Annotated in this window: 49 protein-coding genes and 1 pseudogene (1 of these 50 running past the window's edge); 22 read left to right on the top strand and 28 right to left on the bottom strand. The window is 70.2% G+C overall.

From position 1 onward, the window contains the following. The first annotated feature begins 263 nt into the window (after nt 1–263). From ACZ3I4_RS12555 to tuf, 6 genes are all read left to right on the top strand, one after another. On the top strand, nt 264–1265 hold the full coding sequence (locus tag ACZ3I4_RS12555) for a DMT family transporter (RefSeq protein WP_465382005.1): 1002 nt from the start codon (nt 264–266) through the stop codon (nt 1263–1265). A gap of 16 nt (nt 1266–1281) precedes the next feature. Continuing rightward, nucleotides 1282–2010: an SIR2 family NAD-dependent protein deacylase gene (locus ACZ3I4_RS12560; RefSeq protein WP_465382006.1), complete on the top strand. Its 729-nt coding sequence runs from the start codon at nt 1282–1284 to the stop codon at nt 2008–2010. Nucleotides 2011–2078: 68 nt separating this feature from the next. Next, the gene (locus ACZ3I4_RS12565) at nt 2079–4124 is read left to right on the top strand and encodes a hybrid sensor histidine kinase/response regulator (RefSeq protein ID WP_465382007.1); all 2046 of its coding nucleotides are present in this window, start codon (nt 2079–2081) and stop codon (nt 4122–4124) included. Nucleotides 4125–4236: 112 nt separating this feature from the next. After that, nucleotides 4237–6060 carry a serine/threonine-protein kinase gene (locus ACZ3I4_RS12570; protein WP_465382008.1) on the top strand — a complete coding sequence of 608 codons (1824 nt, stop codon included), beginning with the start codon at nt 4237–4239 and terminating at the stop codon, nt 6058–6060. A 53-nt stretch (nt 6061–6113) separates the two neighbouring features. Then, entirely contained in the window at nt 6114–7316 is a 1203-nt protein-coding gene (locus ACZ3I4_RS12575) for a hypothetical protein (RefSeq protein ID WP_465382009.1), read from the top strand. Nucleotides 7317–7582: 266 nt separating this feature from the next. Then, nucleotides 7583–8773 carry an elongation factor Tu gene (tuf, locus tag ACZ3I4_RS12580; protein WP_465382010.1) on the top strand — a complete coding sequence of 397 codons (1191 nt, stop codon included), beginning with the start codon at nt 7583–7585 and terminating at the stop codon, nt 8771–8773. An 18-nt stretch (nt 8774–8791) separates the two neighbouring features. Here the strand turns inward: tuf and ACZ3I4_RS12585 are convergent, their stop codons facing one another. Continuing rightward, the gene (locus ACZ3I4_RS12585; RefSeq protein WP_465382011.1) at nt 8792–9364 is read right to left on the bottom strand and encodes a TetR/AcrR family transcriptional regulator; all 573 of its coding nucleotides are present in this window, start codon (nt 9362–9364) and stop codon (nt 8792–8794) included. Nucleotides 9365–9447: 83 nt separating this feature from the next. Here ACZ3I4_RS12585 and ACZ3I4_RS12590 point away from each other — a divergent pair, with 83 nt between their 5' ends. After that, nucleotides 9448–10329, top strand: a complete 882-nt coding sequence (locus ACZ3I4_RS12590; protein ID WP_465382012.1) for an alpha/beta fold hydrolase — start codon at nt 9448–9450, stop codon at nt 10327–10329. Here the strand turns inward: ACZ3I4_RS12590 and ACZ3I4_RS12595 are convergent. Then, nucleotides 10298–11479, bottom strand: a complete 1182-nt coding sequence (locus tag ACZ3I4_RS12595) for an MFS transporter (RefSeq protein WP_465382013.1) — start codon at nt 11477–11479, stop codon at nt 10298–10300. The genes ACZ3I4_RS12590 and ACZ3I4_RS12595 overlap by 32 nt on opposite strands. A 92-nt stretch (nt 11480–11571) precedes the next feature. On the opposite strand from ACZ3I4_RS12595, the gene ACZ3I4_RS12600 reads away from it, so the two are divergent. Beyond that, the gene (locus ACZ3I4_RS12600) at nt 11572–12177 is read left to right on the top strand and encodes an HAD family hydrolase (protein WP_465382424.1); all 606 of its coding nucleotides are present in this window, start codon (nt 11572–11574) and stop codon (nt 12175–12177) included. On the opposite strand, the gene ACZ3I4_RS12605 is transcribed toward ACZ3I4_RS12600, so the two are convergent. Together ACZ3I4_RS12605 and ACZ3I4_RS12610 are read right to left on the bottom strand one after the other, a co-directional pair. Beyond that, a complete protein-coding gene (locus tag ACZ3I4_RS12605; protein ID WP_465382014.1) occupies nt 12170–14347 on the bottom strand; it encodes a carbohydrate-binding protein in 2178 nt (725 codons plus the stop codon). The two genes, ACZ3I4_RS12600 and ACZ3I4_RS12605, sit on opposite strands and share 8 nt — an antisense overlap. A 149-nt stretch (nt 14348–14496) precedes the next feature. Then, a complete protein-coding gene (locus ACZ3I4_RS12610) occupies nt 14497–15222 on the bottom strand; it encodes a peptidoglycan-binding domain-containing protein (protein ID WP_465382015.1) in 726 nt (241 codons plus the stop codon). Between the two features lie 978 nt (nt 15223–16200). Here ACZ3I4_RS12610 and ACZ3I4_RS12615 point away from each other — a divergent pair. Continuing rightward, complete coding sequence (locus ACZ3I4_RS12615) at nt 16201–16503, top strand: MerR family transcriptional regulator (RefSeq protein WP_465382016.1); 303 nt, start codon at nt 16201–16203, stop codon at nt 16501–16503. A 145-nt stretch (nt 16504–16648) separates the two neighbouring features. On the opposite strand, the gene ACZ3I4_RS12620 is transcribed toward ACZ3I4_RS12615, so the two are convergent. Both ACZ3I4_RS12620 and ACZ3I4_RS12625 read right to left on the bottom strand, forming a co-directional pair. Then, nucleotides 16649–16939, bottom strand: a complete 291-nt coding sequence (locus ACZ3I4_RS12620; protein ID WP_465382017.1) for a PLD nuclease N-terminal domain-containing protein — start codon at nt 16937–16939, stop codon at nt 16649–16651. An 80-nt stretch (nt 16940–17019) separates the two neighbouring features. After that, a complete protein-coding gene (locus ACZ3I4_RS12625; RefSeq protein WP_465382018.1) occupies nt 17020–17817 on the bottom strand; it encodes an SGNH/GDSL hydrolase family protein in 798 nt (265 codons plus the stop codon). A gap of 219 nt (nt 17818–18036) precedes the next feature. On the opposite strand from ACZ3I4_RS12625, the gene ACZ3I4_RS12630 reads away from it, so the two are divergent. Further along, nucleotides 18037–18420 (top strand): hypothetical protein, encoded by a 384-nt coding sequence (locus ACZ3I4_RS12630; RefSeq protein ID WP_465382019.1) that lies wholly within the window; start codon nt 18037–18039, stop codon nt 18418–18420. Between the two features lie 39 nt (nt 18421–18459). Here the strand turns inward: ACZ3I4_RS12630 and ACZ3I4_RS12635 are convergent, their stop codons facing one another. Genes ACZ3I4_RS12635 through ACZ3I4_RS12655 form a run of 5 tightly spaced genes read right to left on the bottom strand, consistent with a single transcriptional unit; the run spans nt 18460 to nt 23450 of the window. Beyond that, nucleotides 18460–20211 carry a HelD family protein gene (locus ACZ3I4_RS12635; RefSeq protein ID WP_465382020.1) on the bottom strand — a complete coding sequence of 584 codons (1752 nt, stop codon included), beginning with the start codon at nt 20209–20211 and terminating at the stop codon, nt 18460–18462. Between the two features lie 2 nt (nt 20212–20213). Further along, nucleotides 20214–20483, bottom strand: coding sequence for a DUF6510 family protein (locus ACZ3I4_RS12640; RefSeq protein ID WP_465382021.1), 270 nt, complete (start codon nt 20481–20483; stop codon nt 20214–20216). After that, nucleotides 20483–21238 (bottom strand): ferredoxin reductase, encoded by a 756-nt coding sequence (locus tag ACZ3I4_RS12645; protein WP_465382022.1) that lies wholly within the window; start codon nt 21236–21238, stop codon nt 20483–20485. The genes ACZ3I4_RS12640 and ACZ3I4_RS12645 overlap by 1 nt, the downstream gene beginning before the upstream one ends. Continuing rightward, nucleotides 21208–21807 (bottom strand): sulfite oxidase-like oxidoreductase, encoded by a 600-nt coding sequence (locus ACZ3I4_RS12650; RefSeq protein WP_465382023.1) that lies wholly within the window; start codon nt 21805–21807, stop codon nt 21208–21210. The genes ACZ3I4_RS12645 and ACZ3I4_RS12650 overlap by 31 nt, the downstream gene beginning before the upstream one ends. Before the next feature lie 41 nt (nt 21808–21848). Further along, nucleotides 21849–23450 (bottom strand): S8 family serine peptidase, encoded by a 1602-nt coding sequence (locus tag ACZ3I4_RS12655; RefSeq protein WP_465382024.1) that lies wholly within the window; start codon nt 23448–23450, stop codon nt 21849–21851. A 225-nt stretch (nt 23451–23675) separates the two neighbouring features. On the opposite strand from ACZ3I4_RS12655, the gene ACZ3I4_RS12660 reads away from it, so the two are divergent. After that, nucleotides 23676–24350 carry a hypothetical protein gene (locus ACZ3I4_RS12660; protein WP_465382025.1) on the top strand — a complete coding sequence of 225 codons (675 nt, stop codon included), beginning with the start codon at nt 23676–23678 and terminating at the stop codon, nt 24348–24350. A gap of 70 nt (nt 24351–24420) precedes the next feature. On the opposite strand, the gene ACZ3I4_RS12665 is transcribed toward ACZ3I4_RS12660, so the two are convergent. Next, nucleotides 24421–26430, bottom strand: a complete 2010-nt coding sequence (locus tag ACZ3I4_RS12665) for a S8 family peptidase (RefSeq protein ID WP_465382026.1) — start codon at nt 26428–26430, stop codon at nt 24421–24423. Between the two features lie 155 nt (nt 26431–26585). Then, nucleotides 26586–27251: a hypothetical protein gene (locus tag ACZ3I4_RS12670; RefSeq protein ID WP_465382027.1), complete on the bottom strand. Its 666-nt coding sequence runs from the start codon at nt 27249–27251 to the stop codon at nt 26586–26588. Nucleotides 27252–27467: 216 nt separating this feature from the next. Here ACZ3I4_RS12670 and ACZ3I4_RS12675 point away from each other — a divergent pair, with 216 nt between their 5' ends. Both ACZ3I4_RS12675 and ACZ3I4_RS12680 read left to right on the top strand, forming a co-directional pair. Next, nucleotides 27468–28232: a hypothetical protein gene (locus ACZ3I4_RS12675; protein WP_465382028.1), complete on the top strand. Its 765-nt coding sequence runs from the start codon at nt 27468–27470 to the stop codon at nt 28230–28232. Nucleotides 28233–28322: 90 nt separating this feature from the next. After that, nucleotides 28323–28991, top strand: a complete 669-nt coding sequence (locus ACZ3I4_RS12680; protein ID WP_465382029.1) for a hypothetical protein — start codon at nt 28323–28325, stop codon at nt 28989–28991. A 122-nt stretch (nt 28992–29113) separates the two neighbouring features. On the opposite strand, the gene ACZ3I4_RS12685 is transcribed toward ACZ3I4_RS12680, so the two are convergent. Further along, nucleotides 29114–30775 (bottom strand): IPT/TIG domain-containing protein, encoded by a 1662-nt coding sequence (locus tag ACZ3I4_RS12685; RefSeq protein WP_465382030.1) that lies wholly within the window; start codon nt 30773–30775, stop codon nt 29114–29116. 375 nt (nt 30776–31150) lie between these two features. On the opposite strand from ACZ3I4_RS12685, the gene ACZ3I4_RS12690 reads away from it, so the two are divergent. From ACZ3I4_RS12690 to ACZ3I4_RS12710, 5 genes are all read left to right on the top strand, one after another. Next, the gene (locus ACZ3I4_RS12690) at nt 31151–31888 is read left to right on the top strand and encodes an NUDIX hydrolase (RefSeq protein ID WP_465382031.1); all 738 of its coding nucleotides are present in this window, start codon (nt 31151–31153) and stop codon (nt 31886–31888) included. After that, nucleotides 31885–32799 (top strand): protein kinase family protein, encoded by a 915-nt coding sequence (locus tag ACZ3I4_RS12695; RefSeq protein WP_465382032.1) that lies wholly within the window; start codon nt 31885–31887, stop codon nt 32797–32799. The genes ACZ3I4_RS12690 and ACZ3I4_RS12695 overlap by 4 nt, the downstream gene beginning before the upstream one ends. A gap of 11 nt (nt 32800–32810) precedes the next feature. Next, complete coding sequence (locus ACZ3I4_RS12700; RefSeq protein ID WP_465382033.1) at nt 32811–33767, top strand: hypothetical protein; 957 nt, start codon at nt 32811–32813, stop codon at nt 33765–33767. Beyond that, complete coding sequence (locus ACZ3I4_RS12705) at nt 33764–34966, top strand: adenylosuccinate synthetase (protein ID WP_465382034.1); 1203 nt, start codon at nt 33764–33766, stop codon at nt 34964–34966. The genes ACZ3I4_RS12700 and ACZ3I4_RS12705 overlap by 4 nt, the downstream gene beginning before the upstream one ends. A 104-nt stretch (nt 34967–35070) precedes the next feature. Further along, entirely contained in the window at nt 35071–35361 is a 291-nt protein-coding gene (locus tag ACZ3I4_RS12710; protein ID WP_465382035.1) for a DUF1540 domain-containing protein, read from the top strand. Between the two features lie 94 nt (nt 35362–35455). On the opposite strand, the gene ACZ3I4_RS12715 is transcribed toward ACZ3I4_RS12710, so the two are convergent. From ACZ3I4_RS12715 to ACZ3I4_RS12745, 7 genes are all read right to left on the bottom strand, one after another. Then, nucleotides 35456–36601, bottom strand: coding sequence for a DUF5925 domain-containing protein (locus tag ACZ3I4_RS12715; protein ID WP_465382036.1), 1146 nt, complete (start codon nt 36599–36601; stop codon nt 35456–35458). A gap of 46 nt (nt 36602–36647) precedes the next feature. Further along, entirely contained in the window at nt 36648–37100 is a 453-nt protein-coding gene (locus tag ACZ3I4_RS12720; RefSeq protein WP_465382037.1) for a nitroreductase family deazaflavin-dependent oxidoreductase, read from the bottom strand. Between the two features lie 122 nt (nt 37101–37222). Beyond that, a complete protein-coding gene (locus ACZ3I4_RS12725; protein WP_465382038.1) occupies nt 37223–37984 on the bottom strand; it encodes a class I SAM-dependent methyltransferase in 762 nt (253 codons plus the stop codon). A gap of 166 nt (nt 37985–38150) precedes the next feature. Beyond that, nucleotides 38151–39350, bottom strand: coding sequence for a VWA domain-containing protein (locus ACZ3I4_RS12730; protein ID WP_465382039.1), 1200 nt, complete (start codon nt 39348–39350; stop codon nt 38151–38153). Nucleotides 39351–39429: 79 nt separating this feature from the next. Further along, nucleotides 39430–41832, bottom strand: a complete 2403-nt coding sequence (locus ACZ3I4_RS12735) for a DUF5682 family protein (RefSeq protein ID WP_465382040.1) — start codon at nt 41830–41832, stop codon at nt 39430–39432. Then, a complete protein-coding gene (locus ACZ3I4_RS12740) occupies nt 41825–42886 on the bottom strand; it encodes an ATP-binding protein (protein ID WP_465382041.1) in 1062 nt (353 codons plus the stop codon). The genes ACZ3I4_RS12735 and ACZ3I4_RS12740 overlap by 8 nt, the downstream gene beginning before the upstream one ends. Nucleotides 42887–42930: 44 nt before the next feature. Next, on the bottom strand, nt 42931–45705 hold the full coding sequence (locus ACZ3I4_RS12745) for an SWIM zinc finger family protein (protein WP_465382042.1): 2775 nt from the start codon (nt 45703–45705) through the stop codon (nt 42931–42933). A gap of 77 nt (nt 45706–45782) precedes the next feature. On the opposite strand from ACZ3I4_RS12745, the gene ACZ3I4_RS12750 reads away from it, so the two are divergent. Then, nucleotides 45783–46427, top strand: a complete 645-nt coding sequence (locus tag ACZ3I4_RS12750) for a Rossmann-fold NAD(P)-binding domain-containing protein (protein WP_465382043.1) — start codon at nt 45783–45785, stop codon at nt 46425–46427. A 66-nt stretch (nt 46428–46493) separates the two neighbouring features. Here ACZ3I4_RS12750 and ACZ3I4_RS12755 read toward each other — a convergent pair. Further along, nucleotides 46494–47303: pseudogene (locus ACZ3I4_RS12755) on the bottom strand (EamA family transporter); the annotation flags it as partial. 92 nt (nt 47304–47395) lie between these two features. Here ACZ3I4_RS12755 and ACZ3I4_RS12760 point away from each other — a divergent pair. Next, nucleotides 47396–47887, top strand: coding sequence for a MarR family winged helix-turn-helix transcriptional regulator (locus ACZ3I4_RS12760; RefSeq protein ID WP_465382044.1), 492 nt, complete (start codon nt 47396–47398; stop codon nt 47885–47887). Here ACZ3I4_RS12760 and ACZ3I4_RS12765 read toward each other — a convergent pair. After that, nucleotides 47877–48932 carry a glutathione S-transferase family protein gene (locus ACZ3I4_RS12765; protein ID WP_465382045.1) on the bottom strand — a complete coding sequence of 352 codons (1056 nt, stop codon included), beginning with the start codon at nt 48930–48932 and terminating at the stop codon, nt 47877–47879. The two genes, ACZ3I4_RS12760 and ACZ3I4_RS12765, sit on opposite strands and share 11 nt — an antisense overlap. A gap of 91 nt (nt 48933–49023) precedes the next feature. Between ACZ3I4_RS12765 and ACZ3I4_RS12770 the strand changes: the two genes are divergently transcribed. Continuing rightward, nucleotides 49024–50124 (top strand): calcium:cation antiporter, encoded by a 1101-nt coding sequence (locus ACZ3I4_RS12770; RefSeq protein WP_465382046.1) that lies wholly within the window; start codon nt 49024–49026, stop codon nt 50122–50124. Nucleotides 50125–51115: 991 nt separating this feature from the next. Here the strand turns inward: ACZ3I4_RS12770 and ACZ3I4_RS12775 are convergent. Further along, on the bottom strand, nt 51116–52150 hold the full coding sequence (locus ACZ3I4_RS12775) for a LacI family DNA-binding transcriptional regulator (protein WP_465382047.1): 1035 nt from the start codon (nt 52148–52150) through the stop codon (nt 51116–51118). A gap of 158 nt (nt 52151–52308) precedes the next feature. On the opposite strand from ACZ3I4_RS12775, the gene ACZ3I4_RS12780 reads away from it, so the two are divergent. Further along, nucleotides 52309–53706 carry a DUF1996 domain-containing protein gene (locus ACZ3I4_RS12780; RefSeq protein WP_465382048.1) on the top strand — a complete coding sequence of 466 codons (1398 nt, stop codon included), beginning with the start codon at nt 52309–52311 and terminating at the stop codon, nt 53704–53706. A 67-nt stretch (nt 53707–53773) separates the two neighbouring features. Here ACZ3I4_RS12780 and ACZ3I4_RS12785 read toward each other — a convergent pair whose 3' ends face one another. The 4 genes from ACZ3I4_RS12785 to ACZ3I4_RS12800 all read right to left on the bottom strand — a co-directional run. Next, on the bottom strand, nt 53774–54355 hold the full coding sequence (locus ACZ3I4_RS12785) for a DUF305 domain-containing protein (RefSeq protein WP_465382049.1): 582 nt from the start codon (nt 54353–54355) through the stop codon (nt 53774–53776). Between the two features lie 154 nt (nt 54356–54509). Beyond that, the gene (locus ACZ3I4_RS12790; protein WP_465382050.1) at nt 54510–54887 is read right to left on the bottom strand and encodes a VOC family protein; all 378 of its coding nucleotides are present in this window, start codon (nt 54885–54887) and stop codon (nt 54510–54512) included. 295 nt (nt 54888–55182) lie between these two features. Continuing rightward, nucleotides 55183–56319 carry an IS701 family transposase gene (locus ACZ3I4_RS12795; RefSeq protein ID WP_465382051.1) on the bottom strand — a complete coding sequence of 379 codons (1137 nt, stop codon included), beginning with the start codon at nt 56317–56319 and terminating at the stop codon, nt 55183–55185. A 152-nt stretch (nt 56320–56471) separates the two neighbouring features. Further along, nucleotides 56472–57083 carry the 3' portion of a discoidin domain-containing protein gene (locus ACZ3I4_RS12800; protein WP_465382052.1) on the bottom strand. It continues 2460 nt past the right edge of the window, so 612 of the gene's 3072 nt are visible here — the last part of the coding sequence; the start codon falls outside the window, past its right edge — the gene reads right to left on this strand; it ends in the stop codon at nt 56472–56474.

Raw genomic sequence — 57083 nt, forward strand, 5'->3', positions numbered from 1 at the left:
CGGCCCGGTCCGGCTCAGTCCAGCCCGGTCCGGCTCAGTCCAGCCCGGTCCGGCTCAGTCCAGCCCGGTCCGGCTCAGTCCAGCCCGGTCCGGCTCAGTCCAGCCCGGTCCGGCTCACTTCGGCCCGGCCCGCTCTCCTTCGCCGGGGCGGTCGCATCGGCCAAAAGGAGTAGGGCGCACGGAGGGTCCTACTGCAACCGGCGTAGACAAGTTACTGCCGCGGGCCGATGTGCCCACGCCGCTCACCGACGAGGCTTATCGCCATGATTCCTGCCTGGTCCGTCGCCGTCGCGGTGGCGCTGTGCGTGCTGTCGGCCGTGGCCTACGCGTCCGGGGCCCTCTTGCAACAGCAGGTGGCACAGGCCCCGATGCGGGCGCTGCTGCGCAGCCCGCGGTGGTGGCTGGGCATGGGCACCAACGGCGCCGGGGCGGTGCTGCATGTGGTCGCCCTCCGCTACGGCTCGCTGACCCTGGTGCAGGCGCTCGGCGCCCTGACGCTGGTGGCCGCGGTGCCGCTGGCCGCATCCGTGGCGCGGCGCCGGGTCACTCGGGCCGAGCTCACGGGCACGGCGCTGACGACCGGCGCCCTGGTGGCGCTGCTCGCCGTGTCGGGCTCGTCGAGTCAGGCCCTGACGGTGCGCGAGTGTGTCGCCGTGTCACTTGCGGCCGGTGCGGTCATGGCCTGGGCCGCGCTGCGCCCGCGGCTCCACGGGCTCGGCGCCGCCGCGGTGGGCGGCCTGGGCTTCGGCGTGGCGTCGGCGGTCACCCAGGCGGTCACGCTGCAGCTCGGCGCCGGTCTGGCGGGCATCGTCGCGGGGGTCGCCGCGGTGGTGGCCCTCAACGTCGGCGCCATCTGGTTCACGCAGCGGTCCTACCGGGCCGGGCTCGCCGCTCCGCTCGCCGTCGGCACGGTGGCCAACCCGGTGACCGCCGCCGTGATCGGCGTGGTCCTGCTGCAGCAGCGTTTCGAGGGCGGCGCGGCCGGCGTCGCCGTCGTGCTCGCTTGCGCCGCGGCCCTGGCCGTCGGTGTCTACCTGCTGGCGCAGGCACAGTCCCAGCCGACCGCCTCCGCTTCGCAGCCGCTGCCGGCGACCCGTTTCGCGTCGCGGACGCTTTCGCCGGTTGCGGTGGGTCGGGGCCGGTCTCGGGCGGGGCGCCCGGCCGTCCGGCTGCGAGACCGGGCGGCGTTCGTCTCGGCTCGATCCCGTGCCGCCGAACCGTTCGAGGTCGGCCCGCTGGTGGCGGTGGGCGCCGGAGCCGCGTGACGGGCACACTCGGGCGATGGATTCCCTGCGTGCCGCGGCCGGCCTGATCGCCGGAGCTGAACGGCTTGTCGTCTTCACCGGCGCGGGCATGTCGGCCGAGAGCGGCGTCCCGACGTTCCGGGACGCCCTGACCGGGCTGTGGTCGCGTTACGACGCCCAGGCGCTTGCGACCCCCGAGGCGTTCGAGCGCGACCCCGCCCTGGTCTGGGGCTGGTACGAGTGGCGTCGGGAACTGGTCGAACGCGTGCGCCCCAACGCCGGTCACGAGGCGGTGGCCCGCGCGACCGGGACCGTGATCACGCAGAACGTCGACGACCTGCACGAGCGGGCCGGCTCCGAGAGCCCGATTCACCTGCACGGGAGCCTGTTCGCCCCGCGCTGCTCGGCTTGTGCGCGTCCTGCCTCTCCGTCGTCCGGGTCCGCCCCGTCCGGCCATGAGGGGCCGCGCACTCCGCCCTCGTGCGACAACTGCGGTTCCCCCGTACGGCCGGGGGTTGTCTGGTTCGGTGAGCCGCTGCCCGCCGAGGCGCTCGGGGCGGCCGTCGACGCCGCGGCCAACGCCGACGTGCTGGTCACCGTGGGCACGTCCGGGCTCGTTCACCCGGCGGCCGAGATTCCGGAGGTGACGGCCAAGCTCGGCGGTACCGTAATTCAGGTCAATCCTCAGCCCACGCCGCTCGACGCCGTATCCGCGCTCAACCTGCGGGGCACCGCCGCCGAAGTGCTCCCGAAGATCATGAGATGAACGGTTGCAAACCTGGCGAACCGGCACCACGCACCCCGTAGGACACGGATCATGTCGTCATGGGTGTCATGGCTTACCCCCTCCGGTACGCGCTTGCCGATCTCGCCCTGGCTCTCAGCCGGGTTTCGCACGATCCGGCCGCCGTGCAGTCAACGGCCGCCCGCGCCGCCGCCGACATGATCGGTGACGGCGCCGGTGTCCAGTTGCTGCGCGATGACGGCCGCTACGAATCGATTACGTACCACCACATCGACGACGAACGGTCGGCGTCGATGGCACGGGTCCTCGACCACGTCGACCAGCTTCCCGACGACGACTTCTCCACCGCGCTCGCGGCCAGCCGGCGCCCCATCGTGCTGGCCGGCGACGGGGTCGAGCCGCTGGCGGGCGAGGAACACGAGATCCACTCCGCGGTCCTGTGTCCGGTGATCGTCGACAACACGTACGCGGGCTATCTGGTTCTGACCCGGGAGGCCCCCGGATCGTTCTATTCGACGGCCGAGGTCGAGCTGGCCCGCGACATCGCCGGGGAACTCGCCCTGGCCTGCTCGAGCGCCCGCGCGCAGGAACGGCTACGGGCCAGCGAGGAGCGTTACCGCCGGGTCCTCGAGACGATCCCCGAGGGCGTTCTGCAGCTCGATGCCGACGGCGTGGTCACGTACGCGAACGAGCCGATCGGTGTCGTCCTCGGCATGCCCCGCTCGCAGCTCGTCGGTGTCTCGCTGCGCGGTTTCCTCAACGATCAGGGGCAGAAGGAGCTGGACCGGCGGATCAGCGAGTGCCGCGAGGGCCGATCGACCGTCGGCGGCACCCGGCTGATGCGGGCGGACGGCTCACAGCGCACGGTCCGGATCAGCATGATGCCGCTGATGGACGATCACGGGGCGTTCAGCGGCGTGGTCTGCATGGTCACCGACACCACCGACCACATCGACGCGCGCGGGCTCAAGCGCCAGCTCGACCACCTGCGCCGGCTCGACAGCCTGGGCCAGCTCATCGGCGGCATCTCGCACGACTTCAACAACCTGCTGACCGTGGTCGGCGGCTCGGCCGAGATGATCACGTCGTCGGCCGAGAAGGACAGCCAGCACCACCGGCTCGCCAGCGACATTCTCGAGGCGGTGAGCACCGGCCGCTCACTGACCCACCAGCTGCTCGCGTTCGGTCGCAGCGACGGCAACCGGCCCGAGATCATCCCGATTCCCGACCTGCTCACCGACGTCCAATCCCTGTTTTCCCGTACGCTCGGCGAGCACATCGGCCTCGACCTGGCGTTCGGCCCCGACGTGTGGGCGGTGCGGGCCGAGCGTGGCCCGCTGGAGCAGGCGCTGGTCAACCTGGCCGCGAACGCCCGCGACGCCATGCTGCACGGTGGCATGCTGCGGGTGGCCGCGATGAACGAGGAGGTCCAGCCGGGTCAGGGCCCGGACGGGGTGCCGCCGGGCAAGCTGGTGCACATCGTCATCACCGACACCGGCGTGGGCATGACCGACGAGGTGCGGCAGCGCGCGCTCGAGCCGTTCTTCACCACCCGCCCGACGGCCGCGGGCCTGGGCCTGGCCACCACCGCCGGCATCGTGCAGGGGCTGGGCGGCCACATCGAGCTGGAGTCGGAGCCCCGGATGGGCACCACGGTCCACCTCTATCTGCCCGCCGCCGAGGAGAAGACCGCCCCCGCCGCCGGCCGTCAGGGTGTGTCGTCGGTGATCGGCCGGGTCCTCATCGTCGAGGACCAGCCGGAAGTCGCGCAGCTCGTGCAGCGCCTGATCGAGCCGGCCGGGTACGCGATCACGGTCGCCACCGACGCGCTGCAGGCGGTGACCCAGGTGGCCGCGGGTCAGCACCCCGACCTGCTGATCACCGACGTGGTCATGCCCACGATGACCGGTCCGGAGCTGGCCAACGCGCTGCGCACGCATCGCCCCAGCCTGCCCGTGCTGTACATGTCGGGCTACACGGCGGCCTCGCTTGGCCCGCAGCTGCACCTCGACGACAACAGCATGCTGATCGAGAAGCCGTTCACCCGCTCGACCCTGCTGGCCGCGATCCGCACGCTCTGCGGCCCGCAGCCGGCCCCGTCCACTGCGTCGAACGACCCCGCCACGGCCAAGTAACGGGATTTCCGCGACTCCTACCAAAGGTGCGAAACCGGGCGCGAGGGCTTGCCAAGGGATCCGGACAAAAAGCAATATTCCGGGGCACTGTCCGCTTCGGAAGGACCTACGAGTGACTCAGGATCGCACGTCGGATCGGTCGAGCGTCGGAGTACGCGCCGACACGTACGGCACGTCGACCATGGACCTGAGCGGGCGTTGCGTCGGCAGCTCGTACGTGCTCCAGCGCCCGATCGGGCAGGGCGCGACGGGCACGGTGTGGGAGGCGCTCGACCGGTCCTCCGGCCAGTCGGTGGCGGTGAAGCTGCTGCATGAGAGCCTGCTGCGGCAGCCCCGGCTGGTCACCCGGTTCGTGCAGGAGCGCACGATCCTGCGAATGCTGCGGCACCGCAACGTGGTGCGGGTGCGTGACCTGTTCAGCGTGGGCGAGACCATCGGCCTGGTGATGGACCTGGTCAACGGGGGCAGCCTGCGCGACCTGCTGCGCGAGCAGCACACCGTGCCGGCGGGCGAGGCGGCCCGGCTCACCGCCCAGGTCGCGGCGGCGCTGGCCGAGGCCCACGACCTCGGTGTGGTGCACCGCGACCTCAAACCCGACAACATCCTGCTGGCGATCTCGGAGGGCCGCCCCGACACCCGGCTCACCGACTTCGGCGTCGCCCGCATCCTGAACACCCCGAGCATGACCACGCCCAACGCGGTCGTCGGCACCCCGCACTACATGTCGCCGGAAGCCTTCCACGGCGCCGCGGCCAACCCGGCCACCGACGTGTACGCGCTCGGTGTTCTCCTCTACGAGCTGATCAACGGCCACCCGCCGTACATGAGCGACTCGATCCCCGACCTGATGCGCCGCCACCTCGAGGGCAACCCGGTGTGCCGGCCCGGCATCCCCGGCCCGGTCTGGGACGTGATCGTGGCCTGCATGGCCCAGAAGCCCCGGCTCCGCCCGAGCGCCGCCGAACTGGTCGCCGACCTCTCCGACGCCGCCCGCCGCTTCGCCGACGTCCCCGCGCTGCCCCGGCCGTCGGCCGAGGCGCTGGGCGAGCCGGTGTCGCGTCGCCCCGAACCCGTCCTGCATTCGGCGCACAGCCTCGGCTCACTGTCCTCGCCGTCGATGCTGCCCCCCGAGCCCGTGCCGTCGCACCCCGTCTCGATCGTTCCCGCCCCGCGGCGCCCCGAACGCCGCAACGCCGTCCCGAGCTGGCGCTGGGCCCGCCCCGGCATGACGATGTCCCTGATCGCCGGCGCGATGGTCGCCTCCGCCGTCGCCACCACCGCCTGGCACATGGGCCGGGCCGACGACGAGACCCGCGACCTGGCCGTCCCGCAGGTGGTCACCGTGCCCGCCTCGGCCGCGGCCTCCCGTCCGGCCATCGCGGCCGCCCAGCGCCGCGCCGCCACCACGGCCAGGGCTGGGAAATCCCGTTCCGGCCGGTCCGCGACCGGAACAGCCGGCCCGAGGGCCGGCCGCACCCCCTCCCCGGCGGCTTCCCGCGTACGGGAAAAGCCCGCTCCTGACCCCACTCATCGCCGGCCTTCCCGTCCGCAGCGCACGGCGGTCGAGGAGAAGGGCGAGTGGTCCTGCAACCGCGGCATTTCGTGGGACTGGCGGGCCAGTTCCGGAGTCGTCACCCAGCCGTGCCGCATGCTCGGCCGCGACATCCGCTACCAGGCCTCGGTCACCGGCGCCGGCGGCAACGCCCGCGGCCGCATCACGGTCGCTCTGCGCGAGAGCGCCAGCGGCCGCACCGTCGCCGGCAAGACCTGCGACAACCTGGCCTTCGAAGAAACCCCGCTGGCCACCCGCAACTGCGGCCCGATGACCGCCCGCCCGGCCCGCGGCCACACGTACGCCGTGGTCGTCTCCTTCAGCTACGTCCGAGAGGGCCGAGCCATGTCCGGCGAGTCCCGCGGAGAGTCCTTCAGCTGGTAGCCCCCGCCCCGATCCGGCCGGGCCGTAACGGCGTCGATCGGTAGCCTGTGCCCGTGTCGCAGAACGCCGGGGCTGCCGAGCCTGAACCCGCGCCGACGCCGGCGCATGCGGGTCGCCGGGCCGTGTACGCCCTAGCGGCGCTGCTGACGATCGGTGTCGTTCTCGGCATCATGCTTCCCGGGCTCCACAGGCTTCGTGCCGAGGAGATTCCAGCCGGCATGAGCCTCCTCCTGGACGGCCGGATCCGGGAGTTCCACCGATCCGATCCGGCCACTCCGATGATTCGCCTGCTGATGACCGTTCGCGAGCCGCACCCGTCCGACCGGACCGTAGCCCTGGTGATGACGGCCCGGTTCTACGATCCGGGGCTGAGCGAGCAACCCGTGTTCGTCGACCGGACGGGGAAGCCGATCGTCGATCCCGCCACCGGGGCGATCCGGGCCGCGTACAAGGCGGCGGTCATCGACATCGAGCTGGATGTTCCCTTCAGCGGGAGCGTGTCAGTGCCCTTCCGGCTCGAGGACGTCATCGCGAATCCGATCGACGGTCTGACCGCGTCCGTGAATCTGCCGGCCGATGCCGACCCGCAGAGCTTTCCCCATGACTCGTACGAGTTCCCCACCTACGTCCGGGCGGTGCTGCCGGCCGACGTCTCGGCGGTACACGGCAGCGGCAACGCACGGCAGCCGGTCGAGTTTCGTTTCGCGGCAGGGTTCGCTCCGGACGACACGCTCGTCGACTGGCGCCTGCGGCCGGCCTTCGGCGTGACGGAGTACCTGGACAATTACGACTTGTACGTGACCGAGGTGGAGGGGCATCTAGGGCGACCCGTCTCCTCCGGTCTGTTCGTCTACGGAGTGGCCCTCACCCCGCTGCTTCTGGGACTGAGCTTTGTCGTTCATCGCCTGAACCAGCGACGAGCCGGTGTGCCGGAATCCACCGCGGGAATCGAGATCGCCGCTGCGCTGCTGGCACTGCTGGCACTGCGCCAAGTGCTTGTGCCCGCGAACATCAACGGGATGACGCTGCTCGACAAGCTGCTCGGACTCGAACTGGTGGTCTTCACCGCGCTCGCGGCGATTCTGTTCGCACGACCGGTCGCGCCGCCGCGCCCTGCGTCACTGCCGGTGGAGGCCGCGAACGTGGCGGGCGAAGACGACCAACCGGTCCCGGCCCGGTCGCGGGGAGCGTACGGGCCGCTGATCTTGGCCTTTGCCGTCTGGATCGGCGTCCGGGCGTTGCGCAAGCGGCGCTGAAGGCGGGCGGAAATACGGTGGAGGGGTTCTGCGTTCTGGCCTACCGTGATCTCCATGAACGCGCTCGGTCTGCAGCTGCCCCCGGTGGTGGCTCCCGTGTGCGTTCTTTGTGTCAGCGGCGCCGATACGCGAATCTGACCCTTCCCCGAGCAGCAGCAGAACCGTAGGGGGAGGGTGGTCCCGCCCTGCGCGGTTCTGGCGCGTCCTGCCTGGCAACAGGCGCGCAGTTTCCATTGCCCTTGCATCCAGTGAGGACTGAGCAAACCATGGCCAAGAGCCAGTTCATCCGTACCAAGCCGCACGTCAACATCGGCACGATGGGGCACGTCGACCACGGGAAGACGACCCTGACCGCTGCCATCACGAAGGTTCTCGCCGACCGCGACCCGGCCTCCAACCGGTACGTGGCGTTCGAGGGCATCGACAAGGCCCCGGAGGAGGCCGCCCGCGGCATCACCATCACCATCGCGCACGTCGAGTACGAGACGCCGAACCGGCACTACGCGCACGTGGACATGCCGGGCCACGCCGACTACGTGAAGAACATGATCACGGGGGCGGCTCAGGTCGATGGGGCGATTCTGGTCGTCTCGGCGCAGGACGGCTCGATGCCGCAGACCCGTGAGCACGTGCTGCTCGCCCAGCGGGTCGGCGTGCCGCACCTGGTGGTGGCGCTCAACAAGAGCGACGCCGTCGACGACCCGGAGCTGCTCGACCTGGTCGAGCTCGAGGTCCGCGAGCTGCTGAGCGAGTACGGGTTCCCCGGTGACGAGGTTCCCGTCGTACGCGTCAGCGCGCTCAAGGCCCTCGAGGGCGACCCGCAGTGGGTGCAGTCGATCGTCGACCTGCTCGATGCGGTCGACGAGTACGTGCCGATCCCGCCGCGCGAGCTGGGGGAGCCGTTCCTGATGCCGATCGAGAACGTGCTCACGATCAGCGGCCGCGGCACCGTGGTCACCGGCAAGGTGGACCGGGGCACGCTGCGCGTCGGTGACCCGGTCGAGGTCGTCGGGCTCGGGCCGACCATCGCCACGGTGGCGACCGGTCTCGAGACGTTCGGCAAGTCGCTCGAGGCGGCCGAGGCCGGTGACAACGCGGCGATCCTGCTGCGCGGCATCAAGCGTGAGCAGGTGGAGCGCGGTCAGGTGGTGGCGATCCCCGGATCCGTCACCCCGCACCGCAAGTTCGAGGCGCGGATGTACGCCCTGACGAAGGAGGAGGGTGGCCGGCACACGCCGTTCGAGGCGAACTACCGGCCGCAGTTCTACTTCCACACCACCGACGTGTCCGGCGGCATGGACCTCGGCGGCGTCGACCTGGTCATGCCGGGCGACACGCTCGACAAGGTCACGGTGACGCTGGGCAAGCCGGTCGCGCTCGAGGTGGGCGTCGGTTTCGCCGTACGTGAGGGGAACCGCACGGTCGCCGCGGGCACCGTGACGGCGCTGCTCGACTGAAGGACAGGGGTGGCCGGCTCAGGGCCGGCCACCCCTGGCGGCGGCCGCGGCAACGGTTGCCAGGTCTTCACCCGAGAAACCGCCGCGGCTCAGCACCGCCAGAGATTTGTTCGTCGCCAAGGTGCACAGCGCCAGCTCGGCCGCCTCCTGCTCGTCCGCCCCGGCCGCCAGCAACGCCTGTTCCAGCCCGGCCCGCAGGCCACCCACCATCGCGCGGACCAGGGCTTGGCCCTCCGCGTCGAGGGCCGGGAGTTGCGCGACCGACAGCGTGAGCAGGCAGCCATCCGGCACTGCCGGGTCGGCGATGCGGTTCAGGGTGACCTGCAGGAAGGCGGCCATGGCGGCACCCGGGCTGGAGTGGGGGCCGGACAGGGCCTGCTCGTACAGCGGGTGGTAGGTCTCCGCGTACCGGGAGAGGCTTTTCCGGAAGAGGGAACTCTTGTCGCCGAAGGTGCCGTAGAGCGACCCCCGGCCCAGGCCCGTGCCCTCGGTCAAACGCTCGATCGAGGTCTCCGAGTAGCCCCAGCGCCAGAAGACGAGCATCGCGCCTCGTAGCGCCTCGTCCACATCGAATTGCTTACGGCCTGCCATGATTCTCAGCCTACCCATCTTGTACTGATCGTTCAAAGACCGGTACGGTGATTGGCATGACAACTTGTACCGATCGTTCAAAGATGAGTTCGCTGCGGCTCCCGGACGGGTTCACGGACGTCTTCACCAGCCGGTTCGTGGAGGTGGACGGGCTGCGGCTGCATGCCGTCATCGGCGGGGACGGTCCGCCGCTGCTCCTGGTCGGCGGGTGGCCGCAGACCTGGTACGCCTGGCGTGAGGTGATGCCCGCCCTCGCCCGCCGGCACACCGTCGTCGCCGTCGACTCGCGCGGGGCCGGGCTCTCCGACAAGCCGGACGACGGGTACGACGCCGGCACGCTGGCCGCCGATCTGGTCGCGCTGATGGCCGCGCTCGGGCACGAGCGGTTCGACGTGGTGGGCCACGACATCGGCACGTGGACCGCCTATGCGCTGGCGGCCGATCACCCCGAGCGGGTGGGCCGGCTCGCCGTCCTCGAAGCGGTGATCCCCGGCCTCACGCCGTCCCCGCCGGTTTTCAGCCCGGCCGCGGTCAACCAGAAACTCTGGCAGATCGGCTTCAACCGGCTCACCGACCTCAACGAGGAACTGGTCCGGGGCCGGGAGCGGCTCTTCTTCGGCTGGCAGTTCGCCACCAAGGCCGCCACCCCGAGAACGATCCCCGCGTACGCCGTGGACGTCTATGTCGACGCGATCGCCTCGGATCCTCGCGCGCTGCGCGCGAGTTTCGCGTATTACCGGGCGCTGGACGAGACGATCGCGCAGAACGAGCAGCGCAGCCGGACAAGGCTGACCATGCCGGTGCTCGCCGTCGGCGGGGCGCTGTGGAGCGGCGCGTATGCCGTCCAGACGATGCGACTGGCCGCCGACGATGTCACCGGGATCGTCCTCGACGACTGCGGGCATTACCCCGCCGAGGAACAACCGGCGCGGTTCACCGAGATCCTCGAGGGCTTCCTGCGCTGACGACTTCACCCCTCTTCTCGTCGAAGAGAAACAGCGCGAGCAGCAACAACGGGATCACCGCGGTCATGGTGGTGGCCAGGCCGATGCGGTCGGCGACCCAGCCGATCAGCGCCGGGCCGAGCAGAATTCCGGTGTACGTGAATGTGGTCAGCCGCGAGACCAGGACCGCGGTGGAGGCGCCGGGCAACCGGCCGACGGCGCTGAACGTCAGCGGCACCAGCACCGACGAGCCGAGCCCGGCCACCGCGAACCCGGCCACGGCCACCACTGGCTGCGGCGTCAGCAGCGCCACCGAGAAGCCGCAGGCCGCGATGATCGCGCCGGCCCGGAACAGCAGGTTGCGGTCGGTGAACCGGTCGCCGGCCAGCCGGCCGAGAGCTTGGCTTCCGGTGTACGCGGTGATCCCGACCGCGGCCAGGCTCAGCGAGGCGTTCCGCTCCTCGTGCAGGAAGATGCCGCCCCAGCCGAGAGCCGCGCCCTCACAGATCATCAGTGCGGTGGCGGTCAGGCCGAGCAGGATCAGCGGCCGGCTCCAGCCCGAGCGCCTGGAGACCGGCGGGCCCGGCTCCGCGGCCGCGCGCCCGTTGTCCGGCAGCCACCGGGCGGTGATCAGACCGGCCACCAGCAGGACGGCTCCCGCGGCGACCAGATGCGTCACCAGCGGGACGCCGAAGTGGGCCAGGGCGGCGGTGGACAGCGACGCGACGACCGCGCTGATGCTCCAGGCGGCGTGACAGCCGTTGAGGATCGGCCGCCCGGCCTCCCGCTCGACGGCGACCGCGCTCGCGTTCATCGCCGCGTCGGTGGCGCCGTGGACCCCGCCGAGGACGGCCGCGCCGGCCAGATACCACTCCGGGCCGGGGGCCAGGGCCAGACCGGCCAGCAGCAGGGGCATGACCGCGAGGGCGCAGCGGAGGATCGTCCGGGTGCCGATTCTGGCCGCCAGCGGGCCGACGGCTTGCATGCAGGCCAGCGCGGCCAGGGCGAAGAGCAGGCCGGAGAACCCGAACCGGGCGTCACTCAGGTCGTGCGCGCTCTTGAACGACGGCGCCCGCACGATGTAGGTGGACAGCGTCAGCCCGTTGAGCAGGAACACGGCGCTCACGACCCAGCGGTCGCGCTGCTGGAAGATGATCTGGTCGGCGGTCACGCGGGCCCTCCGGTCTGAAGACGTGGTTCATGTCTCCGACGAATGGCGCATCCCCGAATCGGACAACGGGCCGGATTATCGTGATCTCCGTGATGCTGCCGCTGCCCGAGGGCGAGTTCGACGCGTACCTGTTCGACTGTGACGGCACCATCGCCGACTCGATGCCGGTGCACTATCTGGCCTGGCAGCGCGCGCTGCGGGAGTACGGCGCGGAGTTCGGCGAGGAGCTGTTCTATGCCTGGGGCGGCCGGACCCCGGCGTCGGTGATCGCCGACCTGAACGCGCGGCAGGGGCTGGCCATGCCGGTCGACGAGGTGGACGAGCGCCGCGAACGGATCTTCCAGGAGCTGCTGCCCGGTGTGCGCGCGGTTCCCGAGGTTCTGGAACACATCGAGGCCGCGTACGGGAAGGTGCCTTTCGCCGTCGTGTCGGGGAGCAGCCGCGAATCGGTGACCGCCTCGCTGACCGCGCTGGGCCTGCTCGACCGGTTCGACGTGATGGTGTGCGCGGGCGAATACCTCAACGGCAAGCCCGATCCGGAGTGCTTCCTGGCCGCGGCCCGGGCCTTGAACGTGGCGCCCGAGCGGTGTGTCGTGTTCGAGGACACCGATTTCGGCATGCAGGCGGCCGCGGCGGCGGGGATGGCCGCGGTGCGGGTGCCGCCACCGTGGCAGCGGCACCCGTCCGGCGTCAGCTGAGCTGGAGGTAGTCCAGGTTGAAGCCGCCGGTCTCGCAGAACACCGTGACCAGCTGATCCCCGGCGGCCAGGGTCACCGGCACGTGCACCGACTGATAGGTGGCCCAGCCGCCCGTGGCCGGCACCGAGACCGTGGCCAGCTTGGTGCCGGTGGCGTCGCGGAACGAGATCGCGTCGGCGGCCACCGCGCCCGTGCCGTTGGCCACGCGCAGTTCCAGGTCGTACGTCCCGGCCTGCGCGACGTCGACGCGGTAGCTCAGCGAGTTGCCGGCGGCGGTCCAGCCGATGTTCTTGCCGCCGCTGGCGCCCGCGTTGTTCTCGACGAAGTTGGCGCCGCCCTCGGTCCAGCCGGTCTGCGCGGCATACGACTCCGCTTCCACCCGTACGCCCACCGGGGCGCCCTTCGGTGCGACGTTGACCTCGACCGTGACCGTGTCGCGGGCCGCGCCGTCGGTGACGTGGAAGGTCAGCCGCTGGACGCCCGCGGTCGTCGGGCTGAGCGTCACCACGCCGGTCGTCGCGTCCACAGTGACGCCCGCGGGCAGATCGGTGGCGTAGTAGGCCAGCCGGTCCCGGTCACGATCGGTGGCCGACAGCCGGAACAGGGTGGTGGCGTACTGGTCGACGGTCAGCGCGGGCACGTCCCGCAGCACCGGCGCGTGATCGCGGCGGGGAACGCCGGCCTTCCACTGATACGTGGCGTAGGCGTTGGCCGGCACGGTGACCACGAAGTCCTGGCCGCCCAGCACGATGCGGACGTTGCGGGAGGTGGTGGCCGAGTTGGCCAGGATCGCCGTGAACCGGTCGCCGTCGCGGTAGACGACGTTGCTCACCCCGGCCGCGGGGGCGCTGGACTCGACGCGTACGTCCTGCGGGGTCAGGTAGCGCGCGAACTGACCGAGCGGATAGAGCTCTTCCCGTACGGAAAACGTCTTGGTCTCGGTGTTGACCTTGACGAGACGGTCGGGCCACTTGGTGGTGCGGCCGACCTCTTCCCAGTCCACATTGTTGTCGCGCTTGTCCGTCCAGTGCAGCGTGCCGCCGGTCTGGTCGGTGGTCTGCGCCCACAGGATGTAACTGCTCGCGTCCAGCCGGAAGTAGTCGAGAACGGTGGCCGGGTTGAGGTCGCTCGTCTCGGTCATGTGGACGGGCTTGCCGTACTTCTCGTACGCGTCCCGCATGACGGCCGGGTCACCCCAGTACGGGTGGAACGCGATCGCGTCGGCCGCCTTGCGCGTGGCCGGGTCGTTGAAGATCCGGTAGTAGTTCTTGGTGGTCGTGCTGTTCGGGTCCTGCCAGTCCCAGAAGTTGAAGTCGTGCACGTAGAGCTGCGTCTTCAAGCGGTTCCGGGCGAACTCTCGCTTGGTCGCGACGCTCAGCTTCTGCTGCTGCTCGACGCTGATGTCCATGGCCGGATAGACGACGTCCATGCCCGGCTCGTTGAGCAGCGTGATCGCGTCAACGTGGATTCCATGTTGACGCATTGACTGGATGTACTTGACGTAATAGCGCGCCAGCACGTCGATGCACTCGTCGCGCAGCTTGCCGACCTGGTAGTGCTCGGTCGTGCTGCCCGGCTTGAGGGCGACCTCGCCGGTGAACCGGTTGTTGGTCTTCATCCAGGCCGGCGCGCTCCAGGCCGAGGCGAAGAACGTGGCCCGCGGGTTGTACTTCTGGATCAGCTTGATCGTGTCGACCATGTGCAGGTCGATGTCGCGCTGGATCGAGAAGTACTTGAGCGCGAAGTCCTCGGTGACCCCGGCCGGCAGTTCGTCGTACGACCAGAACGGCAGATGCTCGATCAGGTCGGGGCTGCCGATGGTCAGCCGGAACCGGTCGAACCCGGCGCCCGACCGGGGGTCGGCGAGCAGCTTGACCGCCTTCTCCCGCTCGGCCGGCGTCAGTTTCCACAGGTTCGACACGCTGGTCTCGTCGATCGAGAACCCGATGCCGCTGTACCGCTGCCGCTCCTGCGACGGGTCGACAACGACGGTGGTGTCGGCCGCCGCGCCCCGCGGGGTCGTGGGCAGTGGCGCCCAGGCGTTGGCCGAGCCCGTCGAATACGAGCCGGTCACCCGCGGTTTCCCACCACCGGCGGTGGCGGGCGTCGCGGCCAGGAACGTCATTGCCGTCGACGCGACGGCCAGCGCCGCGGTCATGGATCGCTTCACCAAGATCTCCCCACGAGATAGATCATTCGCTATCTGCCAGGAGAGTTTATTAACGTCTTTAACTAACCCGCAACCGGCGCGAAACGATCTGCCCGGACGAACACAGCCCCCGCGCGGACGGCGCGGGGGCTGTGCGCATCGGCCGTGTCCTAGTCGATGCAGTTGCGGCCGTTGTAGGCGGCCACGCTGGTGGGGAGCATGGGGTCCTGTGTGTACTTGAACTTCACGCATCCACCCTGCTCGACCGCCCGCTGGGCCGCGTCGGCCACCTTGTACTTGCCGTACATGCCGGCCACACCGCAGGCGGCTCCGCCCAGAACACCGGCGCGTGAGCAGATGGCGAACATGCCGGCGTCACTGGCCAGACCCTTCGCGGGATCGTTCAGGGCGTCGTTGATGGCCCGGGTGGCGCTCCGGCTGTAGTAGGTCGTGCAGGTGCCGAAGAAGTTTCCACAGGCGACGACCACGTTGTCCGCCACCGTCCCGTTGGGCGCCTGGCCCGACGCGGTGGCTGCGCCGGGCGGCGGTCCGGCCTGGGGGGAATTGGCCGCGCGGTCGAGTTCGGTGATGGTCGTGAAGCCGGCCTCGCCGTCGACCTGCAGGTGGTAACTGGTCTGAAAACCCTTGACGGCCAGGTAGGTCTGCTCGCCGTAGTCGCCGTCCTCGACGACGCCGATGCCGACCGCGTTGAGCGAGTGCTGCAGCGACAGCACGCATTCGTTGCGCATGCCGGGTCGCAGCAACTGATTGGCGCAGCCGGTCAGGCTGACCACGCCGGCGCCGTCGGTGGCCTCGGCCGGTCCGGCCAAGCCGAGAAGGGCGATGGCGGCCGCCGCGGTGATGGCCAGGCCGCGACGGAGGGCCCGGGGGCGCACGTGTGACTTCTCCGTTGGAGGCTGCGGGGGTTGGGCCGGCCTCTGCTGGTGGGTCATGGCGGTTCTCCTTGCGCCGGAGGATCGGATCTGGCTTCAGATTCGGTGCCGGGCCGGATGAACGCGCGCAAGCTTGCCGTGACGACGCTGGGGGTGGCGATGGGCCGCCGCCACTGTCGGTGCGGACGAAGCCTCGGAACGTGACCGAGGAAATCTCGGCCGGAAAACCTAGACTTTCTCGGTGAGGCCGGTTAGTGTTGTCTTCGTTGACGAGGAAATCGGTTGAAACGCCGACAAAGTGCCGAGCGTTAAGCAGGGCCCGGATCTCTCCGTGGCTCGCTCGGCCACCGCGGTGGAAACAGCGCCGCGAGCAAGACAGGTAAGTGCAACACGCGTAAGTGCAAGACAGGTAAGACAGCAAGGTAAGGCAAGTGCACGACAAGACCTTGACGTAATTCCAGGTCAGGGCCAAGACCTTGATGTAACTCCAGATCAGGGCCAAGACCTTGATGTAACTCCAGATCAGGGCCAAGACCTTGATGTAACTCCAGATCAGGGCCAAGACCTTGACGTACTTCCAGGTCAGGGCAATGCAGGCAGGGCCGATGCAAGTTCGGGGCTCTGGCTGACGCAAGACAGATCCGCCGCACGTGTGCGGGGCCATGAAGTTGCGTGGGTTCCGACACCGGCGGGGTGCACCGCAAGGTAAAAGCAGAGGAAAGGGAGGGCTGGACGCCGTTGGATCGCCCGCCGTCAGGACGTAGTTCCAGTTCTGAGGTGGACACCGTGGTCACATCGAACGTGAGGTGGTCTCCGGTCACGCTTATGCGATCCTCGCACCCGCTGATAGCTGCGCGGTGTGGAAAAGAGAACCCGACCAACGTGTCGGTAGATGGTGTATTCAACCTGTAATCCCGGGCCCCGGCGCTACTGCGCCGGGGCCCTCGTCCCGTAGAGGTATCTATGGCCCCATCCGACGACATGCTTGATGACGACGATTACCCCGCCTACACGATGGGCCGCGCCGCGGAGATCGTGGGCGCATCGCAAGACTTCCTGCGCCGGCTCGACGAGGCGAAACTGATCGCCCCGTTCCGTTCGGCCGGAGGGCACCGCCGCTACTCCCGCTATCAGCTGCGCCTGGCCGTGCGGGCCCGCGAGATGGTCGACGACGGCACCGCCCTCGAGGCCGCGTGCCGGATCATCATTCTCGAGGACCAGCTCGAAGAGGCACTTCGGCACAACCGGGAACTCCAGGGCGACCAGGAGGCCGGCGCCGTCTGACTTGCACACGCACGGTCCTTCTTCACCGGAGAGGGGCCGTTTCGCATGTCCGCATACGCCGGCGCGCGCCAGGGGTCCGGGCGCGTGCGGGAAGAGGGGCCGGGTCTGCGGGTTCGGGACGCGCTCGTGGAGGGTGGCGGCCCGGTCAGCGGTCCGGGTCGCGCTCGTGGAGGGTGGCGGACAGGAACTTCAGGAAGTCGGGGTTGTCGTCGGGGGCGACGAACACCGGGGGCGGCCGCAGCGGGACCGGGACGACCGGGCGGCCCCGGACGAACCACGCGATCGCCCCGATCGGGCTGATCAGCAGGATCGCGAACATCCAGGCGGCCCACGGCGCGGTGCGGACGGCGCTCTCGTCGGCGCGTAGGCAGTCGACCAGGGCGATCATCACCAGGGCGACGTCGAGCATCAGCAGCAGAGCGAATACCTGGGCCATGGGAGAAGACGATCCCGGCCGTGGGCTCGAAACGGCGGTCCCGGACGGGTGCGATCGGGTCGCCCCGTCCGGGACGCTGGTCAGAGGGCGCTCGCCAGGGCGGGCAGGTAGCCGTTGGTGTAGCCGGCGAGGTTGGGGTGGAAGGAGTTCTGCGGCGGCACCACAGTCAGGCCGTGCAGGTAGGGGCTCGCCGAGCAGATGCCGTGGCCGGCGAACTCGTCGCGCACGTCGGAGAAGGTGAAGCCGGCCGCCGCGGCCCGGGCCGCGATCACGTCGTTGAGCACTTGGGCGCCCTGGTTGAGCGAGCGCCGCTTGGCCAGGCTCATGCCGGTGAGGCCGCACGCCGCCGACGAGGTGTCGAACAGGATCGGATAGCCGAGGACGATCACTCGCGCGTCGGGGGCCTTGCGCTTGATGGCCGCGTACGTCGAATCGAGCTTGGCCGGCAGCGTGGACGTGATGTCCGTACGGGCCGAAGCGACCTTGGCCGCGCAGGCCGCGTCGGTGCCGACCTGGCAGCCGAGGACGGTGGAGGCGAAGCCCGCGTCGTTGCCGCCGATCGTGATGCTGATCAGGTCGGCCGAACGGCTCAGGAACGGCACCTGCAAGTTGCGCACGTCGGCGGTCTCGGCGCCGCCGCAGCTCAGGTCGGTGAACGACTTGGGCTTGTTGCGCGCGGTCCACTGGCCGGGATATCCCTGTGAGCTGCGGAAACACAGAATGCTCTGTCCGGGCGCGCCGACTCCCGAGGAATAGGAGTCGCCGAGCGCGACGTAATCGGTCGTGGCGTAGCTCGCGGCGGCCGGGGCCGCGATGCCGAGGGTGAGGAGGGAAAGGGTGACGAGCATGCCGAGCAGGGTGGATAGACGTCTGCCCATCGGGTGGCCTCCGGTCCGGGTGGGAGAGGAAGCCGGAGCGCTCCGGTTACCGAACGGTAATTCAGGGGGCGAATAAAAGACAGACGGTGACTTTGCCGTTACAGAGTAGTAACGTACGTCGATGTGATCAGCGTCGATGGACGGTGGTGACGGCGCATTCACACGAGGGGCACAGCCGATCTTCAGGCTGTCCTCAGGGCGCGCGGCTAGGTTCCTCACATGGAAGAGGAACGGGCACGCCAGATCGTCGACACGCTGCGAGCGCGTAACGTCTTCGCCCATGTGAAGCTGCCGCAGGCCGGCATCACGCAGTACGGCATCCGCGTCGTGCTTCCCGACGGCCGCGAGGCCATCTGGGACAACGACGGCACGGCGGGTCTCGAGGCTCAGATCATGCGGAACGGCATCCTCGTCGGCTTCGTCCCGTCCATCCCCGAGTCGGAGAACTTCGGGGACGGCCAGATCATCGAGGCGATCGCCACCGCCGACTACGACCGCCCGGTCGGCCGGTCCAGCCCGTCCGCCCGGCCGAGCCCGGCCCCGGCCCGCCCGGCCACGCCGGTGTCCCTGGCCCAGCGCCTGAAGAGCAGCTTCCGAAACTGAGCACCTGAAGAAACTGAATCAACTGAAGCAACTGAAGAGCTAGGGGTCCGGGCTGATCAGCGCGATCAGCCGGTCCAGCGCCACCGGCCACAACTCCGGCGTGAGGTTCGCGAGCAGCGTTTCGGCGAGCGCGTGAGCCACCATGTCGATCTGTTCTTGCACTGCGGGATCCAGGGGAGCGGGCGGCGCCGGCGGTTCGGGGGAAGGGGGTTCCTCCACCGCCGGCGCCGCGGTGACGATCGGCTCGGCCGGCACGGCCGGCAGGTCCTCGGGCGCGCCGACCAGATGCAGGTGACCGGTCGCCCTGGTCAGCGCGATGTAGAGCAGGCGATGCCCGCGCGGGTCGTCGTCGACGATGAACCCCGGCTCGACCACGATCGCCGCGTCGAACTCCAGACCCTTCGCCTCGTGCGGCCCGAGCAGCGTGATCGCCGGGCTGCGCTCGTCGCCGGGAGCCGTACGCCAGGGAAGCTCCTCGGCCCGCAGCAGCGCCTCGACCTCGTCGCGGCAGCGCGCCGGGCACACGATCGCCACCGAGCGCCCGTCTGCCGCGTGGTCGGCCGCGGCCGCCACCACGACACCGGCGCGCTCGGACGGGCCCACCGGCGCGATCACCGGGTCGGCCGGCCCGTCCCGTACGGTCGTCGGCGGCTGCACGCTCGGCGCGGCGGTCGGCAGCAACTCGGCGGCCAGGTCGAAGATCTGCCGGGGCACCCGATAGCCGAACCGCAGCTCACGGTGCACGTGCGGCATCTCCGAGGGCAGGTGCGCGAGCACGTCGTGCCAGTCGTCGCGAGCCCACGGGCCGGTCGACTGGGCCATGTCGCCGACCACGGTCAGCGAGCCGGTGGCCGAGCGGCGGGAGACCGCCCGCAGCTGCATGGGGGAGAGGTCCTGAGCCTCGTCCACCACCACATGGGCGTACGTCTGCGGCTCCAGCCCCGACAGATGCTCGGCCTCGTCGAGAAGCGGCAGGTCGGCCTCGCTGAACGGCGGCTCCTCGCCGTCCACCCGGTACAGCGCGTTGATCTCACGGTCGGTGAACTCGCCGCCGGCCGCCGCGGTCAGCAGCCCCCGCGAGCCGAACAGCTCGGTCAGGAACGTCGCCGCGTCGAACTCCGGCCACAACCGGTCGGCCAGCATGTCGGCCGCCTCGAGGATCAGTTTCGGGTCCTGGGTGCCCGACACCAGCGCGGCCCGCAACAGCCGCCGCCGGTCGCCGGGGGTCGCCTCGCTCGCCCGGGCCGTGGTGATCACCCGCTGGATCGTCGCCGGGTCGAGGGTCACCACCTGCCCGCGTACGGCAATCAGGGCCGGCACCTTGTTCCGCTGCTCGCGGCGCTTCTCGAGGGCCCGGCCGAGCAGACCGGCCATCCGGGCCTCGCCCTTGAGCCGGGTCACGTGGGGCGCCTCGGACCGGCCGGTCGACGCCTTGGGCAGCAGCGCGTCGATCGAGCTGTGCGCGACCCCGGCGCAGCCCCACGCGTCGAGCAGCGCGCGGGTGCGCTGGGCGAACGCGTGCGACGGCCCCACCACGAGCACCTCGCCCACGGTCAGGCCCAGCTCGGGGTGATGGAGCAGCCACGCAACCCGGCGCAGCGCGGTGTCGGTCTTGCCGGTGCCCGGACCGCCCTGGATGATCAGCACGCTCTCGGGCACCGTGCTGATCAGCTCGTCCTGGTCGGCGCGGATGGTCGCGGCGAAATCCGGGCCGGCCTCGGTGGTGGCCCGGGCCAGCTCGGTCAGCAGGGGGTCGTCCGGTGGCCCGGCGACGGCCGCCCCGGTGGTCAAGGTCAGTTGCCTTCGAGCGGCACTTCGAGCCGTACGCTGCCCCGCAGGTCGAGGAAGACCCGGTCGGGGGCGCGGACGACCGTGATCACGACGTCCTCGCAGCTCGGACAGCGCGCCACCAGGCCGGGCGACTGATGCCAGAGCAGCAGCGTGCCGACCGCGGCCGTGTGGGTGCAGCCCGCGCAGGTGTAGCGGGCCGCGGTCACGTCCATGGCGAAGATCTCGCGCAGGTCGCCGGCCATCGCGTTGCCGTCGAGCGGTGTCCCGTCCATCACGACGTACCCCCGAAGCGTTCGGTGCGGATCCGGCGTGGGTCGTGGCCGAGCGCGACCAGAATGTCCGCGGCGGTCTCGACGAACGTCGTGGGACCGCAGACATAGCAGTCCGGCTCGAAGTCCGGCGGCCAACCGTACGTGTTCAGCGCGGCCACGTCGATCCTCTTCGGGGGCGAGGGCCACCCGTCGGGAGTCTTGCGGGTGTAGGCGTAGTGGACGTCCAGACCCGCATCGTCCCGTACGCGGCGGCGCAGCTCGTCGGCGTAGAGCACGTCCTCCGGCGTACGCACCGAATAGAGCAGCCGGAACGGTTGCCGGGCGCCCACCGTGGCCCGGGCCCGCACCATGGCCATCAACGGCACCACGCCCGAGCCGCCGGCCACCAGCAGCACCGGCGCCGGTTGCTTGTCACGCCAGACGAACCAGCCGCCGACCGGGCCGCGTAGCTCGATCTGCTCGCCCGGCTGAACCACGTCGGTCAGATAGGGCGACACCTCGCCGTCGTCGAGCCGCTGGATGGTCAGCTCGACCTTGCCGGCGGGGTGCGGCCAGGCCGAGGCGATCGAGTAGCTGCGCTGCGCGCGGTACCCGTCCTCGGCGGTCAGCCGCACGTCGATGTGCTGGCCGGGCAGGTGGCCCGGCCAGTCCGGCACGTCGAGCACGAGCGTGCGCGCCGACGAGGTCTCCCACCGGGCCTCGGTCAGCGTCGCCGCCCGCCAGGTCAGTCGCCCTGATACCGCTGTTCGCGCCATGGGTCTCCGTACATGTGATAGCCCGCGGCCTCCCAGAAGCCGGGCTCATCTTCGGGCATCAGCTGCAGGCCGTTGACCCATTTCGCTGATTTCCAGAAATAGAGGTGCGGGACGACCAGCCGGGCCGGACCGCCGTGCTCGGGTTCGAGATCCTCACCATCGAACTTGTACGCCACCCAGGCCTTGCCGTCGACAAGATCTTCCATCGGTACGTTGGTGGTGTATCCGCCGAAGCTGTGGACCATCGTGTAGTCGGCGGCCGACTCGACGTTCTCGAGCAGGGTGTCGATCGAGACACCGCGCCAGGTCGTGCCGAGTTTCGACCACTTGGTGACGCAGTGGATGTCGACCGTGACGTCCTCGGCCGGCAGCGCCTGGAACTCGGTCCAGTTCCAGCTGGTCTTCTCGCCGGTCTCGGTGGTGATGGTGAACCGCCACCGATCGAGCGGGATGCGCGGGGTCGGCCCGGCCGACAGCACCGGGAAGTCGTGAGTCAGATATTGACCGGGCGGCAGGCCTGGCACCGACTCACGCCGCCGGCCGCCGAATCCCCTGGAAATGATGCCCATGGTTGATGAGTAAACCGCATGATCATTTCCTGGGACAGCGCTCAGAGCCGGATCACGTCGCTTGTCACGCCGGACACGACCACGCGGTGGTCCAGACCCGGGACAAGTCCGTCGAAACGCGCCACCTTCGTCGCGGGATAGGTGAGAACGGTCGTCCACTGGCCGCCCTCCCAGCGCTGGATCTGGACGGGCACACCCTCGACACCGACGACGAACACGGACAGGCGGCCGGAGCCGGGACGGACCAGACGGACGATCGGAGCGGCCGGCGTGGTCGGCGCCGGAGTCGCCGTCGGGCTGGGCGAAGGAACGGTGGGCGGGGTGGTGGGTGCGACGGCCGGCGTCGTGGGCGCGACCGCCGGGGTCGTGGGCGCGGGTTCGGTCGTCGGCGGGGTGGTGGGCTCGGTCGTGGGCGGGGTGGTCGCGGCGGGCGGCGTGCTCGCGTCCGGCGTGGGCGTGGGCGTGGGCGTGGCCGCGCTCGGGCTCGGGACGGCCGGGGCCAGGGTGGCCAGCGCTGCGGCGGCGTCGATCCGGCCCGCGCCGAAGTCGTCGTCGCGGCCGGGCACGCCCAGGTCGGCGGCCGACTCGGTGATGGCCTGCTCCACCTGGTCGGGCGTGAGGCCACGGTCGGCCCCCTTGAGCAGGGCGGCCAGGGCGGCGACGTGCGGCGCGGCCATCGACGTGCCGTTCATGCGGACGTAGCGGGAGCCGGGATAGGTGCTGACGATGTCGCTGCCGGGGGCGGCCACGTCGACGTAGCCGCCGCGGTTGGAATAGACGGCCACGGAGTCGTCCGAGGCGGTGGCGGCGACCGCGATCACGCCGGGGTCGGCGGCCGGGTAGGCGGTGGGGCTGCCGGTCCGGCGGGCGTTGCCGGCCGCGGCGACGACCACGACACCCTTGCTGCGGGCGTACGCGACGGCGTTGGTCACCGCCCCGACCTGCGAGGTCGCGCTGATCGAGAGGTTGATGACGTCGGCGCCGTGGTCGGCCGCGTACGCGATGCCGGTGGCCACGTCGGACATGTATCCGCTGCCGTTCGCGTCCAGCACGCGTACGGGAAGGATCTGGGCGTCGGGCGCCATTCCGGCGATCCCCTGGCCGTTGGCGGTCAGCGCGGCGATCGTGCCGGCCACGTGGGTGCCGTGCCCGTACGGGTCGGACGAGGGGCCCTCGGTGCCGGCGAGGAGGTCGGCGCCGGGCAGCACGTGCCCGGCCAGGTCGGGGTGCGTCGCGTCCACGCCGCTGTCGAGGACGGCCACGGTCACGCCGGCGCCGGTCGAGCGCGGCCAGGCGCCGTCGGCCCGGACGCGGGCGAGGTCCCACTGCGTGGGCAGCAGCGGATCGGCGGCGGCGGCCGACACCGGCACGTCGGTCTCGACGCTGACCGCGCGGGGCGCGCGCTGACCCTGGGCGACCAGGGCCGTGGCGGTGTCGCGGTCGGTGGCGGTGCGGACCGACACGACGGGACGGCCGTCGCGGTCGATCGAGGTGCTCACCACGCGTACGGGATGGGCCTGGGAAACGGTCGCCGGGAGCAGGTGCTCCGGCTGGACGCGGAGACCGTGGGTGACCGGCTGCCACACCGGCTCACGCTCGGGCATGGCCAGGGCGACCCCGCCCGCCACAGCACCGACCGCCACAATTCCACCAACGAGTTTCCGCATGCCTGACCTGCCCCTCCGAGATGTCTTCGTCAGGCATTTCGGGACGGGCGGGTGTCGTGGCGGGGAGCGATCCGGTGCAGCTTGGTTGATCGGTTCCGGACCCGTCTTCCGGCTCGGTGTGTCGGCCGTTTTAGTGAGTTTTGTCCGTTCGGGGTGGCAGCATGGGGCGGTGATACCGGCCGACCACGGGAACTGCGCGCGATGACTGTGCACGACGAGAACGGCGTCTACCACTCGGGGACGCGGGCGCGGCGTATCCAGCGGCGCAAGCAGTTGGGGGTGGGGCTGGCCGGGCTGGCCGTGTTCGGCGCGGCCGGGCTGTTCGTGGTCCAGGCCATCGATCTCGCCGGGAGCACGACCGCCCTGGAGCTGCCGGTGACCGCGCGGACCTCGTCGCCGACGCCGTCACCGTCACCCTCGCCGTCGGCTCCGGCCTCCCGGTCGCGGACCAAGGTTCCCGTCCCCGGCAAGGCGACCCGGTCGGGGGCCCGTCAGGAGCGCAGCCCCACGCCTACGCCGTCGTCGACCTCCCCGGTCCCGTCGTCACCGGCCGTGGCCGCCGCCGGCCTGGTGAACCGGCACGACGAGAGCACGGCGGGCGGGACCATCCGGGTCACGTCGGCCGGATTCGACCTGACCGGGGAGCGGGAACTCGCGCTCGTGGGCGACGAAGGCTGGACCGTGGGGCGGGCGCGGTGCACCAAGACCGTACGGAACTCGCCCGGGGAACGTCCGCGGGTGGTGCCGTCGACCCTGGTGTGCTGGCGGGTTTCGCCGAAACGCAGCGTAGTGACCGTGGCTGTCGCCGGGCGGGGCCGTCCGTCGTCGGAGGAGAGCGTGGCGGCGATCGAGCGGGAGTGGGCCCGGCTGGGCTGACGGCCCGGCTGGGCTGACGGCCCGGCTGGGCTGACGGCCCGGGAACCGTGGCTCCCGGGCCGTCGCTACTTCAGGCGATCTTGACGGGCGTCGTGGTCAGGCCGGTGACGGCGGTGGTGCCGGGCACGACGACCCGGACCTTCGCGCCCGACGGCAGGCCGGTCACGGTGGTCACGCCCTGGGCCGCGGTGAAGCTCTTCACGGTGACCCACTTGTTCTTCTCGTACCGCTGCACCTGAGCGGTGCTCGCCGGACCGGTCAGCTTGACCGACAGCTTGCGCGCGGCCGGGCTCGACACGGTGGCCGACTTGCGGACCGTGAACGAGGTGACGGCCGAGGTCGTCGCGTTGGAGGTGTCGGTTGCCAGGACCGTCAGGCGGACCTGGAAGTGGGCAGTGGCCTTGACGTTGACGGTGATCCGGCCGTTCCCGTCGGTGGTGAAGCGGGTCCAGCTGACGCTCGACGAGCCGGTGGCGTTGACGCCGAACTGCACCGGCTTGTCGGCCCAGGCGGCGTTGCCGGCGCTCACCGTGTAGGTGATCGAGGCCGCGCTGCCGTAGACGACCGACGTCGACGGGGTCGTCGCCTTGACGACCGGGGTGACCTTTGGGGCCGCGGTGGTCTTGCTGGGCGTCGGGGTGGGGCTGGTCGTCGTCTTGGTGGGAGTCGGGGTCGGGCTGCTCGTGGTCTTGGTGGGGGTCGGGGCCGGGCTGGTGGTGGTCTTGCTCGGCGTCGGGACAACGGTCGTCGGGGCGCTGGTCGGCGCGGTCGTCGGGGCGCTGGTCATCGGGGCGCTGGTCGGTGCGTTGGTGGTCGGGGCCGTCGTGGTCGGGGCGGTTGTGGCCGGGGCGGTCGTGGCGGTCGTGACCGCGGCCAGCGCGGCGGCGGCGTCGATCCGGCCGTAGCCGAAGTCGTTGTCGAAGCCCTTGACGCCCAGGTCCACGGCCGAGGTCTCGAGCGCGTTCTCCACCTGGTCGGGGGTGATCGCGGGCTGGTACGCCTCGAGCAGCGCGGCCACGGCGGCCACGTGCGGCGACGCCATCGAGGTGCCGTTCATGGAGGCGTACCCGGTCTTGCTGCCGAGAACGGTCGGGTAGGTGCTGAGGATGCTCGACCCCGGCGCGGCCACGTCGACGTAGCTGCCCGCGTTTGAGTAAGTGGCGATCTTGTCGGCCGAGTCGGTGGCGGCCACGCCGATCACACCGGCGTCGGCCGCGGGGTAGCTGGTCGGGCTGCCCTGGGCGCGCTCGTTGCCGGCCGCCGCGACGACCACGACACCCTTGCTGCGGGCGTACGCGATGGCGTTGCTGACCGCCGTGACCTTCGAGCTCGACCCGAGGGACATGTTGATCACCTTGGCGCCGTGGTCGGCGGCCCAGATGATGCCCTCGGCGGTGTCCGACATGTAGCCGGAGCCGTTCGACCCCAGCACCCGTACGGGCATGATCCTGGCGTCCGGGGCGATGGCGCTGATGCCCACCCCGTTGCCCGTGACCGCCGCGATGGTGCCGGCCACGTGCGTACCGTGGCCGTTGGGGTCGGTCGTGACCCCGTCGGTGTTGGCCACGGCGTCGTAACCGGCGACCAGGTTGGCCGCCAGGTCCGGGTGCTTGGCGTCGACACCGGTGTCCAGCACGGCGACCACGACACCGGCGCCGTTCGACTTCGTCCAGGCGTTGGCCACCGAGATCTTGGTGAAGTCCCACTGCTGGCTGCGGTAGGTGTCCGAGCCGCTGGGCACCTCGGACGCGGTGGACACGGCGTCGAGCTCGACCCCGACGGCGCCCCGGGCCGACTGCCCCGCCTTGACGGCCTTGGCCGCCGCACTCTTGCTGGTGGCCGTGGTGACCTTGATGACCGGCTTGCCGTCGGCGTCGAGGCTGGTCGTCACCACGCGGACCGGCGCCTGCGTCGACACGGTCGTGGGCAGGAGCTGCTCGGGCGCTTCGCTCAGGTTGAAGGTGGCGGGCTGCCACTCACTCGCCGAGGTGACGGTCGCGGGCAGGGCGATCGCGGCGCCTCCGGCAACCGCACCGATGGCAAGTGCGCCCATGGCATAGCGGCGCAGGTGCTTCTTCATGGTGGTCCCTCTCCCGTTGTGGTCGAGGGAAAAAGTCGGCAGTCGTTTCGTAAAGGCCAGACATTCCTCCGGTGCAGCTCGGTTGTTTGGCCCGAGGCCAAAGGAAAGCTCCCCAAGGCGAGCAAGCCGTGGGGAGCCAATTGCCGCGGGTGGGATCAGACTGGGCTGCTGATCGCACCCTTGACCGAAGCGGTGTCGGAGACGGTGACCTGGTACCGCCGGCCGGCGGTAAGGCCGGACAGGATGGTGGTGGGCCCCGTGGCGCGGGTAGCCGACACGAGCAGCCACTGCTTCTTCTCCTGGCGCTTGAGCACCAGATATTGGTTGTCGAATCCGATCAACGTGACCGTCAGGTTGGTGCCCTTACGCGCCGTGCGCAGACCGACCAGGGGCCGCACGGTCACCGTGTCCGACTCGTAGGCCTGAACTTGGTCGTCCTCGGGCACCACCACTTTGACGCGCACGGGTGAGGTGAGACGGTTGGTCCGGGTCGTCACCACCCCTTTCGTGGTGGTCGTCGCGTCGACGCACACGAAATCCTGGTCGAGGGCAGCTGTGCACATCTGGACCGAATGCTTCGCCAGGGGATAGTTGTCCGCCTTGACGGTGAACGACAGACTTGCCGTCGCCGGATAGTTCACCAGTCGTTCGGTGGCGCCGGTCGTTACGGTAGGGACCGGCTTCTCGTCAAAGCCGTCCACGCCGGCTGACCGGACTGCGGCGGCGGCGGACGTCGAGTCGGCCAGCGTGAGAGTCGTGCCGCTCGCGAGAGCGCCCATAGCCAGGGCGCCCGCCGCGTACCGGCGCAGCAGTTGGTTCATCTCCGGTCCTCTCTGTTGTCGTGACCAGAGGGATCGGCAGGCGGTGGCTCCTCTTTACGAAGCGGCAGTGCCGATCGCCTCGGCAACGTGCAGGCAACTCTCAGCGATAGCTTGTTGGTTTTGGTGCGCTTTGTCCCTTCCGTTGGGACGATGAGGTTTCGGGGTGCGCCGGCATTGCGCCGGCGCATCGGAAGCCGAAACGCAAGGGGCAACGACATGACCATCGACGATCGTCACGATGAGGGCGGCGTCACTCAGTCGCCGGCCGACGGCCGCGCCACGCGGCGCCGGAAGATTGCGGTCGGAGCGGTCAGCCTGGCGGCGCTCATCGGCGGCGGCACCTATCTGGGCGTCAGCCAGACTGCGGATCACGGCAATGCCGTAACCGGGGACCCCGGGGCTCTCAGTGTCCTGGTGCCGTCGGCCTCTGCGTCCGCCTCTGTCGCGACCGCGCCATCCCCGGCAGCCACAACCGGTGCGGGGAAACCGTCGGCCACGGCGCCGTCAAAACCGTCTCCGTCCGCCTCGCCGTCGCGGAAGCCGAAAGCCGCAAAGACCACGAAGCCCGTCGACAGCGAGAAGGTGAAGAGGCAGATCCGGGCGGCCCGTGAGGCCGCTGAGAAGGACGGGCATCCAGTGGCTCGGGGGTTCAAGGCCAAAGCGGGGCCTGTTGCCGCCTCGCAGCGCACTGAGAACACTGCGGCAGGCACTCTGCGAGTGATCACGGCACACGGAGATCTCTCCGGTCAGCGGGAGCTCATGTGGGCGGCCGACGAGGGGATCAAGGCCGGGAACGCCCAGTGCACTCAGAAATTTCGATTCAGCCCTAGTGAACCGGGGCGTGAGAGGCCCAGCATGTTGCTTTGCTGGCGCACCTCCGCGAACCGCAGCGTAGTGACGCTCGCGGTCGCCAAGAAAGGGCGGCCATCGTCGGCGTCGAGCGCGTCGGTCATCGACAAAGAATGGTCAAAACTCGGCTGATCAAGCTTGCTTGTTCTGGCACGATCGTGCCCAATCGATTCAAGGATTTCACAGATGAATACTTACGATGCGCGTGTCTATCGATCGGCGGTGAGCCGCAGTGTCCGGCGCTGCGGGCCCGCGATGGCTCCGGCCCTGGGCCTGGCCCTGATTCTGGGGATCGGCGGTTGTGGCCAGGACGATGGCAGCAAGACGACCGCGGCCGCGGTGCAGCCGGCCGAGAGTTCGAGTGCCGGCCCGCCGAGCGCGGTGACGTCACCGGCCGGCGACCCCGCAGCCGTCACTCCGGGGGTGAGCCCGTCGCCGTCCCGCAGTCCGCTGAAGTTGACGCCTTCCGAGCAGGCGCGGGTGGAAGCAGCCCGCAAAGCCGGCAAGGCCAACACCGTGATCATCAGACCGCCGGTGCCCGGGGCGCAGGTGGCCGCGACCGAGTCGATCGAGGGCCTCGAGGTGAAAGAGGTAGGTGACGTGCGAAAGGACCGGGCGATGATGCGCATCGTGTCCGCGCGCGCCGACCTGACCGGAAAGCGAGAGCTCGCCTGGGTGGTCGACGAGGGCGAGAAGGTCGGCACTTCCCGGTGCACGAAGAAGATCAAACTTAGTAACAACATCAAGCCGAGGGTTCGCCCCACCTTGCTGCTGTGCTGGCGTACCAGCAGCAAGAAGAGCGTCTACGTGGTGGCTGTGGATCTCAACGGTAAGCCGTCGAAGTCGAAGACCGTGGCGGTCATCAACAAGCAATGGGCCAAGCTGGGCTGAGAACGGCGAAGGCCGGCCGCGTGTCCGCGGCCGGCCTTTTTGGTCCCCTGCGCCATACGAAAGGGCCGGCGGCCCGGCGCTTTCGCGCCGAGCCGCCGGTTGATGTGGTGCGAAGGGTCCGATCAGAACGGAGCGACCGTGAAGGTGGCGCCGCTGGAGACGATGGACTCCTTGTAGGTCAGGTCAGCCGCCGGGTCCGTGATGGGCGAGCCCTTGCTGACGACGGTCACGTTGTAAGCGCCATCCGGCACGCGGACACCCTGCTCAACCGTCCAGGTGCCGGCGGCGGCACCGACCGCCGCGGTCGCGAGCGCCGGCTTGGAGAGCGTCACGCTCAGGCGGTCGCTGGCGACGGAAAGGATGACCGAGCCGGGCGCGATGTTGGTGCCGGTGGACTGGACGAGCGTCCGCCCGACGTCAGCGGCGTTGAACTGCGCGTTCGAGCTGGTGACAACGGGGCTGTCCACGGTCGTGCTGAGGTTGGCGACCGTCAGAGCGCCACGCGGCAGGCCGGTCGTAACGCCGGTGACCGCTCCAGCGGTGGTCACAGCCGCGTTGAGAGTCGCCACGTTACCGGCCTGGTTGATGGAAGCGATGGTGGTGTCGGCGGCGATGACGCCAGGCGCGCCGCCCGCCGTGACTTCCAGGCCGATGTCGGACGCTGCGAAGCTGCCCGCGGTCAGCGTGATCGTTCCGACGCCGCTGGGGCCATTGTTGGCAAGGGTTCCAGCGCCCCGGACCGTACCGGCCGAGATCGTCGGGAAGCCGGCGTTCACGAGCGGGTACGCGGCCGCGGCGTCGACCCGCTGCGACAGGATGAGCGTGCAGATCAGCTCGGAGTCACTCACCGGCAGGACGTTGAGGCATTCGGCCGTCTCGCCCTTGACCTTGGCGACAGTGCCGGTCGGGTCGTAGTCGCCCTGCACCAGGTAGACCTTGGCCTTGCCCAGGGCCCAGCCGAAGTCGTAGTTCAGCAGGTCGGTGGCGAAAACGTCCAGGTCCTGCGTGATGTTGGACGCGGGCGCGGTGTTCGGAATGACCGACACACCATTGATGTAGTCGAACGCCTTCAGCGAGTTGTTGGTGCCGGACGCCGTGCTGATCGACAGGGTGACGTCGTCCTCAGGCGCGTGCGCCGGCGTGACGAACGAGATCTGGCCGGACGTCGCCGACGTCACCGGCGCGTTGAGGCCGCCTACCTTGACCGTGATCGCGCTAGTCGAGGTCGGGAAGTTCGTGCCGTTCACCGTGACCGTCGTGCCGCCGAGAGAGGGGCCGGACGTCGGCGAGATGCTGCCGATGGTGGCTGCGGCCGACACCGAGTAGGTGGTGTTCGCACCCAAGGCGACGCCGTTGGCCGCTGACGGGTAAATGCAGACGTTGAACCGGGCGGTGGTCACGCCGGTGTAGGTGGTGACCTTCGCCGGAACCGTGAAGGCGACCTTGTTGTCGGCGATCTTCCGGACGACCGTCGCCTTGGCGATACCGGTGTTGCCGGCCGTCGGGTCGGCGTCGACCGGCGGCGACGCCGGGTGCAGGGCCGGGCACGTGGCCTGGTAGAAGTACACGACCGGAGAGGTGTAACCGGCCAGGAACGAGCCTGCGCCGGTGCCGGTGAGGTTGTTGGTGCCGCCGGCGGGGCCCGAAGTGGCGCTGAGCGTGAGGGCGACGGCCGCCGAAGCCGGCGACGCGACTACGCCGAGTGCGGCGGCGACGGTCGCAGTCGCGATCCCAGCCTGTACCTTGCGGCGCCGGGATCCGGAGGTTGTTGCGGACTTGCGCATGCGAGGTCCTCCTACGGTTACAAAGAACCGCTTATGGGATTGGTGTGCCCGAGCGCTCGCAGCGGCATCGGGCAGGTCTCGCCGGAAGCGTAACCGCGGTTAGAGAAGTCATTCTTCAAGACTCATGAAGTTGAATATTTGCTGGCGGTGCGACGGTTCAACCGCCGGTTATCACATGACTCGACTTCTTGTCCGCGGAATGGCGAATTGAGCGCGATCGTGATTCGGAATAGTTTCTGTGCGCCGTCTTCGTATGGCCCGGCGTTGCCCGCCTTCGTCAGGGGTGCGAGGTGGGGGCTTTCGGAGGCAAGCGTCGGCGTGCTAGGTTCTTCTCGAACCGAGAAATACTCGAACTGAGACCAACTGAGGTGCGGGATGGGCGAGGAAGAGTTTCTGGCCGGGTACGACCCAGGGGCCTACCCGTCGGTCGCCGTCACCACCGACGTGGTGGCGCTGACCATTCGGGACGGGCGGCTCTGTGTGCTGCTGGTCGAGCGGGCCGAGCATCCGCACGCCGGCCGCCGCGCCCTGCCCGGTGGGTTCGTCCGCGACGAGACGTTGGACGCGGCGGCTCTGCGAGAGCTGTCCGAGGAAACGGGCCTGGGTGTGCTCGAGCGGTTGCACCTCGAGCAGCTCCGGACGTACGGGAATCCAGGTCGTGACCCCCGCATGCGGATCTTCTCGGTGGCCTATCTGGCGTTCGCGCCGAGTCTGCCCGAGCCCAGTGCGGGCGGGGACGCCGCGGGCGCCTACTGGGTGCCGGTCGAACAGGCCACTGACCTGGCCTTTGACCACGACGTGATCCTGGCCGACGGCCTCGAACGAGCCCGGGCCAAGCTCGAATACACCCCGCTGGCCACGGCCTTCGCGGGCGACGAGTTCACGATCTCGGAGCTGCGGCAGATCTACGCCGTGGTCTGGGGCGAGGAACTGCACGCCGGCAACTTCCACCGCAAGGTCCTCTCTGTTCCCGGCTTTGTGGAAAGCACCGGCGAGACGGCTGCGCGTGGTGGGGAACGTGGGGGGCCGAAGCCCAAGCTGTACCGGGCCGGCGACGCCCGGCTGCTGCATCCGGCGCTGCTGCGGCCGACCCGTGAGGACGACGTCCGATGAGGTTCGCCGAGGCGGTCGAGCGGATCGAGCGGGCCACCACCTTCGCCGAGCTGAGCGACGGCGACGGCGACGGCGACGGTGAGGCCGCTTACCGGGCGTACGCGAAAGCTGTGCATCCGGATGCGGTGAGCGAATCGGACAGCGCGACCGCCACCCGGGCCTTCGCCACGCTCTCGAGGCTCTATCACCAGCGCAGCCAGTTCGTCGTCACCGGTGACATCGCCGACCTCATGGCCGACGGCGACAACCTCAACAAGATCCCCCGCAGTCCGGCCGACAACGACCTGATGGAGGCCGAGGCGGCCGCCCTCCGGAGGCTGCACGACTGCGGCGACCCGAAGTATCGGCCCTACGCGCCGCGGCTGAGGGACAGCTATCTGCACGAGGACCACGAGCGGAAACGGCGGCGCGTCAACGTCATCGAGCAGCTGGCCGGCTTTGTGCCGTTGAGCGAGGTGCTGGCGGGCGGGCAACGGGATCCGCGCGATGTGGCCTGGATGTGGCGGCGGCTGCTGGTCGGGCTCGGCTGGGCTCACCGTGCCGGCGTCGTTCACGGGGCGGTTCTCGAGGAGCACGTACTCATCCACCCCGGCCGGCACGGGGTCGCGCTCGTCGACTGGTGCTACTCGGGGCCGCACGTCAAGGCGATCGTCGCCCGGCAGCGGGACGCGTACCCGCCCGAGGTGCTCAAGGAGAAGACCGCCGGCCCGGCCACCGACGTCTACATGGCCACCGGCCTGATGAGCCGGCTGATCAAAGACCCGCCCAAGCAGCTGCGACGGTTCGCCGACGGCTGCCTCTACAAGGCGCCACGCATGCGCCCGCAGGACCCGTGGCGCCTGCTCACTGAGCTCGACGAAACCCTGCACAACCTGTACGGGCCCCGGAAGTTCCGGCCCTTCACGATCTGACGGAGGACACAATGGGAAGCGGACGCTGGTCAACTGACGTCTACACCGCCGCCGACAACTACCGCCGGGCCACCGGCACGAGCGCCTTCGCCTACAGCGACAGCGGCGCCCGCAAGGCCCACGCCGCCCTCGATCCCAAGGGCGTCGGCAAGCGCGAGAGCCGGGACAGCGCCGAGCACCCGTTCAGCACGCCGATCGCGGTGCTGTTCGACGTCACCGGCTCGATGGGCGGCGTCCCGCGGGTGCTGCAGACCAAGCTGCCGCAGCTGCTGGGCCTGCTGACCCGCAAGGGGTACGCGACCGACCCGCACATCCTGTTCGGCGCGGTCGGCGACGCCACCTGCGACCGGGTGCCGCTGCAGATCGGGCAGTTCGAGTCGGACAACCGGATGGACGAGGACCTGGCCCGGATCGTGCTCGAGGGCGGGGGCGGCGGTCAGATGATGGAGTCGTACGAGCTCGCCATGTACTTCATGGCCCGCCACACCGCGCTCGATTCCTTCGAAAAGCGCGGCCGGCGCGGCTACCTGTTCCTGATCGGCGACGAGATGCCGTACGCGAAGGTCAAGCCGCGCGAGGTCGACAAGTTCCTCGGCGAGCGCACCGAGCCGATCAGCACCGAGGCCCTGGTCGTCGAGCTCCAGCGGACGTTCGATGTCTACTACCTGCTGCCCACCGCGGCCGGTCACGGCGGCAACCGTGACGTGCTGAAGCGGTGGCGCGAGCTGCTGGGACAGAACGTGCTGGAGCTCGACGACCTGGATGCGGTGTGCGAGACGATCGCGCTCACGGTGGGTCTGGGCGAGGGCACCATCGACCTCGACGCCGGGCTCGACGACCTGGTCGAGTCGGGTTCGACGTTCAAGAAGACGGTGGGCAAGGCACTGGCTCCGCTGCAGCGTGGCGGCGTGGTGCGGCGGGGCACGCTGCCGGTCGGGAACGCGGCCTCGGGGAACGAACGGCTGTGAACGAACACGTCGCGGTGGTCGACCTCGGCTACGGGGACGCCGGCAAGGGCACTGTCGTGGACGCTCTGTGCGCGGCCACGACAGTGCGGGCGGTGCTGCGCTTCAACGGGGGAGCGCAGGCCGCGCACAACGTGGTCACCGAGGACGGCCGGCAGCACACGTTCGCGCAGTTCGGCTCGGGCACGCTGCGGGGCGTCCCGACCCACCTGACCCGTTTCGTGGTGGTCGATCCGCTCGCGCTGGCCTCCGAGGCGGCCGCCCTCGGCAACCCGTTCGAGCTGCTCACCGTCGACGGGGACGCCCTTCTGGCCACGCCGTGGCATCGGGCGGCCAATCAGCGGCGGGAACGGGCCCGCGGCGGGTCACGTCACGGTTCGTGCGGCATGGGCGTCGGCGAGACCATGGCGTACGCGTTGAGTCACCCCGGCGCCCCGCGAGTCTCCGACACCCTTTCCCGTACGGGACTCCGCCGTCGCCTGGCCGCGGTGGAGTCCGACCTCGGGCCGGCCGGGGTGCCGCTCGACGACGTCGTGGACGCGTTCCTGGCCTTCGGCCGCACGGTGTCGATCGTCGGGTCCGAGCACACCGGGAAACTGCTGTCCGAGGGTCCGTGCGTGTTCGAGGGCGCGCAGGGTGTGCTGCTCGACGAGTGGCGTGGCTGGCACCCGCACACGACCTGGTCGACGACGACGTTCGGCAACGTGTCGGCGCTGTGCGGCTCGTTCGCCCGGCTCGGCGTCGTCCGCACCTACACGACGCGGCACGGCGCCGGCCCGTTCGTGACCGAGGACCGGACGCTCGACCTGCCCGAGGGGCACAACGCGACGGGGGAGTGGCAGGGCGCCTTCCGGGTCGGGCACTTCGACGCGGTCGCCCACCGGTATGCGGCCGAGGTGGCGGGCGGCGTCGACGGGCTGGCCGTGACCCACCTCGACATTCCGGACATCTGCCCGGCCCTGCGGATCTGCGAGTCGTACACGGTCGACGGCGAACCGTGGACCCGGATCGTCCCCGGGCCCGCGCGCGATCTCGGCTACCAGGCCGCGCTGACGTCGCGCCTGAACCGGGCGCGGCCGGGCTCGCTGACCCGGCCCGAAGACTGGGCGGCGGCCATCGGCGGCCTTCTGTCCGCCCCCGTGGAGATCGAGTCCTATGGGCCGAACGCGGCCGACAAGAAGATGCTGAATCGCATTGCTTAGGTGCGCCTTACCTAATCAAACAAATTCGTGGTGTAGTTTCGGCATTTCCGGGAAATGGTTTATGGTCGACGTGACCGGGTTGATTTAATGGAGGCGACGATCCCATGACGCAGATGCTGGAAATGCCCCGCGTGCAGACCTGCACGGTGACGAGCTGTGGCTACAACCACGACGGTTGCACCGCCTTCGCGATCACCATCGGCAGCGCGATCTCCGCGGAGTGCGACACCTACGTGACCGGCGACAAGGGCGGCATGGGTAAGGCGTTGGCGCAGGTGGGCGCATGTAAGCGCTCCGACTGCACGCACAACCAGAACCTCGAGTGCAAGGCGCCCGCGATCGTGGTGGGCGAGTCCGGCGACAAGGCCGACTGCCTGACCTACGACAAAGGCTGACCCACGCTCGTAAAGCGCCCGCCGTCGCTCCTCGCGACCGGCGGGCGCAATTCTTAAGGTAAGGCGACCCTTTCTTTGGGTAGCCTTTCTTTGTTTACAGATACATACCCGTACTGGGTTCCGGCTTGGGCACCGTTACCGGTTCGCTGCCCGTCTTGAGCGCGAACAGTTCGGCCAGAGTCGCACCGTGCGCGCCGATTCCGCGCGTGGTGCCCAGCCAGGCGACCGCTTCGGTGTACGGCAGCCGGCCGACCTCGATGCTGGCCAGGCAGCGCCCCGGCCGCACGACGGCCGGGTGCAGCGAGGCCAGGTCCTCGTTCGTGGTGATCGCGATCAGCGCGTTGCGGCCCTGGCCGAGCAGCCCGTCGGTGAGGTTCAGCAGACGCGACAGCGACTGGCCGGCACTGGCCTTGGCCTCGCCGCTGATCAGCTCGTCGCAGTCCTCGAGCATGAGCAGCCGCCAGCGCGGCTCGTCCTCGTCGTCGCTGCCCAGCGCCACGCTCATCAGATAGGCCGGATCGTTGAACAGGCGCTCGGGGTCGAGCACGCAGTCGACCTGACACCACGAGCGCCACTGCTGGGCCAGCGCGCGCAGGGCCGTCGTCTTGCCGGTGCCGGGCTCGCCGTGCAGCAGCAGAAGGCGGCCGCTGATCGTCGTGGCGTCGAGCGCCATGAGCCGCTCCAGCGTGGCCGCGACCGGCCCGGCGTAGTTGCGCCGGATCGACTCCCACGGTGCGGCGTCGATCTCGCGGGCGGCGCGGCGCGGGCCGTGCTGCCCGAAGTGCCAGAATCCGATCGGCACGTTCTCGGGCGCCGGCTCCGGTTCCCGTACGGCGTCCCGGGTGGCCGCCTCGAGGATCGCCTCGGCCAGTTCGGCGCTGACCGCGGTAACCGTGACGCGGGCGCGGCGGCTCTGCTTCCAGCGGTTCACGTGCAGCGTCCAGCCGTCGCCGACGGAGAGCCGGCCCTGACCGTCCTCGTCCAGAGCATCCCGTACGACGCGGGCGCCCTCGGCGGTCAACGGCGCGTCGGCGCGGACGTTCTCGAGGTACTTGCTGCGGCCGTACGGCTCGCGGCCGGTGACGAAAGCATCCAGCGCGAGCAGGTCCACCACGTCGACCAGGCGGTCGCCGTCGTCCACCGCGCCGGCCAGCGGCAGGGTGGACGACGCGGGCGCGACCGGCGCCTGGTCGACGTGCCGGCTGCCGAGCCGATCGACGGACTGGTGGGGAGCGCGCATACTCCGATGATCGTCCGTCGATGCCCGGATGGCATCAGGTTTTTCCTCAGTTCACCCGCGTCCCCTGCCGCCTGGTGAGGACGAACACCGGGATGAGGCGGTCGGTCTTCTTCTGATATTCGGCGTAGTTCGGGAACGCGGCGACGGCCCGCTCCCACCACACTGCCCGCTCGTCACCCTCGACCTCACGGGCGACGTAATCGTGCTCCTCGGTCTCGTCGCGCAGCTCGACATGCGGGTTGTTGCGCACGTTGTAGACCCACACCGGGTTCTTCGGCGCGCCGCCGAGCGAGCCGACCACGGCGTACTCGCCGTCGTGCTCGACCTTCATCAGCGGCGTCTTGCGCAGCTTGCCGGTCTTGGCGCCGACCGAGGTCAGCAGCACCACCGGATAGCCCTGCAGCTCGTTACCGGCGGTGCCGCCGCTCTCTTCGATCTGATCAGCCTGCTTGCGGGCCCAGTCCGACGTGCTGGGCGCATATTCTCCAGTTAAAGGCACGATGTCAGCCTAAGCCGCTCCGCCGTGCCCCGCCGGGCCAGCCCGTCCCGCGCCCGGACCGCTCGCCCAGTTTCGCAGCTGCCCGGCCGGCTCCGCGTCTGCTCGCCCGCCTTTTGTCCGGCTCAGCGCAGACCGACGACCGCCGCGTCCGTGCCGCCCCGCCACAGCACGCCGGCCTCGCTGAAGCCGGCCACCCGCAGCGCGTCGACGTGCCACAGCGCCGGCGGCGTCCATTCGTGGCTGTGCCGGGTCTGCGGATAGATCCGGTCGCGTTCCACCGCCTTGGGCGCCAGGAACTCGTCGGCCGCCGCCCGCGCCCACCAGTCACCCCACGAGGTCGCCGCGCCCGACTGGTATCGGGCCTCGCGCTCGGCCCGCCCGTGCGCCCGCAGCCGCTCCGACAAGGTGGGCAGCGACTCCTCGGGCATGTGGTCGGCGTTCACAAAGATCCCGCCCGGCCGCAGCACCTCCCAGACCTCGCCATAGAGCGCCGCCACCCGCTCGGCCGGCAGCCAGTGCAGGGCCGTAGCGGTCAGCACCGCGTCGAAGCCCTCCTCCGCCAGCTTCGACCGCCATCCCGGGTCGCCCAGGTCGGCGTCGACCACCGTGCCCCGGTCGCGCAGGCTGGCCGAGGCGATCGCCATGAGAACCGGATCCTGGTCGAGCACCGTGACCCGCGCCCCCGGAAACCGCGCCAGTGTGCGGAGCGAGATCGTGCCCGTCCCGCCGGCCAGATCGAGCACCCGCGGCGTCGCGTCGTCGCTGATGGCGGCGACCGCCTCGAGCATCGCGGCGAACCGCTCCTCGCGGTCGTGCAGGAACGCCTCCTGTTGTCTGTCCCAGCTTTCCTGCCACACGCGAGGGTTGCTCAAGTAAGCACTCATGGCTCATACGCTAATTACCGCAGAGAACCCTCACAAGCCTCCTCCCCGTACGCCCCGGACCGTCACAACACCCCGCTTTCCCGTACGCCGCCCACCGTCACAAAACCGCTTTTCCGTACGCCGCGGACCGTCACAACACCCCGCCTTCACGCATGCCGCGGACCGGTCACAACACGCCTCCCGCGCGCTGGTCGGCGAACCGTTCGGCGAACGCCTGAAGGTCGCGACGCTCGATCGCGGCCGCCATGAGATCGGGGAACGCGTCCGGCGTACAGGCGAACGCGGGCACCCCGAGAGCCGCCAGCGCCGCCGCGTTCTCGTGGTCATAGGCCGGCGCGCCCTCGTCGGAGAGCGCCAGCAGCACGACGACCTGCACACCGGCCGCGGTCATCTCGGCCACCCGGCGCAGCATCTGGTCGCGCACCCCGCCCTCGTACAGGTCGCTGATCAGCACGAAGATGCTGTCCCGGGGCCTGGTGATCAACTGCTGGCTGTACGCGATGGCCCGGTTGATGTCGGTGCCCCCGCCCAGCTGCGTTCCGAACAACACCTCGACCGGGTCGTCGAGCTGGTCGGTCAGGTCGACCACCGAGGTGTCGAAGACGACCAGCGACGTACGCAACGACTTCATCGACGCCAGCACGGCCGCGAACACGCCCGAGAACACGACCGAGGCGGCCATCGACCCGGACTGGTCCACGCACAGCACGACGTCCCGTTGCACCGCGCTCGTGCGACGCCCGTACCCGATCAGCCTCTCGGGAATGACCGTGCGGTGTTCGGCCTGGTAGTGCTTGAGGTTGGCCTGGATCGTGCGGTTCCAGTCGATGTCGGCGTGCCGCGGCCGGTTGATCCGGGCGGCCCGGTTGAGCGCGCCGGTCACCGCCGCCCGCGTCTTCTGCTCGATCCGCTTCTCCAGCTGCTCGACCACGGTGCGAACCACGTGACGGGCCGCGTCCTTGGTCTTGTCGGGCATCACGCTGTTGAGCGAGAGCAGCGTGCCGACCAGGTGCACGTCGGGCTCGACCGCACCCAGCATCTCCGGTTCGAGCAGGAGCCGGGTCAGGTCGAGCCGTTCGATCGCGTCCTGCTGCATGACCTGCACGACCGTGCTCGGGAAGTATTCGCGGATGTCACCCAGCCAGCGCGCCACCTTGGGCGCCGACCCGCCCAGGCCCGCGGACCGGCGGCTGCCCCTCTCGCCGGCGCCGTCCTTGCCCTGGTCGTAGAGCGCGGACAGCGCCGAGTCCATCGCCCCGTCACGGCCCGTGGCCTTGCCCAGCGCGTCATCGGCCGGCCCGCCGAGCACCATCCGCCACCGCCGGCGCCGCTCCCGTGTCGCCTCGTCCACGGCCTCGTCGCTCATCGTCCGTCCCCCGTCTCGATCTCGCGGTCCGATAGCGCGCTCATCGTGGGTGCGTCGTGGTCTCGCGGCCCAGCTGCGCTCATCGTGCGTCTCCCGTCGTGATCTCGCGGCCCAGCAGCGCGCTCAGAGTGGGCAGTACCAGGTCGGCCCGGGCCGGATCGAAGCCGAGCCCACCGGCCGCCCGCCCGGGATCATCGCTGCGCGGCCCGGCGATCCGCTCGCCGATCGCGCGCCGCTCACCCGCCTCGAACGCGCCGAACGTGCGGCGCAGCAGCGGCAACACGTTGTCGAACGCGTCGGCCGCGATATCGGCCAGCCAGTCGTCGAGCAGCTCCAGCAGCGCGTCGTCGTGCACGAGCAGCAGGCCGCCGCCCGACAGGAAACCCTCGACCCAGGCCGCCGCGTGCGCCGGTGGCGTGCCCACGGTCAGCGGCAGCCGCAACCGCCGCCGGACCTCGGCGCCGTCGAGCCGTCCCGCGTCGAGCAGCAGCCGGGTCAGCCGGCCGGCGAGCAGCCCGTGCAGGTCGGCCCGCCCGGCCAGCGACTCCAGAGTGGACAGCCAGCGGTCGCGCAGTTCGTCGTCCTCGAGCAGGCCGACCGCGCCGTGCACACCGTCGACGCGGTCGCGCAGCACCTTGGCCGCCTCGTCCGACAGCGATCCGACGGCCGAGGGCAGGGCGGCGCAGACCCGGATGAGCAGGCTGGTGGTCACCGTGGCCAGCCCGGCCACGTCGGTCCGGCGCACGTCGCCGTAGCGCAGCGTGCGGGCCAGCGCCGGGATCGCCGCCATCAGGTGGTTCACGTCGGCGTCGAGCGCGGCGCGGGCGTCCAGGGAGGCCAGCACCCGCGGGTACGCCTCCGACAGGTCGGCCAGCAGGCACGTCTCCACGAGCGCGGTCACGTCGGCCAGCGTCTCGGCCTTGTCCGCCGCCCGGATCACCTTGGCCGTGGCCGCCGCGGCGACCGTGGTGCCGTACATGCTGCCCTCGACGAGGCGTACGGCGAACTCGGGTTGCCATCGCAGCCGCCACTCCTCGCGGAAGGTGCCCGTGCCCCGCCGGGTCGCGCTCGGCTCACCCCACGGCACCTCGATCGTGCGGAGCCGGTGCAGCAGGCGGCTGCGCTTGAGATCGGTGTCCTTGCGCAGGTCGAGATCGAGAGCCCGTTCGAGCGCCTCGGGCTTGAGCCGTGCGGCGCGCTGCTGGGCGGTCAAATCCTTGGCCAGCGGTACGGACGGCATGTCGTCGGGCACCCCGCCGAGGCGCTCGCCGACCACGAGCTTGCGCGTGATCAGTTCGACCCGAAGCGGTTCGCCGTCGCACATGACGGCCTCGGCCGCCTCGGTGACCTCGGCCAGTCCCGCCAGGGGCCGCCCCCGCATGGTCGCCAGCGCCTCGGCCAGCCGGGCCGCCTCGATGACGTGCGCGGACGACGTGGGCACCCCCTCGGCCCGCAGCACCCCGGCCGCGTCGACCAGCCAGCGCGGCACGACCTCGTCGGCCGACGTGAACAGGTGGTGATACCAGCCGGGTGAGCTGACGCCCGCGCCGTAGCCCGACCACGACGCCAGCCGCCCGTACGTCCACGGCACCCAGGTGAAGTCGACCTTCGCCTTCTTGCGTCCCTTGAGCAGCGCGTTGTCGTCCTTGACGGCGACCTTGCGGGTGAGCGCGGGCACGTGCCACGCCCCGCACACGACCGCGATGTCCTCGTACGACTTGCGCACCTCACGCAGAACGCTGCGCATGTAGGCCTCGCGCACCAGATCGTCCGGATCCTCGGGCGACTCGTCGCGAATGGCCGTCATCGCCTCGGCAATGGCCTCGAACGCCGGCATCCCCCGATGCTCGACAACGTCCTCCCACCAGCGCTCCGGATCGTCGTATCCGGCCGCGGCGGCCAGCTCGCCGATCGGGTCGACCGGCCGCTGCGGCTTCGCGGGCGGCTCGCCATCGTCCGTCCCGCTCCCATCCGGCTCACCGTCAGCCCCGGCCTCACCCGGCAGCGGCCCGTCCTGCGAGCTGGGGTCACCTGGCCCCGGTCCGTCCTGCGAGCTGAGGCCACCTGGCCCCGGACCGCCCTGCGCGTCGAGGTCACCCGGCACCGGTCCGGCCGGCGCGCCCGGATCAGCAGGCGTCGGAGTCGGCGCCGGCAAGCGTGCGTCACCAGTCAGTCGGTAGGCGAACGGCAGATCAAAGAAACGCACCGGAACGCCGCGCTCGACCGCCCACCGGATCGCCTGCCACTCCGGCGAGAACACGGCGAACGGCCAGAACGCCGCCCGCCGCGGATCGTCGGCGGCGTAACCCAGCAGCGCCACCGGCGGCTCCAGGTCCGAGTCGGCCACCCAGCGCACCAGCGCGTCGGCCTCGGGCGGGCCCTCGATCAGCAGCACGTCGGGCGGCTGCCGTTCGAGTTCCTGCACCACGGCCCGGGCCGAACCCGGACCGTGATGACGGATGCCGTAGAGACGCTCAGGCATCGCGGGCGGCCCGGTAGAAGTCGCGCCAATCGGCCCGCTCGCGAACCACGGTCTCCAGGTATTCGCGCCAGACCACGCCGTCGGAGTTCGGGTCCTTCACGACCGCGCCGACGATGCCCGCGGCCACGTCGGCCGGGTGGAGCCGGCCGTCGCCGAAGTGCGCGGCCAGCGCCATGCCGTTGGTGATCACCGAGATGGCCTCGGCGGTCGACAGCGTGCCGGTCGGCGACTTCAGCTTGGTGCGGCCGTCCTCGGTCAGGCCGCTGCGCAGCTCACGGAAGATCGTCACCACCCGGCGGATCTCGTCGAGCGCGGCCGGCACCTCGGGCAGGTCGAGCGACGTGCCGAGCTGGGCCACCCGCCGGGCGACGATCTCGACCTCGTCGTCGGCCGAGGCGGGAATGGGCAGCACGACCGTGTTGAACCGGCGGCGCAGCGCGCTCGACAGCTCGTTGACGCCGCGGTCGCGGTCGTTGGCCGTGGCGATCAGGTTGAAGCCGCGCTGCGCCTGCACCTCGGTGTTGAGCTCGGGAACCGGCAGGGTCTTCTCGGAGAGGATCGTGATCAGCGCGTCCTGCACGTCGGACGGCACCCGGGTGAGCTCCTCGAGCCGGGCGATCGTGCCGGTCTGCATGGCCCGCATGATCGGGCTGGCCACGAGGGCCGCCTCGGAGGGCCCCTCGGCGAGCAGCCGCGCGTAGTTCCACCCGTACCGGATGGCCTCTTCCGGGGTGCCCGCGGTGCCCTGCACGAGCAGCGTCGAGTTGCCCGAGACGGCCGCGGCGAGGTGTTCGGAGACCCACGTCTTGGCCGTGCCGGGGACGCCGAGCAGCAGCAGCGCCCGATCGGTCACCAGCGTCGACACCGCGACCTCGATGAGACGGCGAGGTCCCACATACTTCGGGGTGATCTTGGCGCCGTCGCCGAGCAGGTAGGTCACCACGGCCTGCGGGGAGAGGCGCCAGCCGGGCGGGCGGGGCCGGTCGTCGGCGTCGGCGAGCAGGGCCAGCTCGTCGGCGTACTGGTCCTCGGCGTGCGGGCGCAGAGCGGTCACGGGTAACTCCAAAATCGCGATCGTGGTCCGGGCATGGATGCGGGTCAGGCCGGTTTCAGCTCGTCGAACATCTCTTGGCGGAACGTCAGCGTGCGGGCCAGATCGGCCACCGGGCGTACGCGGGAAGGGTCGGCCGGCTCCTGATCGAGCTGCAGCGCGAGACGGCTCACGAGATCGGCATACTCCGGCGGCATCGCCACCCCGGCCTCGCGGCACAACTCGCCCAGCTGCCAGCTGTGCCGATCGGTGCGGGCGCGATGGGCGATCGTCTCGAGAACGGCCACGGACAGCTCCTGAGGCCAATGGCCGGGATGGATCGCGAGCAGCCGGTTGGCCAGACCGTCGTCGCGGCGCAGCGCGTCGGCGGCGAGCCGGCCCAGCTCATCGGGCGGCAGAATCAAGTGCAGGTCCCACCGTACGGATTCCCGCAGCGACCCGGACACCTCGGTCAGCAGCGCCGAGGCCCAGACCGGATCTTGCTGGACCACGGCGGCCTTGGCCCAGCCGTGCAGCAGCGGCGCCTCCCAGTCGTTGCCGCGCGCCAGCCGCAGCATGGTCGCGGGATCCGACCACGTGTCGAGCGGCGTGCCCGCGACCACCTCCTCGAGCAGCCACGCGCTCACGCCGATGCCCCGCGCGGGGGTGGAGGCCACACCGTCGCGGCGCAGACCGGCGTCGAGCTCTTCGGGCGGGGTCACAACCAGCCGGTCGGCGCCCAGCATCCGGCGCTCGCGCCGCACCAGCGCTCGCGCGCGCTCGGCCATGCGGTCACGCAACCGCGAGCCGGGCAGCCGGCGCAGCAGGTCGAGCGCGGCCTCCCGCACCTCTTTGCGCCGGTCGTCGAGCGCCCGCTCGAGGAACGGTTCGTCGTCGGTGGACAGGCCGGTGGCCAGCGCGCCGACGAACCGGGCCCGATCGTCGGAGGATTCCTCGGCCCACGTGCTCTCGAGCAGCTCACGCCCCTGGGCCGGGTCGGTGCCGCGCAGGTGGGTCAGGTGGCCCACGCGCTCGCCGGAGCTGCCGGTGTGCCAGTCGGGCCGCTCGACGATCACGGTCGTCTCGTCGCCCAGCCACCGCCAGTCGGCCCGCATGCCGGCCAGCCAGGCGCCGCGGCGACCGGCCACCCGGGCCAGGGCGGGCCGGACGATCGAGTTGCGGCGGCCCGCGTCGAGCAGCGCCGGCAGCGCGGCCGGGGGCACGTGGCCGCCCCGCTCGGCCGCGGCGGCCAGCCACTGATTGAGCAGTTCCTGCGCCAGCTGGGCGCCGCCGGGCACGGCCCCGGCCAGGATGCGCAGCAGGCGGACGCCGGCCGGACCGGGCAGCGGCGCGCCGGTCTCGTCGGGAGTGGCCGGCACCGCCTCGTGGCCGTCACCGGGCAGCACGCCGGCGCGACGGCGGGTGAGCGCCACGGCAGCCGCCTCGAGCAGCGACGCCTCACCCGTCCAGGGCCGGCGGTTGGTGCCGACCAGGGCCGAGGCCAGCAACTCGGGCGGCAGCTCGGGGTGGCGCACGGGGCTGGGGTCGGGCACCGGGGGAGCGGCCGCCACGAACCCGCCCTCGGCCCAGGCCGCGAGCGGGCGCAGGCCGGCCGGCGACCACTCGGCCGCCACCGTCGCCGCGCGTCCGCCCGCCGCGGCCAGCAGCCACCACGGCTCACGATGCCCGGCCGCGAGCGGCAGTCCATCGCCGGACTCGTCGACCAGCCAGCCATCGGCGCTGGGGACGACGCCGGTCAGCAGGACGGGCGCGTCGAAACGCCACGGCTCGGCGGCGACGGTCGCGCTGTAACCGGCGAGCGCCCGGGCGAGCGGTTCGGCGCCGCTGGGCTCACGGAACGGCTCGGCCGCGCTGAGCTTCTCGGCGACGAGCGCGCGCAGTGGAGCCGAACCGGGATAGAACGCCAGCTCGCCGCGGAACTCCGTGCCGGGCACGAGATCGGAGGTCATCGGCTGGCCGGGCGCGGCGAACGAGAGGACCAGCGCGAACCGGCCGGTCGCCTCGCCGCGCAGCCAGGTGCGCCGGGTCGTCAACGCGCCGTCGTCGGTCTCGACCTGTCCGAGCACCTGCCACCGGTCGGCCACCCGCGGGCCGGCCAGCACCTCGTCGGTGGCGACCGGGAACCCGATGCGGCTGCGCACGGTCGCGGCCAGCTCGGGCGGCAGGTCGGCCAGACGGTCGTAACCCGAGACGAGCAGCCGCAGCAGCGCCAGCTCGCCGAGCAGACGGTCGGCCCAGTGCGGCCCGATGCCGGCGATCGAGCCCAGCCGCCGGACCGCGCCCGCCGCCGTGGGGGCCTGCGCGTCGACCAGGCGGGCGGCCATCGCCTCGAACGGCTGAGGCCCGCCGCGCTGGGCTCCGGCCAGGCCCTGCCGCACCTGGTCGTCGAGCCATCGGCGCAGCTCGGTCAGGCCGCCGGCCACCCGCTCGGCGCGCTGCTCGACCCGCTTCGCCGCGGCGGCCGGATCGGGGGTGGAGGCGCCGCCGCCCGGCTTGGCGGCGGCCCGGGCGGGCCGGGCGGCCTGCCACTCCCGGGCGAACTCGGCGGCGGGCGCGTCGGCCACATCGGACTCGGCCCACAGCAGGAGCAACGCCAGCGAATGCTTGCAGGGGATCTTGCGGCTGGGGCACGAGCACTTGAACGCCGGCCCGGTCAGATCGACGCAGACCTGATAGCTGCGGCATTGTCCCCAGAGGATGTCGTCGAGCCGGCCGGTCGCCGACCAGGAGGCCGGGAAGGACAGGGCACGGGCGGCCTTGACCGACGAGGCATCGGGGGCGAGTGTCTCGGCCTGAGCTGCTGACCAGCGTTCAACGGGCACGGGAAAACCCTAGGGTGCGGGTACGACATTTTCGCCGCCTCCGCTCGGTCCGGCCGGCCCGGTGGAATGATCGGACGATGAAGGTCGTGGTCTTCGGGGCAACCGGCATGGTCGGCCAGGGCGTGCTGCGCGAATGCCTGCTCGCCCCCGACGTCGAACAGGTGCTGGCGGTCATCCGGACCCCGACCGGCCTCACCCATCCCCGCCTGCGCGAGGTTCGCCTGGACGACTTCACCGACCTCGGGCCGATCCGGGAGGAACTGCGCGGATACGACGCGTGCTTCTACTGCCTGGGCGTCTCCTCGGTCGGCCTGGACGAGGCCGCGTACACCAAGATCTCCTACGACTACCCGATGGCCGCCGCGCGCACGTTCGCGGAGCTCAACCCCGAGACCACTTTCGTGTACGTCTCCGGCGCGGGCACCAATCCCGAAGGACGCCAGATGTGGGCCCGCGTGAAGGGCCGGGCCGAGCGCGACCTCATCGAGCTGCTGCCCAACGCGTACGCGTTCCGCCCGGCTCTGATCCAGCCGACTCGCGGCATCCGCTCAAAGACGGGCTGGTACAACACGCTCTGGACGGTCACCGGGCCGATCATGCCGCTGCTCGATCGGGTGGCTCCGAAGTACGTCACGACCACCGACCGGGTGGGCCAGGCCATGCTCCGCGCCGCCCGGGTCGGCTACTCCCAGCGCATCGTCGAGAACGGCGACCTCCGCTGACGCGGCGGGGCCGAGCGGCGTCTCGAGGGCGGGCGTGCGGGCCCACTGACCCCACGTGACCGCGGCGAAGGCGACGGCCATGCCGATCACCTGCAGCGACGTCAGGCTCTGGCCCAGCGCGGCCCAGCCGACGACGGTGGCCACCAGCGGGGAGAGCAGGCCCAGCAGCGCGAGCCGCGCGGCCGGCAGACGTTCCAGGCCCCAGAACCACAGCGAATAGGCGAGCGCGGTGCCGATCAGCGACAGGTACGCGTAGCCGGCCAGGTTGGTCGCGGTCAGCCCGGACGGAAGCCCCTCGGCGACCAGCATGACCGGAACCAGCACCAGCCCACCGGCGGCCAGTTGCCAGCCGGTCGCGGTCAGCAGCGGCACGCCCGGGCGCCCCCACCGCTTGGTGAGCACCAGGCCCAGAGCCATCGAAGCGGTGCCGGCCAACCCGGCCAGCAGGCCGGTCAGGTCCAGCCCGGCCGACGCGGTGAGCACGGCCACGGTGACCCCGCCCGCACCGGCGACGGCGGCCAGGACCGTGCGCAACGCGACCCGTTCAGTAAGTAGAAGGACAGTCAGCCCGGCGACGATCAGCGGCTGGGCCGCGCCCAGCACCGCGGCCATGCCGCCGGGCAGCCGATAGGCCGCGACGAACAGCATCGCGAAGAACAAGCCGATGTTGAGCGTGCCCAGCACCGCCGACCGCCACCACCATTGGCCGTACGGAAGCCGCCGGGTGAGCGCCAGGAGCAGCAGCCCGGCCGGCAGCGCGCGCAGGACGCCGGCCAGCAGCGGGCGACCGGACGGCAGGAACTCGGTCGTCACGGCGTAGGTCGTGCCCCAGACGGCCGGGGTGATCGCGGTGAGCAGGAGAACCGGCGCCCTCATGACAACTCCCTCGACGCAAAGTATCTCGACATCAAGATAAAACCTCGGAAGTCTCTCGTTGTCAAGAAGCTCGACATCGAGACAATGGAGGCATGACGACAGACACCGGCGACGGAGTGGACCGGATCATCGCTCAGTGGGCGCAGGAGCGACCCGACCTCGAGACCACCGCCATGTCGGTGTTCGGCCGGATCTTCCGCCTGTCCCGGCTGGCCGGTGACCGGATGGAGAAGGCTTACGCCGCGTACGGGATCGGCCGCCCCGAATTCGATGTGCTGGCCACCCTGCGCCGGGCCGGGGACCCGTATCAGTTGTCCCCGGGTGAGCTCGCCGCCTCGATGATGCTGAGCACCGGCGGCACGACGGCCCGGCTCGACCGGCTCGAGAAGACCGGCCTGATCGAGCGGCTGCCCTCACCGAACGACCGGCGCAGCGTGCTGGTCCGCCTCACTCCGGCCGGCTTCGGCATCATCGAGCAGGCGGTCGCGGCCGGGCTGGCCGAACAGCAGAGCATGCTCGCGCACCTCAGCCCCGAGAAGCAGCGCCGGCTGGACGCCCTGCTGCGCGAGGCCCTCAGCCCGTGACGCCGTGGCCCGCGGGCACCACCTCGTCCGGCTTGGGCGGAGGCGGCGGAGTGCCGTCACCGAACGGCCGGCCGCCCAGCTTCTCGCGGCCGTGCTCGGTCAGCCAGCCGGACAGGTCGGGCCCGGCCGGCACGATCCCGGTCGGATTGATGTCCTTGTGAACGATGTAGTAGTGCTGCTTGATGTGGACGAAGTCGGTGGTGTCCCCGAAGCCCGGCGTCTGGAACAGGTCCCGGGCATAGGCCCACAGCACCGGCATCTCGGTCAGCTTGCTGCGGTTGCACTTGAAGTGGCCGTGATAGGCGGCGTCGAAGCGGGCCAGCGTCGTGAACAGGCGTACGTCGGCCTCGGTGATCGTGTCCCCGACCAGGTAGCGCTGCCCGGCCAGCAGCTCCGACAGCTTGTCGAGCCGGGCGAACAGCCTCTCGTACGCCTGCTCGTAGGCCTCCTGCGAGCCGGCGAAACCGGCCCGGTAGACACCGTTGTTGACGTCCGCGAAGACGAACCGGTTGACCTTGTCGATCTCGTCCCGCAGCGCCTCGGGATAGAGCTGCGGTGCCCCCTCACGGTGGTACTTCGTCCACTCCAGCGAGAGGTCGATGGTCATCTGGGCGAAGTCGTTGGTGACGACCTGACCGGTCGGGACGTCGACGATCGCGGGCACGGTGATGCCCTTCTCGTAGCCCGGGATCCGCTTGAAGTACGCCTCCTGCAGCCGCTCGATGCCGAGCACCGGATCGCGGCCGCCCGGGTCCAGGTCGAACGTCCAGCTGCGTGAGTCGTGGGTGGGCCCGGCGATGCCCATCGACAGCACGTCCTCCAGGCCCAGCAGCCGGCGCACGATGATCGCCCGGTTCGCCCACGGGCAGGCGCGCGCGGCCACCAGGCGGTACCGCCCCGGCTCGACCGGGTAGCCGTCCCGGCCGTCCGCGGTGATCCGGGTGGTGATGTACCGCTGGTCCCGGTTGAATTCACCCTTCGGGTTCACATACGCCATGACCCCATCCTGCGACCCGCCGGCCCGATGCGCTCGCCGAACGCTCATCCACAAATGTCCCGGCCGCGGCGACCGATCATGCGAGCCCGCGAGGCCGGACTGGGACCACTGAGACGCCCGAATCTGAAACAGTTGCCGGGTGGCTGCCTCGTTGCGAAGCTATCTGACCCAATGGACCGTGTTCGTTCCGCTCATCGCGATTGTCGCCCTCGTGTTCACCTGGGGCCGCGAACTCCCGGCGGCCGTCGTCGTCGTGGCCGCTCTCCTCCTCGGCGCGGCCGTGCTCGCCGCCGTCCACCATGCCGAGGTGGTCGCGCACAAAGTCGGCGAACCGTTCGGCTCCCTGGTCCTGGCCGTAGCCGTCACCATCATCGAGGTCGCCCTCATCGTCACCCTGATGATCAGCGGCGGCGAGAAGGCCCAGTCCCTGGCCCGCGACACCGTCTTCGCCGCCGTGATGATCACCTGCAACGGCCTGCTCGGCATATCCCTGCTGGTCGGAGCCCTACGCCGGCACGTCTCGGTCTTCAACGCCGAAGGCACCGGCGGCGCCTTCGCCACGGTAGCCACCCTCGCCACGCTGAGCCTCGTCCTGCCCAGCTTCACCACGAGCCGCCCCGGCCCCCAGTTCTCCCCCGCCCAACTGACCTTCGCCGCGGTAGCGTCCCTGGGCCTCTACGCCCTGTTCGTCACGGTCCAGACCCGCCGCCACCGCGACTACTTCCTGCCGATCACCACCAGCGGCAAGGTCATCGACGTCGAGGAGCACTCGGATCCCCCATCCACCCGCACCGCGATGGTCAGCCTGGGCACGCTGATGGTGGCCCTGATCGCCGTGGTCGGCCTGGCCAAGGGCGTTTCCCCCGCCATCGAATCCGGCGTCGCCGCAATCGGCCTCCCCCAGGCCGTGGTAGGCGTAGTGATCGCCCTCCTGGTCCTGCTCCCCGAAACAATCGCCGCCGTCCGAGCCGCCGCCCGCGACCGCGTGCAGACCAGCCTCAACCTCGCCGTCGGCTCAGCCATGGCCAGCATCGGCCTGACCATCCCCGCCATAGCCATCGCCATGATCTGGCTGGACGGCCCCTTGCTGCTGGGCCTGGGCGGCACCCAGATGGTCCTGCTGGCCCTGACCGTGGCCGTAGGCACCCTGACCATCGTCCCCGGCCGAGCGAACGTCCTGCAGGGCGGCGTCCACTTGGCCTTGCTGGCCGCCTTCCTGTTCCTGGCCGCAAGCCCGTAGCCCACAGCAGACGCCCCAAGTCCGCGCCGCGTCGCAGTTTCACACCGAAAGCCGACACCCCCGACGTGCACCAAGTCGGCTCGCGTTGAGTGTTCGCCACGTCGGTGTTTCCGGCTGCAAGCCGACGTCGGCGGATGTGCGCCAAGTCGGCTCCCGTCGGGCTTGTTCGCTGCGTCCCGGTTCCAGGCCGAAAGCCGTCAATCCAACACCGCAGACGTACGCCGAGTCCACTCCCACAAACGCACGAGGCCCGAACCGAGGGCTCCTCGCCGGCTGCGTAAAACGCAAGGCCGTAGCGCGCCCACCGGCCGTGGGAATCCCAACGCACGACAAGAATCCGATCCACAGCTTGCACCCATAGAGCGCCCGTCAGCCGTAAGACCGCTCAACGGACAGGGACCTGCCGCCCGTCAGCCTGCGACGGCGCGCTCGTCGTCCGTGGCACTGCCCAACTCGTGGCGGCCCCACCGACAGCCGACGAACGACCAAACACCGTTAGGTGCGAAGGGTTGAGCGTTCGTGCAGCGGTTGAGCTTCCCGCGCGGATGGTGCGCTCGGGCGCGGGTTGCACGTTCGCGCACCTTTCCCGCGCGGGTGGTGCGCTTAGGCGCGGGTTGCACGTTCGCGCAGCGGTTGAGCGTTTTGTGCATCGGATGGTCGGCTCGCGCTTCGGGCTCAATACCGTGCGACGACCGGCGTCGGCTGACGCGTGTTGTGGGGGTGGGGCACCGCCCCCGTATTCGGCGCCCCACCCGGCTTGTGTCCGCTTCGTCGAACGGCGACCGCGACGGTCCTGTCCCGGATCGTGGTGGGCGACTCAGGTGCCCTCTCTGGACGGGGGCGCGTTGTGCGGAACCGATCGCTGCGGCCGGTGGGCGCGCTATGGCCTGGTGGATCGCTCAGCCGGCGAGGAGCGCGCGGTTCTGGCCTGGTGCTTTTGTGCGGGCGACTTAGCGTACGTCTGCGGTGGTTCTTGAAGGTTCAGAAAGATCTAAGCGGAGTCGCGCTTGATCAGGGCCGGCTCGTAGATGACCGAGGAGACCCGCATGGCGGGGTCTTCTATGCGGGCCAGGAGGAGGCGGGCGGCCTCGGCGGCCATGTCTTCCAACGGGTGGCGGATCGTGGTGAGGGCGGGGGAGGCGGCTATGGCGGCGCTGCTGTCGTCGAAGCCGACCACGGCCACGTCGGTGGGGACCTGGCGGCCGGCCTCGCGTAGGGCGGACAAGGCGCCCAGGGCCATCAAGTCGTTGGCGGCGAAGACGCCGTCGAGCTGGGGAGTGTCGGCCAGCAGGGTGCGCATGGCTGTTTCGCCGCTGTCCCGGGTGAAGTTGCCGGTTTCGGTGGGGACCCAGCCGTGGCCGCGGCGGGCCATCGAGCGGCGGAAGCCGGCTATGCGGTCGCTGCTGGCGGGGACGTCGGCCGGGCCCGAGATCATGGCGATGCGCTGGCAGCCGCGGGACAGCAGGTGGTCGGCGGCCAGGGCGGCGCCGGTGTCGTTGGCCAGGTCGACGTAGTCGATCGGGACCGGCTCGGCGGGGCGGCCGATCAGGACGGCCGGCACGCTGCCCTCGGTGAGCATGCGGGGCAGGGGGTCGATCGCGGGCAGGGAGAGCACGATCGCGCCGTCGGCCTGGCCGTTGCGGAGGTCGCCGACGAGGCGTTTGCGCTGGTCGTCGGTGCCGACGATCTGCAGGGCGAGCTGGATGCCCTTGCCGCGCAGCACGCTCATCAGGCCGCCGACGACCCGGCCGAAATAGGGGTCGGCGAAGAAGCGGCCCATGAACGGGTCGTCGTCGTGGGTCTCGGAATCGGAGACGACCAGCGCGACCGTGCCCGTGCGGCGGGTCACCAGCGAACGGGCCAGCCTGTTGGGCACGTAACCGGTCTGGCCCACGGCGTCCCACACGACCTCGTGCAGTTGCGGGTCGACGTTGCGAATTCCGTTGATCACGCGGGAGACAGTGGCTCGGGAGACCCCGGCGATGCGGGCGACGTCCTCGAGGGTCGGGAGCCGCTCGGTTCGCATAGACGTCTTTATAGCACAGGTGGAGAGCGCTCTCCGTCGACGCCGAAGCGATGGGTCACCAAGTTCCGGAACCAGCGGAAACGGGCGTACATATTGACGCCCTTGACATCTCGGCGTAACACTCGGAAAGCGCTCTCCAATCCCCGAAGGAGAACCTGGTGAATTCCCATCGACCTAGACGCATCCTGACCCTGAGTGCGGTTGCGGCCCTCACCGTGACCGCGGTTCTCTCCGGCTTCCAAACCGCTCAGGCGGCCGACACCCTGATCTCGCAGGGCAAACCCGTCCTCGCCTCGTCGACCGAGAACGGCGGCGCCCCGGCCGCCGCGGCCGTCGACGGCAACCCCACCACCCGGTGGGGCAGCTCGTGGAGCGACCCCCAGTGGCTCCGCGTCGATCTCGGCAGCACGGCCACCATCGGCCAGGTCAAGCTCACGTGGGAGGCCGCGTACGCGAAGGCCTTCCAGATCCAGACCTCGGCCGACGGCAACAACTGGACCAACGTCTACAGCACGACCACCGCCACGGGCGGCACGCAGACGCTGTCGGTCAACGGCTCCGGTCGCTACGTCCGCATGTATGGGACGCAGCGGGGCACCGGTTACGGCTACTCGCTGTACGAGCTTCAGGTGTACGGCACCTACACGACTCCGCCGCCGACCAGCGGGCCAGGCTACGTGCCGGCGAACCCGCCCGTCACCGGTGTGGTGCCGTCGACGGCCGTGCCGCCGAACACCAACCCGCCGACGACCCACCACGAGTTCCAGATGAACTGCTCGGTGAGCCGCGGCAACCTCAACGACGATCCGATCGTCTTCCCGGGCCTGGCCGGCGCCTCGCACTCGCACACCTTCATGGGCAACACCACGACCAACGCCGCCACGACGGTCGGCAGCCTCAAGGGCGGCAGCACCTCGTGCATCACGCCCGGTGACAAGACCGGTTACTGGATGCCGACGCTGCTCAACGGTGACACCGCCGTGCAGCCGGTCGGCCGCCAGACCATCTACTACAAGTCCGGAGTCATCGACTACCGCAGCGTGCGCCCGTTCCCCGAGGGCCTGCGTTACGTGGTCGGCAGCCCGACCGCGACGATCGACGACTTCCGCAACCACCCGGGCGCGGTCGAGGGCTTCGAGTGCGGCGACCTGACGTTCAACTGGGACATTCCGGCCAACTGCGCACCCGGCACCCAGCTCAACGTCCGGTTCCAGGCCCCCAGCTGCTGGAACGGGCTGCACCTGGACACGCCCGACCACAAGAGCCACATGGCGTACCCGGTTCTCGGGGTCTGCCCGGCGTCGCACCCGGTCGCCGTGCCGATGATCGAGTTCAAGATGGCCTGGCCGGTCAGCGGCAACATGGCCAACGTCCGCTTCTCCAGCGGCCGCGGGTTCTCCTTCCACTACGACGTCTTCAACGCCTTCGACCCGCCGACGCTCGCCGCCCTGGTCCGCCACTGCATCAACGGCGGCCTCCAGTGCGACCCGCGCGGCTTCGACCTCTACAAGCCGGACCGCGGCGCCGCGCTCAACGAGAACTATCAGCTGCCGTAGCCATCGCCATCGCTTGAACAAACGGGCGCCGTCCTCGCGACGGCGCCCGTTTTCCGGTCGTGCGCAATCACGGAGAACTGCTCGGCATTGCCGACAACGCCACTTCCCTCGTACGCAGAATCTGCAGTGCCAAATCGCGTGTCTGCGACTCCACACCCGATTTCTCCTCGCTGTGTGCGAGGTTCTGGCCCTGTTCCAGATGGGCCTTGATGAGCTTGGTGACCGTCTGATCGAAGGCCGTGCCGACGAGCTGCGAGACGCCGGTGATGTCATCGGGCGTGACCATGCCGGGCATCGGCATGCCCTTGTGCGGGTTCTCCGCGGGCAGCCCGGCCTGGGTGTGCAACTGCCGCAGGACGTTCAGCTCGGCCTCGGTGAACGCCTTGACCTGCAGCGTCAGGGCCAGTGTCTTCGGGTCGTCGGTGTGTTTCGGCGTGAGCTCGAGCAGCGGGAGGAGCTCCTCGTTCATCGCGATGTTGATCTCGATCCAGGCGAGGTCGGTGCCGCCGAAGCCGGCCACCGCACCCTGGGCCGGGGCGTTCGCGGAGGGGGTGGCCGCGTCGCCCGGCCCCGTCGCCGAGCAGCCCGTCAACCCGAGCCCCGTGAGCCCGAGCGTCGCGGCCAGCAGGAGCCGGGGAATGTGTTTCACGATCGCGAGTCTGGCCGTTTAATGGCACCACTGTCAACAATTCGATATTGATGGATGGCAACAAACTTTTTTGGTTATTCATGTCCGCGAACTCCGTCACATCACTCATCCGCGGAGGCCGGCGACGCAAGGGTCGCCACCCGGCCGCGCCGGTCTATCGGGCGTTCTCCCACAGGCCGATCAGGTTGCCCTCGGTGTCGTGGAAGTAGGCGCTGAAGCCCATCGTGCCGACCGGCTGCTGGCCGATCGCCACCTTGCCGCCCAGCCTCTCGATGGTGGCCACGGCCTCGTCGATGCTGTCGACGCCGATCGTGATGACGGGCGCGGTGACCGGACCTGTGCGGGCCATCATGCCGCCGTTGATGCCCCCGGGCTCGGCCGGGCGGCCCTGTTCGTCGGTCGGCGTGGTTTTGACCATTGTGTACTGGTAGCCCGGCATCGAGTCGAGATCCCAGCCGAACGCCTCCCGGTAGAACATCGTGGCGCGCTCGCCGTCGTCGAACGGGACCTCGAAATGGATCACTCTGTTCATCTCGCCACCTCCTGGCCCAGACCCTAGAACCGCGAGCAGGGCGGCAGAAGGGACAAAAGTACGGGGTCCGAAAATCAACCCGCGGGAGGTAAGCAACTGAGGGCTCTCGAGGCGTCTTAGTACTGCAACGGCACTTAGCTGAGTGGGTAGCCGCGGCGTTTGTAGTGGCTCAGGCGGGCTTGGTGTTGTCGTCTGCGTCGCCATCTGGACCACCACCAGACGTGTTTGTGCTGGTGAGGGCGGACGGTGAGTGCGGCGAGCAGACGTCTGATCTCGGGTACGGTGTAGCCGATCATCATGTCTTCGCTGGTGCTGGTTCCCCTTTTGTGGTCAGCGCGCGAGAGACGACGAGCCAGGCGTAGGCAGCCATCGACAACGTGATGTGCGCGTACCAGGCCCGCCAATCGCGGACCTGGTACTCGTCCAGGCCGGCCTGGTTCTTGGCCTGTTGGAAGCATTCCTCGACCGCCCACCGGCTGCCGGCGATCCGGGCGAGGTCGAGCAGGCGTGTCTTTCGCGGCCCGTAACAGACGTAGTAGGCCAGCTCGCCCGTGCTGATATTGCGTCGGGCGAGCAGCCAGTGCCCACGACCCGGCCGCCAGAAGATCCGGATCGGCACCCGCGCCCACCAGTACTCGCGGGGCCCGTGAGCACCCGGCCCGCAGGAGATCCTCGACCAGGCCCGGCCCGGCAGACCGGCGATCAGCTCGTCGACGCGGGCCCGGCCCATGTCGGTGGTGACCACGTCGTCGTTGCAGCGCGTCGCGACCACATGAGCTTGGTCGTGTTCTTCCAGCCAGACCCGCAGCGATTTCGACTGCCCGTAAGCCTCGTCCATCGTGACCCACGCCGCCGGGACGCCAGCGGCAAATGCCCGGCCCAGCATGGTCCGGGCCATCTCGACCTTCGTGGCGAAGCCGACCTCGTCCGGGATTCCGGCCGCCTGGCACCGGTCACGGTCGTCGGTCCATGCCGCCGGCAGATACAACTGCCGGTCGATCAGCGCGTGGCCTTTGCTCGAGCGGTAGGCCAGGAAGACACCGATCTGGCAGTTCTCGATCCGGCCCGCGGTTCCCGAGTATTGCCGGGCGACCCCCGCCGATCGGGAACCCTTCTTCAGGAAGCCGGTGTCATCGATGATCAGCACGCCTGCACGATCCCCGAGGTGCTCGACGACGTAGTCGCGAACGTCGTCACGCACCGCGTAGACGTCCCAGTCCGCCCGGCGCAGCAACCGTTGCATCCCGTCCGGCGACACATCGCCGGCCTGCTCCGCGAGCGTCCAGCCGTTCTTACGATCCGCCTGCCCGACCAGCCCGAACAGATACTGCCGCGCCCGTCGGCGCGGCTCCGACCGCGTGAACCGACCCGCGACCAGCGCATACAACCGGTCCAACTCCGTGGACCACTGACCAACATCGACCGCCGTCACACCACAACCAACGAGTCGATCATCGATACGTTCCGCCAGCTAAGTGCCGTTGCAGTATTAGAGGCATGGACGTCTTCGGAAGGCTGACACGGTGGTGGCAGCGCACGAGAAAGGACGCCACGGCCTCGGCCGCGACGCCCTCCGAGCCTGGCTCAGCGGCGATAGACGCCGAACTCGTACAGCGAGTAGCCGTAGGTGGTGGCCCGTGCTGTTCCGTTCATCCGGACGTAGCGGCCCGAGCCCGAGACGCTCAGCTCGTCGAAGCCGCCGTCCCCGCCCGACGTCGAAGAGATCGTCGTCCAGGTCGAGCCGTCGTTGGACGTCTGGATCTGGTAACCGGTGGCATAGGCGGATTCCCACGCCAGCCGTACGTGGTTGAACGACTGCACCGAACCCAGGTCGACCTGCAACCACGCCGTCCCGGTCCACTCGCTGGCCCACCGGGTGCCGTAATCGCCGTCGGTCGCGTACGAGGGCAGCTGCGGCCCGTTCGTGCCGGTCGGCTGATAGGTGGACGCGGTCGTGGTCCTGCCGCGCGACAGGTTGGCGCCGGTCTCCGACGGCGCCACCACGCGAATCGACTTCTGCTCGATGCCGACGTTGCCCTGGCCGTCGAAGGCGTAGACGTAGACCTTCCACACCCCCAGCCGCTCGGGCGCCTTGGCCGTGAACGTTCCGTTGCCGTTGTCGGTGAAGGTCACATTGGTCAGTCCGGTGCCGCCACCCGCGTACTTGTCGGAGTACATGAGGTTGTAGCGGATTAG

It is taken from the genome of Actinoplanes sp. NPDC021490 (assembly GCF_055562135.1).

Coding starts and splice junctions, on each gene's coding strand:
- ACZ3I4_RS12555 (WP_465382005.1), top strand. CDS start 264: ATGATTCCTGCCTGGTCCGTCGCCGTCGCGGTGGCGCTGTGCGTGCTG.
- ACZ3I4_RS12560 (WP_465382006.1), top strand. CDS start 1,282: ATGGATTCCCTGCGTGCCGCGGCCGGCCTGATCGCCGGAGCTGAACGG.
- ACZ3I4_RS12565 (WP_465382007.1), top strand. CDS start 2,079: ATGGCTTACCCCCTCCGGTACGCGCTTGCCGATCTCGCCCTGGCTCTC.
- tuf (WP_465382010.1), top strand. CDS start 7,583: ATGGCCAAGAGCCAGTTCATCCGTACCAAGCCGCACGTCAACATCGGC.
- ACZ3I4_RS12585 (WP_465382011.1), bottom strand. CDS start 9,364: ATGGCAGGCCGTAAGCAATTCGATGTGGACGAGGCGCTACGAGGCGCG.
- ACZ3I4_RS12590 (WP_465382012.1), top strand. CDS start 9,448: ATGAGTTCGCTGCGGCTCCCGGACGGGTTCACGGACGTCTTCACCAGC.
- ACZ3I4_RS12600 (WP_465382424.1), top strand. CDS start 11,572: ATGCTGCCGCTGCCCGAGGGCGAGTTCGACGCGTACCTGTTCGACTGT.
- ACZ3I4_RS12615 (WP_465382016.1), top strand. CDS start 16,201: ATGCTTGATGACGACGATTACCCCGCCTACACGATGGGCCGCGCCGCG.
- ACZ3I4_RS12620 (WP_465382017.1), bottom strand. CDS start 16,939: ATGGCCCAGGTATTCGCTCTGCTGCTGATGCTCGACGTCGCCCTGGTG.
- ACZ3I4_RS12625 (WP_465382018.1), bottom strand. CDS start 17,817: ATGGGCAGACGTCTATCCACCCTGCTCGGCATGCTCGTCACCCTTTCC.
- ACZ3I4_RS12630 (WP_465382019.1), top strand. CDS start 18,037: ATGGAAGAGGAACGGGCACGCCAGATCGTCGACACGCTGCGAGCGCGT.
- ACZ3I4_RS12640 (WP_465382021.1), bottom strand. CDS start 20,483: ATGGACGGGACACCGCTCGACGGCAACGCGATGGCCGGCGACCTGCGC.
- ACZ3I4_RS12645 (WP_465382022.1), bottom strand. CDS start 21,238: ATGGCGCGAACAGCGGTATCAGGGCGACTGACCTGGCGGGCGGCGACG.
- ACZ3I4_RS12650 (WP_465382023.1), bottom strand. CDS start 21,807: ATGGGCATCATTTCCAGGGGATTCGGCGGCCGGCGGCGTGAGTCGGTG.
- ACZ3I4_RS12660 (WP_465382025.1), top strand. CDS start 23,676: ATGACTGTGCACGACGAGAACGGCGTCTACCACTCGGGGACGCGGGCG.
- ACZ3I4_RS12665 (WP_465382026.1), bottom strand. CDS start 26,430: ATGAAGAAGCACCTGCGCCGCTATGCCATGGGCGCACTTGCCATCGGT.
- ACZ3I4_RS12670 (WP_465382027.1), bottom strand. CDS start 27,251: ATGAACCAACTGCTGCGCCGGTACGCGGCGGGCGCCCTGGCTATGGGC.
- ACZ3I4_RS12675 (WP_465382028.1), top strand. CDS start 27,468: ATGACCATCGACGATCGTCACGATGAGGGCGGCGTCACTCAGTCGCCG.
- ACZ3I4_RS12685 (WP_465382030.1), bottom strand. CDS start 30,775: ATGCGCAAGTCCGCAACAACCTCCGGATCCCGGCGCCGCAAGGTACAG.
- ACZ3I4_RS12690 (WP_465382031.1), top strand. CDS start 31,151: ATGGGCGAGGAAGAGTTTCTGGCCGGGTACGACCCAGGGGCCTACCCG.
- ACZ3I4_RS12695 (WP_465382032.1), top strand. CDS start 31,885: ATGAGGTTCGCCGAGGCGGTCGAGCGGATCGAGCGGGCCACCACCTTC.
- ACZ3I4_RS12700 (WP_465382033.1), top strand. CDS start 32,811: ATGGGAAGCGGACGCTGGTCAACTGACGTCTACACCGCCGCCGACAAC.
- ACZ3I4_RS12710 (WP_465382035.1), top strand. CDS start 35,071: ATGACGCAGATGCTGGAAATGCCCCGCGTGCAGACCTGCACGGTGACG.
- ACZ3I4_RS12715 (WP_465382036.1), bottom strand. CDS start 36,601: ATGCGCGCTCCCCACCAGTCCGTCGATCGGCTCGGCAGCCGGCACGTC.
- ACZ3I4_RS12725 (WP_465382038.1), bottom strand. CDS start 37,984: ATGAGTGCTTACTTGAGCAACCCTCGCGTGTGGCAGGAAAGCTGGGAC.
- ACZ3I4_RS12730 (WP_465382039.1), bottom strand. CDS start 39,350: ATGAGCGACGAGGCCGTGGACGAGGCGACACGGGAGCGGCGCCGGCGG.
- ACZ3I4_RS12735 (WP_465382040.1), bottom strand. CDS start 41,832: ATGCCTGAGCGTCTCTACGGCATCCGTCATCACGGTCCGGGTTCGGCC.
- ACZ3I4_RS12750 (WP_465382043.1), top strand. CDS start 45,783: ATGAAGGTCGTGGTCTTCGGGGCAACCGGCATGGTCGGCCAGGGCGTG.
- ACZ3I4_RS12760 (WP_465382044.1), top strand. CDS start 47,396: ATGACGACAGACACCGGCGACGGAGTGGACCGGATCATCGCTCAGTGG.
- ACZ3I4_RS12765 (WP_465382045.1), bottom strand. CDS start 48,932: ATGAGCGTTCGGCGAGCGCATCGGGCCGGCGGGTCGCAGGATGGGGTC.
- ACZ3I4_RS12775 (WP_465382047.1), bottom strand. CDS start 52,150: ATGCGAACCGAGCGGCTCCCGACCCTCGAGGACGTCGCCCGCATCGCC.
- ACZ3I4_RS12790 (WP_465382050.1), bottom strand. CDS start 54,887: ATGAACAGAGTGATCCATTTCGAGGTCCCGTTCGACGACGGCGAGCGC.